The organism is Klenkia sp. AC732, assembly GCF_979256525.1.
Window position 1 is genome coordinate 1 of sequence record NZ_CEEDOS010000010.1, and the last position, 55,565, is coordinate 55,565.

The following is a 55,565-nucleotide window of genomic DNA, read 5'->3' on the forward strand; positions in this document are numbered from 1 at the left end:
GAACCCCAACACCAAACCCCACCCCAACCCGCCGGTCGTCCCGCCGGGGGTGCCGGGACAGCCGACGGCTTAGGCACACTGACCCGGTGACCACGGACGACACGGGCCCGTCCCCGGCCGACCAGCCGGACGACGGGCCCGCGCCGTCCCCGGGGGACCCCGGGCGGCCGGTCGCGGCCGCGGTCAGCGAGCCGCCTCGGATCGCCGCCCCGCCCTGGCCGGACCGGGTGGTGCCCAGCTGGACCGACCGCGTCGTCGCCCAGGCCAGCGAGGCGTTCGGCGGGCCGTGGGGACGGCACGCGGTCACCGGGCGGGCGCTGTTCTGGACCCCGCTGCGGGTGTCGCTGTTGTTCACCGTGATCGGCCTGGCCTTCGCCTGGGCGAAGCAGAGCCCCTGCTCGGACGGGGACTGGACGGGCTCCAAGCAGTACACGCACTTCTGCTACTCCGACACGATCCCGCTGTTCGGCCTGCACGGGCTGGACCGAGCGCAGGTGCCCTACCTGGACTCCCCGGTGGAGTACCCCGTGCTGACCGGGGGCTTCGAGTGGGTGGCCTCGGTGCTCGCCCGCGGCTACGACTCCCTGGCCCGCACGGTCGGGCTGCTGCCCGCGGTCGTGCCGGTGCAGAGCTACTACGTCGTCACCTGCCTCCTGCTGTCGGTGTGCGCGTTGCTGGTGACCCGCTCGGTCGTCGGCCTGGCCGGTCGCCGGCCGTGGGACGCCGCGATGGTCGGGCTCTCCCCGCTGCTGCTCGTGCACGCCTTCACCAACTGGGACCTGTTCGCCGTGGCGTTGGCGATGCTGGGCCTGTGGGCGTGGGCCAGGGAGCACCCGGCGCTGGCCGGGGTGCTGATCGGGCTGGGCGTGGCGGCCAAGCTGTACCCGGTCCTGCTGCTGGGTGCGCTGCTGGTGCTGTGCCTGCGGACCGGCACGCTGCGGCCCTGGCTGACCACCACGGTGGCCGCCGCCGGGGCGTGGCTGGCCACGAACCTGCCCGTGGCGCTGCTGGCGCCGGAGAACTGGCAGCGCTTCTTCGCCCTCAACGACAGCCGGCCCGCCGACCCGGACACGCTGTGGAACCTCGCGATCACCGCCTCCGGTGGCCGGTTCCTGGACGGCCCGCTGGCCGCCGGGCAGAGCCCCGAGGTGCTCAACGCCGTCGTGGCCGTCGGGCTGGTGCTGATGGCGGCGGCGGTGGGCTGGCTCGCGCTGGCAGCACCGGTGCGCCCCCGGGTCGCCCAACTCGCGTTCCTGCTGGTCGCGGGCTTCTTGCTGGTGAACAAGGTGTGGAGCCCGCAGTACTCCCTGTGGCTGCTCCCCCTGGCAGTGCTGGCCCGGCCCGGCTGGCGGTCGCTGCTGGCCTGGCAGGCCACCGAGGCGCTGCTGTGGGTGCCCCGGCTGCTCTGGTACCTCGGCACTGACAACCGGGGCATCGACGTCGAGTGGTTCTTCCTGGCGGTGGGGGTGCGCGACGTCGCCGTCCTGGTGCTGGTCGGGCTGGTCGTCCGGGATGTGTGGCACCCCGCACGGGACCGGGTCCGGCGCAGCTGGCCGGGCACCGACGACCCCGGCGGTGGCGTGCTGGACGGCGCCCCGGACCGGTTCCGGCTGCGCGGGTGGCGGCTGGAGAGGGTCGGTCGACCGGTGGCCGAGCGGGCTCCTGCGCCTCAGCCCAGCGTCTGACGCAGCAGGGCGATCTCCTCGGCGTGCGAGGCCGGGTCGCCCGGCGTCTCCAGCACCACCGGGCAGCCGGCGGTGCGGGCCACCTCCAGCAGCAGCTCGGTGGGGATCTCCCCGGCCGACAGCGGCGCGTGCCGGTCCCGGGCCGAGCCGGCGGCGTCCCGGCTGTTGTTCAGGTGCACCAGGTCGATCCGGCCGGTGACCGCCCGGACGTCCTCGACCACGGTCGCCAGGTCCCAGCCGGCCGCCCAGGCGTGGCAGGTGTCCAGCACGAACCCGGCCCCGAACTCGCCGACGGCCTCCCACAGCCGGGCCAGCGCGTCCAGCTCGCGGGCCATCGCCTTGTCCCCGCCGGCGGTGTTCTCGATCAGCACCGGGAGCGGGAAGCCGCCGTCGTCGGCCTGTCGGGCGAAGGTCTTGCGCCAGTTGTCGAACCCGGCGGCGGGGTCGTCCCGGCCGGTGACGTGCCCGCCGTGCACCACCATCCCGGCGGCGCCGATGGCCGCCGAGGCCGCGGCGTGCTGGCCGAGCAGCTTGCGGCTGGGGATCCGGATCCGGTTGTTCGTCGAGGCCGGGTTGAGCACGTAGGGGGCGTGCACGAAGACGACGACGTCGCTGGCGCGCAGCTCCTCGACGTCGGGCCGCGGCTGCGGGGCCTTCCAGTCCTGCGGGTCGGCCAGGAACACCTGCACCGCGGCGGCGTCGACCTCGGCGGCCCTGGCCAGCACCCCGCCGTCGGCGACCTCGTTGGCCTCGGTCAGACCGGATCCGACGTGCACCCCGACGGGCTGGTTCGACATGCCCCGACCCTGCCACGCACCACCGACGGTCCCGGCCGGCACCGGACGGGTGGGTCTCTCGAGTGGCGCCCGTATCGCCTGGGTCACATCATCGTTCTCCACCGTGGTACCCGTCACTCGTGGGTACACGTGAGCGTGGACACCTCGACGTGGAGGCACAGATGGACAGCGCGGTGGACAGCGGGCGACTCCGCCGGACGGCACGACGCGGCATCGCCGTGGCCACCCTGGGCTGGCTGCTGGCCGTGGCCGGGTCGGTGCTCGCCGCCCCGACCGCGAGCGCGGCGCCGACCGCCACGGTCGCCATCCGGGACCTGACGCCGCCGATCGTGTCCGTGGACGCCGGCGGCACGGTCACCTTCAGCAACCAGATCGCCGACAAGCCGCTGCGGGTGGGCGGCGGGCTGCTCCCCTCCCTGGTGGACGTCACCGTCTCGACCGACGTGACCCTCCGGCTGCCGTCAGGGACCAAGCCCCTGCCCGCCGGGGCGAGCGTCTCGGAGTCCTTCGGCCAGAGCTGCGCCGTCTGCACGATCACCTACGCCTACCGCGTGGTGAGCAGCGGGCCGGCGCTCACCCAGGGTCTGATCGACGCCACGCTGGGGCAGCTGCCGGCGCTGCCGGTGCCCACCCCGTTCGTGGTGAACACGCTGGTGCCGCTGCCGAACCTGCCCTCGGCGAACCTGCCGACCCTGCCGCCGGTGACCGTCCCCCCGGCCGTCGTCCCCTCCCTGCCGGTGCCCCAGGCGCCGGTCCCGGTCACCCCGACCGCCCCGGTCGCCGAGACCCCGACCGCCTCGGCGCCCGCCGAGACGGGCACCCCGCTGGAGGGCACGGCCTACTCCTACGGCACCACCACGTCCGCCGGTCAGATGGCCCCGGTGGACACCTCGGCGGCCGCCGCGTTCGACCCGACCCGTTTCAGCCCGCGGACCCAGCCCTCCGCGGCCAGCGGCGGCGGCGGCAACGCGGGCAGCTACGACGGCGCCTCGGTCCCGGTCTTCGGCGAGCTCGCCGGCCTGGGCGGGTCCGGTCTGGGCGAGGGCGCCGGGGACGACGTCGCCACCGCCTCGGACACCGCGGCCGCCGGTCCCGACCCGGCGCTGTCGGTGCCGGCCCTGGCCGCCGTCGTCGCCCTGGCCGGGGTCAGCGCCGCCCTGGTGCGGACCCACCTGTCCCAGCGCACCGCGGACCGCGCCGCCGCTGCCTAGTCCCACCGCCGCGACCGGCCCTCGTCCCCTGTGGACGGGGGCCGGTCGTGCGTCTGACCGGCTGGTACTGTGGAACGAGCGCGTCCGGTCGACCGTCAGGTGCGGTCCTCAGGGCGCGCGACGCGTGTACAGCCCTCCTGCTGCAGATCCTCTGCAGCCGCTGAGACCAGAGGAGGTGGGGTTCTCCGTGCGTCACTACGAACTGATGATCATCCTCGACCCCGAGCTCGAGGAGCGCACCATCGCTCCCAGCCTGGACCGGTTCCTGTCGGTCGTCACCAACTCCGGTGGCACCGTCAAGACCGACATCTGGGGTCGTCGACGTCTCGCCTACGAGATCAAGAAGAACGTCGAGGGCATCTACGCCATCGTCGACATCCAGGCCGAGCCCGCTGCGGTGGCCGAGCTGGACCGTCAGCTGAACCTCAACGAGTCCATCCTGCGCACCAAGCTGATGCGGCCCGAGGCTCACTGACCATGGCCGGCGAGACCGTCATCACCGTCATCGGCAACCTGACCGCCGACCCGGAGTTGCGTTTCACGCCGTCCGGCGCAGCCGTCGCGAACTTCACCGTGGCCTCCACGCCGCGGACCTTCGACCGTCAGACGTCGGAGTGGAAGGACGGCGAGGCGCTCTTCCTGCGGTGCAACGTGTGGCGCCAAGCGGCGGAGAACGTCGCCGAGTCGCTCACCCGTGGCTCCCGGGTCATCGTCAGCGGTCGCCTCAAGCAGCGCTCCTTCGACACGAAGGAGGGCGAGAAGCGCACCGTCATCGAGCTCGAGGTCGACGAGATCGGCCCCTCGCTCCGTTACGCCACCGCGAAGGTCACCAAGGCCAACCGCGGCAGTGACGGCGGCGGGTTCGGTGGCGGCTCCGGCGGCGGCGGCGGTGGGGGCTTCGGCTCCTCCGGCGGCGGCGGTGGCGGCAGCGCTTCCAGCGACCCCTGGTCGACCCCGGCGTCGTCCTCGGACGAACCGCCCTTCTGATCTCGTACTCCACAAGCAATCCAGGAGAACCCTGTGCCCAAGCCACCCATCCGCAAGCCCAAGAAGAAGGTCTGCCAGTTCTGCAAGGACAAGGCGACCGGTGTCGACTACAAGGACACCACCCTGCTCCGGAAGTTCATCTCCGACCGGGGCAAGATCCGCGCCCGCCGCGTCAGCGGCAACTGCAGCCAGCACCAGCGTGACGTCGCCGTGGCCGTGAAGAACAGCCGCGAGATGGCCCTGCTGCCCTACACCTCCACGGCGCGCTGACCATGAGCGCATCGAAGCTGATCCTGACCCAGGAGGTCACCGGCCTCGGCTCTGCCGGGGACACCGTCGAGGTGAAGGGCGGGTACGCCCGCAACTACCTCCTGCCCCGCGGCCTGGCCATCATGGCCACCCGCGGTGCCCAGAAGCAGGTCGAGGGCCTGCGCCGTGCGCGGGCCGCCCGCGACGTCGCCACCCTCGAGGAGGCCAAGCAGATCGCCGGCCAGCTCTCCTCGCTGTCGGTCTCCGTCCCGGCCAAGGCCGGCAACGGCGGTCGTCTGTTCGGCTCGATCACCACGGCCGACGTCGTCGCCGCGGTGACCGCCGCCGGTGGTCCCTCGCTGGACCGCCGCCGGGTCGAGCTGCCCAGCTCGATCAAGAGCACCGGCTCGCACACCGTCACGGTGCGCGTCCACCCCGAGGTCAGCGCCGCGCTGGCCATCGAGGTCGTCGCAGCCTGACAGCAGCACCCAGCACTGCCCACGAGGGGCGTCGGACTCCGGTCCGGCGCCCCTCGTGGCGTTCCCGGGTCGGGGTCCCCGCCCGGCCGGTGACGGCGGACCCCGGCGGACAGCACGTCGACGGTGGACACCGGGACGACGGCGGGCGCCGCGACGCGCCCGGGCCCCGCGGCGGAGCAGAAGTTTCTCCCGTCCACAGGCCCCGCGCAGGAGACCGGCAGGTGGCCGGGGCCCGGACGGCCGATGACGGGCAGCCGTCCCCGTCCCCTCCACACGGAGGCACCGTCCGTCCACGGCTCTGTCCCCAGGTTGTGCAGAGGCCTGTGCACAGCGCTCGTGGACGGCGGCCCCCCGGCTGCCTAGCGTCACCGCTGGATCCACCGCGCGGGGTGGTCAGCACCGGTTCTGTCGGTGCCCCGCGATACGAAGGACGACGACGGACGGGGCACCCCGAGGTGTCCCGTCCCGGCAGTGGCGCGCAACAGATGGGGGCTCACGACAGTGGCAGTGGTCGACGACATCAGCAGGCCGGTGGCCGCGGCACCGCAGTACGACCGCCAGCCCCCTCAGGACGTCGCTGCCGAGCAGTCGGTGCTCGGCGGCATGCTGCTGAGCAAGGACGCCATCGCCGACGTCGTGGAGGTCCTGCACGGGGCGGACTTCTACCGCCCGGCCCACCAGATCGTCTTCGACTGCGTCCTGGACCTCTACGGCCGCGGTGAGCCCGCCGACGCGATCACCGTCTCCGCCGAGCTCAACCGCACCGACCAGCTGTCCAAGATGGGCGGGGCGGTCTACCTGCACACGCTCATCCAGTCCACGCCCACGGCGGCGAACGCCGGCTACTACGCCGCGATCGTGGCCGAGCAGGCCGTGCTGCGCCGCCTGGTCGAGGCCGGCACCCGGGTGGTCCAGCTGGGCTACGGCGCGGCCGGCGGCAAGGGCGACGTCGACGACATCGTCGACCGGGCGCAGCAGGAGATCTACGACGTCACCGAGAAGCGGATGAGCGAGGACTACTCGCGCCTCGAGGACGTCCTGCAGCCCACCATGGACGAGCTGGACGCCATCGCCAGCCGCGGTGGCACCGCCCGCGGTGTGCCCACCGGCATCCGCGACCTCGACGAGCTGACCAACGGCCTGCAGGCCGGCCAGATGATCGTCATCGCCGCCCGACCCGGCGTCGGCAAGTCCACCCTGGGGCTGGACATCGCCCGCAACGCCTCGGTCAAGCACCACCAGGCCGCCTGCATCTTCAGCCTGGAGATGAGCAAGCACGAGATCACCATGCGTCTGCTGTCGGCCGAGGCGAAGGTGCCGCTGCACCACATGCGCGCCGGCTCGCTCAGCGACGAGGACTGGTCGAAGCTGGCCCGCCGGATGGGCGAGGTCGCCGACGCGCCGCTCTACATCGACGACTCCCCCAACATGACGATGATGGAGATCCGGGCCAAGGCCCGGCGGCTCAAGCAGCGCAACGACCTCAAGCTCGTGGTGATCGACTACCTGCAGCTGATGACGTCGGGCAAGCGGGTGGAGTCCCGCCAGCAGGAGGTCTCGGAGTTCTCCCGTGCCCTCAAGCTGCTGGCCAAGGAGCTCGAGGTCCCGGTGATCGCGATGAGCCAGCTCAACCGTGGCTCCGAGCAGCGCCAGGACAAGAAGCCGATGCTGTCCGACCTCCGTGAGTCCGGCTCCATCGAGCAGGACGCCGACATGGTGATGATGATCCACCGCGAGGACATGTACGAGAAGGAGTCCCCGCGGGCCGGCGAGGCCGACATCATGCTGGTCAAGCACCGCAACGGCCCCACCGCGAACGTCACCGTCGCCTTCCAGGGTCACTACTCGCGCTTCGTGGACATGGCGAACTGACCGTGACCACCCCCGACGTGCCGCTCACCCGCACCGAGGCCTCCCGGGCCGTCGAGGCGATCGGCTGGCGGCTGCTGCTGGCCGAGCTGTGCACCTCGGTGCCCGTCGACTCCCTCGCCCAGGGGGCCCGTCTGGCGGCCGCCGTCACCGACGTGCTCGGTGCCGACGCCGACGGCCACCTGCGGGTGGACCTGCGCCCCGGCCGGGTCGAGCTGGGTCTGCAGACCCGTTCCGGGGGCGTCGTCACGGCGCGGGACGTCGAGCTGGCGCACCGGGTCACCGAGGTGCTGGACCGACCGGTGCGTCCCGGCGGCGCGCACCCGGTGCAGGCACTGGAGATCGCCGTCGACGCCCTGGACATCCCCGTGGTGCTGCCGTTCTGGGCCGCCGTCCTGGGCCTGGTGCCGCAGCCCGGGGACGACGAGGCGCTGGTGGACCCGGCGGGTGTCCTGCCGACGGTCTGGTTCCAGCAGATGGACGCCCCCCGCGACCAGCGCAACCGCATCCACCTGGACGTCACCGTGCCGCACGACGAGGCCGACGCCCGGGTGGCCGCAGCGCTGGCGGCCGGTGGCCGGCTGCTCTCCGACGCCGACGCGCGCTCGTTCTGGGTGCTGGCCGACGCCGAGGGCAACGAGATCTGCGTCTGCACCTGGGAGGACCGGGACGAGCAGGACCAGGGAGAGCAGGACCGGGACGACCTGCAGGTCAGTCCCGGAGGTTGAGCTGGTCGTACCGGGCGGCGAGCTCGTCGAGCTCCTCGGCGGTGGGCACGTGGCCGCCGGCGCGCAGCTCGACCATGCCGCGGAAGTAGTCCTCCCGCGGGGCGCCCGGGGTGAACAGCAGCAGGAACCGGCAGCCGGCGTCGGCGTCGGCGGCGTGGAAGCCGTGCACGCCGGAGCGGGGGACGTAGACCAGGTCGCCGGGGCCGGCGGTGGTCCAGGTGTCGCCGTCCAGGACGGCGAGCCGGCCCTCAAGCACGTGGAAGGACTCGCTGAACGTGCGGTGCACGTGCGGACCCGGGCCCCCGCCGCCCGGTGGCAGCGTGACCTCGAAGAGCCCGAAGTCGCCCCGGGTCTGCGCGCCGGTGGCGATGAAGCGGGTCCGCCCCGCGAGCTCCTGGTCGCGCTGCCGGGAGACGGTCGCCGGGTCGGGGACGTAGCTCATCCCCCGGTCCTACCCGCGGGACCAACCGACCGTCGACCGGTGACGAACACCGGGCATGCGGCTCACCGATCGGCTCCAGGCGATGACGATGCACGCCACCGCGCGGTGGACGGTCCGGTACGGCGAGGAGCTGCGGTTCGCCGGTTCCGAGCTGCCCGACCCCGAGGTGGTCCGGGTGGGCACCGCGTACGGCCGGGTGCCGGTGCACGTCTACCGGGGCACCGGGGACGGCGCCCACGTGCACGCCCACGGCGGTGCGTGGCTGATGCGGTACCCGCAGATGGACGACTGGTGGTGCCGTTACCTGACCGCCAGCACCGGGGCGACCGTCTACAACGTCGACTTCCGCACCGGCCCCCACGTCGCGTACCCGGTCGCCCAGGAGCAGTGCCACGACGTCGCCGCCTGGGTCGCGGGCCGGCACCGGCGGGTGTCGGTCGGCGGGTTCTCCTCCGGCGGCGGGATGGCGGCCGCGGTGGCGCTGATGGCCCGGGACCGCGGCTCGTCAGCCCCCGTGCTGCAGGTGCTGGGCATCCCCGCCCTGGACATGGCATCGGAGCTCCCCGCCGGGACCGGGATGATCTCCCCGGCGCTGCGCGGCCTGGTCCGCCGGGTCTACTTCCCCGACGTCGCCACCCGGTCGGAGCCCTACGCGTCCCCACTGCTGGCCCCGGACCTGGCTGGTCTGCCGCCGGCGCTGGTCCTCACCGCCGAGCGGGACACCCTCCGCCGGGACGGGGTGCGCTACGTGCAGCGGCTGCGGGAGGCCGGCGTCGACGTCTGGCACCACGAGACACCCGGGGTGGACCACTACTTCCTCACCGAGGACCCCGTCCGTGCGCGGGACACGATGGCCCAGGTGGCCGACCGGGTGCGGTCGGCCCTTGCCGGGGCCGGCTGACCGGGCCAGGGTGACCGGCATGGCCACCTGGGCAGACGTCGAACGCACCGCCTCCGCGCTGCCGGAGGTCACCGAGGGCACCAGCTACGGCAACCGCGCCTGGAAGGTCGCCGGCAAGACCTTCGTGTGGGCCCGGCCGCTGGGCGTGAAGGACCGCGCCGACCTGGGGGACGACGTCCCCGCGGGCGAGGTGCTCGCCGTCCGGGTCGCGGGTGAGGGCGAGAAGGCGGAGCTGCTGGCCGCCGAGCCCGACGTCTGCTTCACCGTCCCGCACTTCGACGGCCACCCCGCCGTGCTGGTCCGCCTCGACGACGTCGACCCCGCCCTGCTCACCGAGCTGGTCACCGACGCCTGGCACTGCCGAGCACCCGCGGGGCTCCGCCGCTGAACCCGCCCCGACGCAGGCCCGGGCTCGGCCGGGTCAGGCGTCGGTGCGGAGCAAGGGCGGGTGCAGGGTGTCGGCCGGGCCGCGGCGGAACAGCTGCGCGGGGCGGCCGCCGTCCCTCGTGGTGGTCTCGCCGGTGGGCTCCAGCAGGCCGGGGGTGCCGGTGACCTTGCGGTGGAAGTTCCGCGGGTCCAGGGCCCGGCCCCAGACGACCTCGTAGACCCGGCGCAGCTGGGCGACGGTGAACGCCGGCGGGCAGAACGCCGTCGCCAGGGCGGTGTACTCGAGCTTGGCCCGGGCCCGCTCGACGCCGTCGGCGAGCACCCGGTCGTGGTCGAAGGCGAGCCCGCAGGCGTCGGCGACGGGGACCCAGCGGGCGTCGGCGGCGTCGGTGCCGGCGGTGGGCAGCGGCTGGTCGGGCACCAGCGCCAGGTGCGCCACGGTGACCACGCGCTGGCGGGGGTCCCGGTCGGGGGCGCCGTAGGAGGCCAGCTGCTCCAGGTGCCCGACGGTCAGGCCGGTCTCCTCGGCGAGCTCGCGGGCGGCCGCGGCGGCCAGGTCCTCATCCGGGCGCAGGAAGCCGCCGGGGAGGGCCTCCCGGCCCAGGTGCGGTTCGACGCCGCGGCGGACCAGCAGCACGCAGAGCGCGTCCTCCCGCACCGTGAGGACGACGAGGTCGACGGTGACCGCGACTGCCGGGTGGCCCATGACCCCACCCTAGCGTCACCTTGACGACAAGTCCTGCACCTGCTTATCGTCTGGCTGACGACAACAACAGGAGGCAGAGATGGCCGACATCGCCCGGTACCCCCTCGTGCGGCACCTGCGGGGCTCCGCGACCGCCCACGTCCAGCACGTCACCGCCGGCCGGCTGCGGCACGCCGGCACCGGCGCCAGCTTCTGGTTCCGGCCGCTGTCGGCCGTGCTCAGCGAGATCCCCGTCGACGACCGGGAGCTCCCGCTGCTCTTCCACGCCCGGACCGCGGACTTCCAGGACACCACCGTCCAGATGACCCTGACCTTCCGGTTCGCCGACCCGGTGCTGGCCGCCGGACGGGTGGACTTCTCCATCGACCCGGACACCGGCCGCTGGCGGGGCACCCCGCTGGAGCAGGTGGCCGGCCTGCTCACCGAGTCGGCCCAGCAGCACGCGATCGACCTGCTCGCGGCCACCCCGATGACCGTGGCGCTGACCGGCGGCGTCCGCACCGTGCGGGACACCGTGGCGGCCGGGCTGGCCGCTGACGGTCGGCTGGTGGAGACCGGCATCGCCGTCATCGACGTCCGGGTGGTCGCCATCCGGCCCGAACCCGACGTCGAGCGGGCCCTGCGGACGCCCACCCGGGAGCAGGTGCAGGCCGACGCCGACGCCGCCACCTACTCACGGCGGGCCGTGGCGGTGGAGCGGGAGCGGGCGATCGCGGAGAACGAGCTGGCGAACCAGGTCGAGCTGGCCCGCCGCGAGGAGGAACTGGTCGCCCAGCGCGGGGTCAACGCCCGGCGGGAGGCGGAGAACGCCGCGGCCGCGGCCGAGGTGGCCGCGGAGTCGAAGGCCCGCCGGGACCGGGCCGCCGCCGACGTGGACGCCGAGCGCAAGCGGGTGCTGGGCGAGGCGCAGGGCGCGGCCAACACCGCCGAGCTGGCCGCCTGGGTCGACATGCCCGTGGAGACGGTCTACGCCCTGGCCCTGCGCCAGATGGCCGCGAACCTGCCGCAGGTGCAGAACCTGACCGTCACCCCGGAGCTGCTCACCGGCCTGCTGGCCAAGCTGGGGGCCGGCGGCTCGGGGGACGGCGGCCGGCCGTGAGCCTGGCGCCCCGGGTGGTGCTCGTGCACCGGGCCACCGAGCTCAGCGAGCTGGTGGCCCGGCACGGCACCCGCGGGCAGGCTGCGTTCTTCCTGCGCAGCCGCGGGCGGGACGTCGAGGAGGTCGCCGCGCACGACACCGCCCAGCAGGCCGCCGTCGCCACCGCGCTGGCCCAGGTGCCGCTGGACTGGCGGCGGGGCAGCGTCGAGCGGGCCGACCTGCCGCGCTTCCTCTTCGCCCCGGACGACGTCGTCCTGGTGGTCGGGCAGGACGGCCTGGTCGCCAACGTGGCCAAGTACCTCGACGGGCAGCCCGTCGTCGGGGTGGACCCCGAACCCGGCCGCAACGCCGGCGTGCTGGTCCGGCACCGGGCCGCCGACGTCGGCCGGCTGCTCGCCACCCGGGACCGGGTCCGGGAGCTCACCATGGTCCAGGCCACCGCGGACGACGGGCAGACCCTGCTCGCGCTCAACGAGGTCTACCTGGGCCAGCCCACCCACCAGACCGCCCGCTACCGGCTGCACGCCCCCGGTGCCGACGCCGAGCGCCAGGCGTCGTCCGGGGTGCTGGTGGCCACCGGCACCGGGGCGACCGGGTGGTGCCGGTCGGCGGCGCAGGAGCGGCGCAGCCCGCTGGCCCTGCCCGGCCCCACCGACGCGGCGCTGGCCTGGTTCGTCCGGGAGGCCTGGCCCTCTCCGGTCACCGGCACCACCTGCACCGAGGGCCTGCTCACCGGCGACGACGTGCTGCGCATGACGGTGGAGTCCGACGGGCTGGTCGCGTTCGGCGACGGCCTGGAGGACGACCACCTGACGCTGTCCTGGGGGCAGCAGGTGGCCGTCGGCCGCTCCCCCCGCACCCTGCGCCTCGTCTGACTGGGCCTCGTCTGACTGGGCATGGGATCCCTCGCATACGGCAGAGGGCGCACGCTGTATGCGGGGGATCCCATGCCGGGGCGTCAGCTGAGGACGGCGACCAGGAAGTCGGCGTCGTCGGTGAAGGGCTGCAGGTCCCAGGTGGACAGCAGGAGGTCCACCGACCAGCCGACGGCGCGGGCGTCGTCGAGGAACTCGGGGAAGGGGTAGCCGCGTTCGGCGCCGAAACCGGTGACGGCGCGCCCGCCGGGCACCACGTGCGCGCGGAACCCGGCCAGCACGCGCCGCCGGGTGGAGGGCGCCAGGAACGCCATCACGTTGCCCGCGCAGACGACGACGTCGAACCGGCCGGGCACCGACAGCTCGGCCAGGTCGCCGACCTGCCAGGTGGGGCCGGGGTGGTCGGCCTGCGCTGCGGCGACCAGCACCGGGTCGGCGTCGACACCGACGACCTCGTGGCCGGCGGCGTGCAGCGCGGCACCCACCCGGCCGGGGCCGCAGCCGGCGTCGAGCACCCGGGAGCCGCGGGCCAGCATCGCGTCGACGAGTCGGGCCTCGCCGTCCAGGTCGACGCCGTCGGCGGCCAGCCCGCGGAAGCGCTCGACGTAGCGGGAGGAGTGCTCGGGGTCCGCAGCCGACATGCGGGCCCACTCGTTCGTCTCGGTCACCGGTCGATCATCCCCGGCACAGGAGGATCATCGACCGGGTGCGGCGTGAGGCGAGTGTCCTGCACCTGGACCTGGACGCGTTCTTCGCCGCCGTCGAGCAGCGCGACAAGCCCAGCCTGCGCGGGCGGCCGGTGATCGTGGGCGGCACCGGTGGGCGGGGCGTGGTGTCCACGGCGTCCTACGAGGCCCGGGTGTTCGGTGCCCGCAGTGCGATGCCGACGGCCGAGGCGCGCCGCCGCTGCCCGCCCGGGACGGCGTTCCTGGGCCCGCGGTTCCCGGCGTACGCGAAGACGTCGGCGCTGGTGATGGACCTGCTGCGGGAGCTGTCGCCGCTGGTGGAGCCGGTGAGCATCGACGAGGCCTACGTCGACCTGGCCGCGGGTGACCACGACACCTCGGTCGCGGGCATCACCGCGCTGGCCGAGGACCTCAAGGCCCGGATCGCCGAGGCCACCGGCGGGGTGACCGGGTCGGTGGGGGTCGCCAGCTCCAAGTCGCTGGCCAAGATCGGCTCCGAGCTGCGCAAGCCCGACGGGTTGACGGTCGTCGCCCCGGGCGAGGAGCTGGCCGTGCTGCACCCGCTGTCGGTGCGCGCGCTGGGCGGTGTCGGCCCGGCGACGGCGGAGCGCCTGGCCCAGATCAAGGTGTCCACCGTCGCCGACCTGCACCGGCTGACCCTGGTCGACCTCACCACCCTCGTGGGGCAGGCCCACGGCGCCGGGCTCTACCGGCTGGCCCGCGCCGACGACGACCGGCCCGTCGTCGCCGACCGGGAGGCCAAGAGCGTCAGCGCCGAGCAGACCTACGCCCAGGACCTCACCGACCCGGTCCGGCTGGCCGCCGAGGTCGAGCACCTGGCCGGCCGGGTCGGCACCCGGCTGGCCCGCAACGGGACGGCGGGCCGCACCGTCACCCTCAAGGTCCGCCGTTACGACTTCTCCACGCTGACCCGCTCGCAGACCCTGGCCCAGCCCGTCGACGACCCGCGCTCCATCGCCGAGGTCGCCCAGCGGCTGCTGGCCGGGGTGGACCGCACCGGCGGCCTGCGGCTGCTCGGCGTCGGCGTCAGCGGGCTGGCCACCTACGTGCAGGGCGACCTGTTCGCCCCGGCGCAGGAACCGGTCGCCGTCACCGACGAGCCGCAGGACGACGAGACGGTGCCGGCCGACCCCACCCCCGGCCCGGCGCTGCGGGTCTGGCACCCCGGCCAGGACGTCGCGCACACCGAGCACGGCACCGGCTGGGTGTGGGGTGCAGGGCTGAACCGGGTGACCGTCCGCTTCGAGGGCCCGAACACGGGGCCGGGCCGGGTGCGCACCTTCGCGGGGGACGACCCGGACCTGACCCCCGCGGACCCGCCCGACTGGCGGTGACTCAGCCCCAGCCCTCCCGCTGGTGCGCCGACCGCCAGAACCCCAGCTCGTACCGGGTGGCGACGGCGAAGGCCCGGTGCATGGCCTCGACCTGCGCGGGCGTGGCGTCCCGGGCGGCGGTGTCGGTGAGGGTGCGGGCCTGCCGGGTCGACTCCTGGAACGCCGGGTCGTCGTAGGCGGCGACCCACCGGGCGTAGGGGTGGTCGGGCGTGGCCCGGGCGGTGGCGGCCAGCCGGACGCCGGTGTCGGCGTAGACCCAGAAGCAGGGCAGCACCGCCGCGCAGCCCACCGCGTAGGGCTCCGTCGCGCAGGTGGCGACCAGGTAGGACACGTAGGCCAGGCACGACGGGCTGGGCTCGGTGGTGCGCTCGGCACCGCCGAGGACCTCCAGCAGGTCGGTGTGCAGCGCGCCCTCCACCACCCCGGCGCCGTGCGCGGACCGGGCCCAGAACGAGGTGGCCGCAGCGTCCGGTGCCCGGGCGGCCAGCAGGGCCAGCGCCCGGGCGTAGCCGGCCAGGTAGAGCGCGTCCTGCTCCAGGTACTGCCGGAACGCACCGGCGTCCAGCGTGCCGTCGGCGAGCTCGGCGAGGAACTCCAGTGCCTCGATCTCCGCCCGGACGACGGCGGTGCGGGTCCAGGCGTCGTCGGAGAAGCTCACAGCTCCCCCTGGGAGTACGCGCCGTGCGACACCGGGCCGTTGCCCGAGCCGACGCCCAGCCGGTCGGCGTGCAGCAGGGCGGCCTGCAGCACGTCCCGGGCTGCCTCGACCGCGGACGGCCAGTCCGGGCTGGTGCCGGCGGACCCGGCCGTCGTGGCCTCGGCCGCCAGGGCCGCGGACAGCGTGCAGCCGGTGCCGTGGGTGTTCGCGGTGTCCACCAGGGGACGGCGGCTCAGGTGCACCGACGTCGACCCGTCCGGCTCCCGCACGGCGAGGACGTCGACGCTCTCCCCCAGCTCGTGGGCCAGGTGCCCGCCCTTGACCAACACCGCACCGGGGCCGAGCGCGAGCAGGGCGACGGCCTGCTCGCGGAGGTCGGCCACGGTGCGGGCCGGTTCCACGTGCAACAACCGGGCCGCCTCCGGCACGTTCGGCGTCACCAGGTCGGCGATGGGCAGCAGTGCCGTCCGGACGGCGTCCACGGCGTCGTCGTCGATCAGCTGGTCCCCGCTGGTCGCGACCATCACCGGGTCGACGACCAGCGGGCCGACCGACCGCCGGGTGAGCACGTCGACGACGGCGTGCACCACGGCCGCCGAGCCGAGCATCCCGGTCTTGGCGGCGTGCACGGTGACGTCGTCGAGCAGGGTCTCCAGCTGCTGGCTGACGAACGGCGCCGGTACCGGGTGCACGCCGGTGACGCCGTGGGTGTTCTGCGCGGTGAGCGCGGTCAGCACCGCGGTGCCGTAGGTGGTGCGCCCGGCGAAGGTGGCCAGGTCGGCCTGGATGCCGGCACCACCACTGGGGTCCGAGCCCGCGATGGTCAACGCCACCCGGGCGCTCACGCCGGCACCCCGGTCAGCGCCCGGCGCAGCTGCGCGGCGGCGGCCCGGGGGTCGGCCGCGGCGCAGACGTCGGACACCACGCACACCCCGTCGACCCCGGTCGCAGACACCTCGGCGACCCGGTCGGCGTGGATGCCGCCGATCGCCACCGCGGCGATCCCGGCGGTCCGTGCCCGGGCGGCCAGCTCCCGCACGCCGTCCAGGCCCAGCTCGGGACCGGCGTCGGGCTTGGTCGGGGTGGACCACAGCGGGGACAGCCCGACCAGGTCCACCGTGCCGGCGGGCAGCACGAGGGCGGCGTCGAGGTCCGCGGCCGAGCCGATCGACAGGCCCAGGTGCAGGTGCGGGGCCAGCGCCCGCACCTCGGTGACCGGCAGGTCGTCCTGGCCCAGGTGCACGCCGTCCGCGCCGGCCAGCAGGGCGACGTCGACCGCGTCGTCGACCACCACCGCGACGTCGGGCCGGTCGGTCAGCGCCGCCCGCACGGCCCGGGTCAGCTCCAGCAGCTCCCGGCGCGAGGCCGTCTTGTCCCGCACCTGGACGGCGGTCACCCCACCGGCGGCCGCGGCGGCGACCACCTCGGGCACCGACCGGGGGGCGCACAACGCGGTGTCCGTGACCAGGTAGAGGGTGGGGTCGAACCTCATCGGAGGTCGGCGGCGGCGAGGTCAGCGGCGGCGAGGTCGTCGGGGCCGACGGCGTCCAGGGCGTCCAGCCAGGCGATCGCGAAGCTGCCGGGCCCGGCGGCGGTGGCCGCGGCCCGCTCGGCGGCCACCGCGACGTGCGCGTGCGCGGCCACCGCGCCCAGCAGCGGGGAGCCGGTCGCCGCGACGTAGGCCGCGGTGAGCGCGCCGAGGGCGCAGCCGGCGCCGGTGGTGCGGGTCAGCAGCACGTGCCCGCCGCCGACCCGGACCGTCGTGGTGCCGTCGGTGACGACGTCGACCTCCCCGCTGACCGCGACCACGCCGCCGGTCCGCCGGGCCAGGTCGGCCGCGGCCTCCAGTGCGTCGTCGGTGCTGTGGGTGCTGTCCACGCCGCGCCCACCGGCGCCCGCACCGGCCAGGGCGAGCACCTCCGAGGCGTTGCCCCGGACCACGGCCGGGCGCAGCTGCACCAGCTCGGCGGCCAGTCCGGTGCGGAACGGCAGCCCGCCCACCGCCACCGGGTCCAGCACCCACGGGGTGCCGGCGTCCCCGGCGGACCGGGCGGCCAGCCGCATCGCCTCCGCCGTCCGGGCGTTGACGGTGCCCACGTTGACCAGCAACGCCGAGGCGACGGCGGCGAACCCGGCCGCCTCCTCGGGGGCGTCCACCATCGCCGGCGCGGCGCCCACCGCCAGCAGCGCGTTCGCGGTGATCATCTGGACGACGGTGTTGGTCAGGCAGTGCACGAGTGGTGCGGAGTCGGTCAGCGCGGTGCGGGCAGCCCGCAGGTCGGCAGCGTCCATCAGGGTCGACATCCCTTCGCCAGTGTCAGCTGGAGCAGGTTCGACGGGTGTGCTCTCAGTCCCGCGGTCGGGACACCCCGTGTCGACACCGATCCTGGCAGGGCGTGCCCGACGTCGTCCACAGGGGTGAGGTCCGTCCACCGAGACGGTCCCGTGCTTGATCGACCGGGACCGGGCTGTGAGGGTGGGGGGACCACACACGGGAAGGGGCACGGTTGGACCCGATCGCAGTGACGTTCCTGGCCGTGGGCGGGCTGGGGATCGTCGTCCTCGTGCTGTCCCTGGTGGTCGGGGAGATCGGTGAGTTCGGCGGCGACGTCGACGGCCCGTTCTCCGTCCCCGCGCTGGCCGCCGGCCTGGGCGGCGTCGGCTTCGGCGGCGCCGCGGCGTCCGCGCTGCTCCCCCGGCTGCCCGGCGTCGTCACCGTGCTGCTGTGCCTGGTGGCCGGTCTGGTCGTCGCGCTCCCCCTCGCCGCCGGCGCGGTCAAGCTGTCCGCGGGCCTGCGCGACATGCCCACCGAACCCACGCTCACCGCCGGCCACCTGCTGGGCAGCCAGGGCGTGGTGGTCTCCACCGTGCCCGCCGGTGGCTACGGCGAGGTCCGGCTGACCGTGGCCGGGCAGCACCTCAAGTACGCGGCGCGCAGCGACGTCACGCTGCCCGCCGGCACGCCCGTGTACGTCGTCGACACCCCGTCGCCGACCTCGGTGGAGGTCGTCTCGACCGCACCCGAGAACCCGCACCCCCCTGCTCCCGAGCTCCGTGGAGGACCTTCGTGACCCTGCTCTACGCCATCGGCGGCATCGCCGTGCTGGTGGTCCTGCTCGTCCTGCTGGTGCTGTCCCGGATCAAGGTGGCCGGTCCCAACCAGGCCTTCCTGGTCACCGGACGGCAGGGCCGCTCCGTCACCGCCGCCGACGGCGCCGTCAGCCGGGACATGTCGGGCCAGAAGGTCGTCATGGGCGCCAGCGTCTTCGTGCTGCCGGTGGTCCAGAAGCTGCACTCCATCGACCTGTCCAGCCGGCGCATCCCGGTCGGCATCCGCGGCGCGGTGAGCAAGCAGGGCGTCAAGTGCGACCTGGAGGGCGTGGCGATCGTCAAGGTCGGGGGCAACGAGTCCTCGATCCGGGCCGCCGCCCAGCGCTTCCTGAACCAGCAGGGCGGCATCGACACCTTCACCTCCGAGGTGCTCGCCGGTGCGCTGCGCTCGATCGTGGGCCGGCTGACCATCGAGGAGATCATCCGCGACCGCGCGGCCTTCGCCTCCGCCGTCGCCGAGGAGGCCGAGTCCTCCCTGACCGGCCAGGGCCTGGTGCTGGACACCTTCCAGCTGCAGGACATCCAGGCCGAAGGCACCTACCTGGCCGACCTGGGCCGCCCCGAGGCCGCCCGGGTGCTCAAGGAGGCCTCGATCGCCGAGGCCCGCGCCCGCCAGGCCGCGCAGCAGGAGCAGCTGCTCGCCGACGAGGCCATCGCGGTCTCCCAGCGCCAGTTGGCGCTCAAGCAGTCCGAGATCGCCGCGGAGACCGACGCCGCCAAGGCCCGCGCCGCCGCCGCCGGCCCGCTGGCCCAGGCCGCCCAGGACCAGCAGGTGCTCGCCGAGCAGGAGAAGGTCGCCGCGCGCACCGCGACGCTGACCCAGGCCCAGCTGGACACGCAGGTCCGCCGTCCCGCCGACGCCGAGCGGTACCGGGTCGAGCAGGAGGCCGAGGGCCGCAAGAACTCGCGCATCCTCACCGCCGAGGCCGACCGGCAGGCCACCATCGCCGCCGCCCAGGCCGCGGCCGAGCAGGCCAAGCTCTCCGGTGAGGGTGAGCGCGCCCGCCGTTCCGCCCTGGCCGAGGCCGAGGCCATCGAGGGCGCCAAGCGCGGTGAGGCCGAGAAGCTGCGCCGCCAGGCCATCGCCGAGGCCGTCGAGCGGGAGGGCTCCGCCGAGGCCGCCGCGATCCTGGCGAAGGGCAAGGCCGAGGCCGAGTCGATGGACGCCCGCTCGCAGGCGTTCAGCACCTACGGCGAGGCCGCGATCCTGGACCTGCTGGTCAAGGTGCTGCCCGAGGTCGTGGCCGCCGCCGCCGCGCCGCTGTCCAGCGTGGACAAGATGACCGTGATCAGCGCCGACGGTCCCGGCTCGCTGTCCCGCTCGGTGGCCTCCAACGTCGCCCAGGGCCTGCAGCTGTCCGGCGACCTGACCGGCATCGACGTCGCCTCGCTGCTCAAGCGGCTGTCCGGGGACGCTGCGGAGTCCTTCACCGGCAGGGGCACCGGCAACGGCACCCCGGTCCCGGTCGACGGCACCGTCGACGGCCACCCGAGTTGACCCGCGTCCGGCCGACCGGTGCACCCGGTCGGCCGGTTGCGTGAGGATGGTCCGGTGATCGTGGAGAAGCGCTTCGCCGACCTGACCCCGCTGGAGCTGTACGGCCTGCTCGAGCTGCGGGTCGACGTCTTCGTGGTGGAGCAGACCTGCCCCTACCCCGAGCTCGACGGCCGGGACACCGAGCCCGGCACCGTGCACGTGTGGGTCGCCGAGGACGGCGTGCCCGTCTCCTGCATCCGGGTGCTGGAGAACGGCGAGGACCGGGCCATCGGCCGGGTCGCGACGGCGCAGGGCGCCCGCGGCCGGGGCCTGTCCGCCCAGCTCATCGCGCGGGGTCTGGAGCTGTGCGCCGGGCGGACCGTCGACATCGGCGCCCAGGCGTACCTCGAGGCCTGGTACGGCCGCTTCGGCTTCGTGCGCTCCGGCGAGGACTACCTGGAGGACGGCATCCCGCACCTCCCGATGCGGGTCGTCGCCCCCGCCTGAGCCCCTGCCCGACTCCCGCCTGAGCCGCCGCCCGAGGGTCGCGCGGGGCCGAGACGTCAGAACGGCGACGCCGACGCGCCCACCACCGCCGGTGTCGGCGTCGCCGTTCTGCGATGTCGGCTGTGGCGGCGGCTGCGGGGTGAGGGCGGGTCAGTCGGCGCCGGTGAGGGAGGCGGCGGGGAGCCAGTCGGCGTCCAGCAGCTCGGCGATCTGCTGCAGGCCGGCGGTGTCGCCGCCGGCGGTCGAGCCGGTGACGGCGAGGCGCTCGACCATCACCCGGGCAACCTGCTCCTCGACGGTGTCGGCGGCGAAGGCGATCCGCCACGGGGAGACCTGGTGGTCCCGGTGGGTGCGGCCGGTGACCTGGCGGGCGGCGATGCCGGAGAACCGGGGCTGGTGGAACAGCCCGACCCGCGGGGTGGTCGAGGCGGTGCGCCGACCGGGCAGCTGCTCCCCGGCGTGCAGGCTGATCGAGGCGGTCACGGTGAACACGCACACCCGGGACTCCCCGGTCTGGAAGCGCAGCCGCTCGGCCTCGACGTCGAAGCGGTCCCGGCCGTAGATGCCCGAGACGCCGATGCCGGCGTCCAGCAGGGCCTGCCGGATCGGGTCGGCGGCGGTCTCCACGAACTCCACCGACACCGCGACCTGCCGGTCGGCCTCCACCTGCGCCTTGACCCAGTCGACGGTTGCCGGCACCCGGATCAGCCCGGCCTTCTGCCGGAACCGGAGCAGGGCCGCCCGGCCGCGGGCGGTCTGCTTCGACCGTCGGGCCAGCTGCATCTCGGCCCGGAACTCCTGCCAGCCGGCGTCGTACTGCGCCCGCTCGGCCGGGGTCAGCTCGACCGCCGTCCCGGTCACCTGCACGTCGCCCCAGGGGGCCGCGCGGTGCAGCGTGGAGGGCGGGTCGGTGTCGGTCAGCCAGGCGCGCAGCCGGGCCAGGTCGGCGCGGCGCTCGTCGGGGTCCTCGGTCCAGGTGGCGCCGTACCGGCCCCGTTCCACGTGGAACCCGTGCTCGGTGAGCCGGGTGGGCAGGTCCGACCAGGCGCGTAGCGGCTCGTCGTGCAGCGCGGCGAAGTGCGGGGCCAGGTAGGGCAGCTCCAGCGGGGAGTGCGCCGGGGTGGCGGTGGTGAGCAGCACGAAGGGCGCGTCCTTCACCCGACCCGACCCGGACACCGCCTTCCAGTGCTTCCACCGCTGGGTCGTGGTGTGCCGCACCATGTGCGCCTCGTCGGCGACGACGACGTCGAAGGACAGCGAGCGCACCTTGGCCAGCCGGTCCCAGGTGGTCACGCACCAGCGCAGGCCGCCGTCCCCGAAGGCGGCGATCGACCGGGTCCAGTGCGGCACGGTGATGGCTGCCGGCCGGTCGGCGACGACGAGCACCCGCCGGGAGCCGCGCTGGGCGGCGATCTGCTGCACGGCCAGCACCGCGGTGCCGGTCTTGCCGACGCCGGGGTCGTCGCCGAGCAGGAACATCCGGCCACCCGCCGCGGCGTGCGCAGCGATCGCGGCCGCCCCGCTGACCTGCTCGGCCCGGGGGGTCATCGGCTCACCGGCCGGCAGCGGGCGGGGCTCGGCGTTGAGCTCGTCCTCCAGGAAGCGCTCGAACGTGTACGGCCCGGGCACGTAGCCGGCGAGCTCGGGCGGGGGCTGCGCGCCGACCCAGACGTGGGCCTGCAGGTCGGCGTCCCAGACCGCGCCGGGCGCGGGTGCGCGGAAGGGCACCGCCAGCACCCACACCCGCTCCCCCGGGCCGGCGGCGGGCCTGGTGACGGGTGCGGCCGCCTTCCGGGGTGCCGCCTTCCGGGGTGCGGCCTTGCGGGGCGCGGCCGTGCGGGGTGCGGCGGCCCGCGGGGTCGCGGACGACGTCGACCGGCGGGTCGGGCTGGCACGACGACGGCGACCGGGCACGGGGCTCCTCGGCTGGGTGGGGCGGGACCCGAGCGACGCTGGGTCAGGGGTCCGACAACCGTGTCAGGCGGCCCGACCGGCGCCGGGCCGGGGGTCGGACGGCGTCAGGCGGCCAGCGTCCGGACCACCCGCTGCGCCCCGGCCAGGGCCAGCACCGATCCCAGCGAGCGGGCCGGGTCCAGTGGTCCGCGGGCGCCGACGGCGGCGGGCACGGTGAGCAGGTCGGTGAACGCGGCGCCGGCCCAGCCGGCCTCCACGACGCACAGCTCGGGGTGGAACTGGACGCCGGCCACCCGGGAGCCCAGCGTGAAGCCCTGCACGGTGCTGACCTCGTCGGTCCAGGTCAGCCGGACGCCGGGGGTGCGCAGGTAGGACGCGGGGACCTGCTGGACGTGCGCGGTGGCCACGTGGACGTCGGGCACGCCGCGCCCGCGCAGCGTCGTCGTCCCCACCTCGCCGCCGCCGGGGACGGCCTCGGGCAGCACGTCGCCGCTGACCGCGGCGATCATCTGGGCGCCCAGGCAGATGCCCACGACGGAGGCCCGGTCGGCGTCGGCGGCGGCCAGCCCGGCGCGGACGGCGTCGAGCCGGTCGGCCATCGCGGCGGTGCCGGAGGAAACGGGCTCCAGCCCGCCGGTGAACACGTGCAGCACCCCCGGCCGGCCCTGGTGCTCGGCGGCGGGGTCGCCCCACGGGACGACGGAGACGTGCCAGCCCAGGCTCGTCAGCACCTCGGCGACCGGCTCGCCCCACCCGACCGACGCCCAGGCGGTGCCGCTGCCCGCCCAGACCACCGCCTCTCCGCTCATCACCGGGACACCATGACCCTGGGTGACCACCCGTCCGGGTGCACGACACGGTCGGGGGACTACCGGGCACGTCACACTGGTCCCGTGCTGCTCCTCCTGCCCCGTGACCCGCTCGCGCCCCGTCGGGTGGACGAGCACTGGGCGCCCGAGGCGGCCGCCGCCGCGGAGCTGGGCCTGACCGTCGCGCTGGTCGACCACGACGAGCTGACCCGGTCCGAGCCCGACCTCGCGCGGGCCGTGCGCGGCGTCCCGGCCGACGAGGACGCCGTCTACCGGGGCTGGATGCTGCGCAGCGGGCAGTACGCCGGGCTGGCCGAGGCGCTGGCGGACCGCGGCACCCGGCTGCGCACGTCGCCGGAGCAGTACCGGACCGCCCACGAGCTGCCCGGCTGGTACCCGGCGCTGGCCGGGGTCACCCCGGAGTCGCGCTGGGACACCGGCGGGGACGCGGCCTGGCTCGGCAGCGGTGCCGCCGTGCTGCGCGACCACACCAAGTCCCTCAAGCACTCCTGGCACGAGGCCTGCCTGGTCCCCGACGTCACCGACGCGGTGGCCGCCCGCCGGGTCGCCGACCGGTTCGTGGAGCTGCGGGGTGAGGACCTGGTGGGGTCGGTCGTCGTCCGCCGGTTCGAGGAGTTCACCGGCCCCGAGGCCCGCACCTGGTGGGTGGGGGGCCGGTGCGCGCTGGTCACCGCGCACCCCGACACCCCGGGCGAGGTGCCGCAGGACCCCGACCCCGACCTCGCCGTCCCCGCCGCCGGCGTGACCGCGCTGGGCCTGCCGTTCGTCACCGTCGACCTGGTGCGGCGCGCCGACGGCGTCTGGCGGGTGGTGGAGCTGGGCGACGGGCAGGTCAGCGACCGGCCGACCAGCACCCCGGCCGCCGAGCTGCTGGCCGCTCTGGCCGGGGTCGCGGCGTGAGCGCCGACCTCGAGCTGGCCACCCGCACGCTGGGCGACGCCGGCCCCCGGGTCGCCTTCGTGCACGGGCTGTTCGGTCAGGGACGCAACTGGACGACGATCGCCCGGCGGCTGGCCGACGAGGGCCACCGGGTGACGCTGGTGGACCTGCCCGACCACGGCCACTCGCCGTGGACCGACCGGGTCGACTACGTGGACATGGCCGAGCAGCTGGCCCGGCTGCTGGCCTCCTGGGACGAGCCGGTCACCCTGGTCGGGCACTCGATGGGCGGCAAGGTGGCGATGCAGCTGGCGCTGCGGCACCCGGAGCTGCTGCGCGCGCTGGTCGTCGTCGACATCTCCCCCTCGGTCTACCCGGAGTCCGGCGGCCGCACCGGGGACCCGGACGAGGAGGCGTCGCCGTTCGCGGCCTTCATCGCCGCGATGCGGGCCATTGACCTGGACGCCCTCACCAGCCGGGAGGACGCCGACGCCGCCCTGCGCCCGGCGGTGCCCAGCGACATGGTGCGGGCGTTCCTGCTGCAGTCCCTGGTGCGCGAGGGCACGAAGGGGTGGCGCTGGCGGCTGAACCTGGAGCTGCTGGGCCGGGACCTGGGCGTGCTGCGACAGTTCCCCGAGCCGCCGCCCGGTGCGGTCTACGACGGCCCGGTGCTGTGGATCGCCGGCGCCTCCTCCACCTACGTGCTGGAGTCCGACCGGCCGCGGATGACCGAGCTGTTCCCCCGGGTGCGGCTGCTGCGGGTCAAGCACGCCGGGCACTGGGTGCACTCCGAGCAGCCCGAGGTGTTCACCGAGGCGGTGCGGCGGTTCCTGGTGCAGGTGGAGGGCTGAGCGAGGGGGTCAGGCGAAGAGCCCGCGCACGTCGTCGGCGGTGAGCGCCCCCGAGGACAGTGCGCCCTCCCCCACCACGTTGCTGAACAGCTCGGACTTGCGCGCCTTGAGCTCCATGACCTTCTCCTCGATGGTCCCGGCGGCGACGAGCCGGTAGACCATCACGGTCTTGTCCTGGCCGATCCGGTGCGTCCGGTCCACGGCCTGGGCCTCGGTCGCCGGGTTCCACCACGGGTCCAGCACGTAGACGTAGTCGGCCTCGGTGATGGTCAGGCCCGAGCCGCCGGCCTTCAGGCTGATCAGGAACACCGGCGCCGTCCCGGTGCGGAAGCCCTCCAGGACGGCGTCCCGGTCGCGGGTGGAGCCGTCCAGGTAGGCCCAGTCGATGCCCTCGGCGGTCAGCCGGTCCCGGATCCGCTTCAGGAAGCGGGTGAACTGGCTGAACACCAGCACCCGGTGGCCCTCCTCGACGACCTCGGTGAGGTGCTCGACGAAGGCGTCGGCCTTGCTGGAGGCGACGTCGGCGTACTCGGGGTCCACCAGCGCCGGGTCCAGGCTCAGCTGCCGCAGCAGGGTGAGGGACTGGAAGATGGTGAACCGGTTCTTGGCCATGTCCTCGACCAGGCCGAGCACCTTGGACCGCTCCCGCTGCAGGTGGGTCTGGTAGAGCTTCTCGTGCTCGGGATTGAGGGTCACCTCCAGCACCTGCTCCTGCTTGGGCGGCAGCTCCGGGGCCACCGCCTCCTTGGTGCGGCGCAGCACCAGCGGCCGGATCCGGCGGCGCAGCGTGGCCAGCCGCTCCCGGTCTCCGTCGCGCTCGATGGGCGTGCGGAAGTGGTGGGTGAAGGCGGAGGGGTCCGGGAAGAGGCCGGGCGCGGTGATCGACAGCAGCGACCACAGGTCCATCACGCTGTTCTCCAGCGGCGTGCCGGTCAGCGCCAGGGTGAACGGGGCGTCGAGCTTGCGGGCGCACTGGTAGGTGCGGCCCTGGTGGTTCTTCACCGTCTGCGCCTCGTCGAGCACCAGCCCGCGCCACGGCAGTGCCTGCAGCTGCTCGTCCTCCAGCCGGAACACCGCGTAGGAGGTGACGACGACGTGCGCACCGGCCACGTGCTGCGCCAGCGTCGTCCCGCGGCGGCGCTCGGTCTCCCGGACGACGGCCACCCGCAGGTCGGGGGTGAACCGGGCGGCCTCCCGGGCCCAGGTGGACAGCACGCTGGTCGGGGCGACGACGAGCACCGGCGTCTCGTCCAGCTCGCCGGCCTCGTGCGCGCGGGCCAGCAGCGCCAGGGTCTGCAGGGTCTTGCCCAGCCCCATGTCGTCGGCGAGCACCCCGCCCAGCCGCCGGTCCCACAGGAAGGACAGCCAGGCGTAGCCGTCGTACTGGTAGGGCCGCAGGTCCGCGGCCAGCCCGGCGGGGGCCTTGGGCGGGTCGGCGGTGCCGCCGTCGAGCAGGCCCTGCACGTCGCGGGTCCAGCGGGTGCTCTGCTCCTCCAGCACGCCCAGGGTGAGCAGCTCCTCCCACCAGCCGGCCTGGAACCGGTTGACCGCGACGACGCCGTCGGCGGGCACGTCCTCCAGGCCGCGGGCCTCCTCGATGAGCTCGCGGAGCCGGTCGAACTCCGGGCGCTCCAGGGAGAACCAGGTGCCGGTGACCAGCATCAGCCGGGTCCGGCCGCTGACCAGGGCCTGGAAGAGCTGCGCGAAGGGCACCACCTGGCCCTCGACCGTGACCGCGACGCCCAGGTCGAACCAGTCCGAGGAGGTGTTGTCCCGGGCGGTGAAGGCGATCTGCGGTGCCGAGGTGGACTGCCGGTAGTCCGGCGGCGCGCCCTGCAGGACGACGTCCAGCCCGGGGTCGGCCTCCAGCGCGGGCAGCACCTCGGTGCTGAACTCCATCGCCTCCATGCCGCGCAGCTCGGCGTGCACGGCCAGCCGGCGGTCCAGCGTCCACAGCTCCGGCAGGCCCCCGGCGACGCCGGGCAGCTGGCGCTCCAGCTCCCGCTCGGCGCCCAGGTCCCGGCCGGTGCCGGGCTCCTCGGTGTCGTCCAGGGCGGGCGGGAAGGACCGGTCCGGCCCGTACTGCACCTCCCAGGACAGGTCCACCGACAGGTCGCCGGGGTACCGGACGGTCAGGCACAGCCGGGGGGTGACGACCTCGGGCAGTGGCAGCGAGTCGTCGGCGGACACCACCGGCACCCGGGCCCGCAGGTCGGGGTACCAGTCCCGGAGGAAGCGGTCGACGTCGCCGGCGGGGATGGCGACGCTGCCGCCCCGGGCGGCCAGGCCGGCCAGCGCCGGGGCGGCCGGTCGGTCCAGGCGGGCGATGAGCAGCGCCGTCCCCGGGTCGGGCTCGTAGACGGTGACGCCGTGCGCCGGGTGCCCCAGGAAGGACAGCTGGGCCGCCTCCCGGACCCGGCCGCCGGCCCGCAGCACCGCGTGCAGCCGGGCGCCGTCGGGTCCGCGGCGGGCGTCGACGGCGATCTCGGCGGCGTCCTGGAGCAGGAGGACCGGCCGCGGCCGGCTGCCGGCACTGACCAGCGCGACGCCGTCGCCGACGGCCTGGTCGAGCATCCGCCACAGGCCCGGGCCGAACTCGTGCAGGTACACGTCGGTCGGGGCGTAGGAGTAGTACTGGTTGCGCGAGGCCTGGTGGGTGGCGAACAGCGCGCGCAGCGCGGCCACGTGGGTGGGGTCCCAGCCGGCCTGCGCGTTGTCGTACTGCAGCTGCTTCCAGGTGATGCCGGTGCGCACCCACCGCCCGTTCCGCCCGGGGACGACGGGGCGCAGCTTCACCAGTCGCGGCCGCGCACCCGGTGCGCCCACCGAGGCCCGGCCGGCGAGCTCGGCGGCGACGTCGAACTGCAGGCCGACCGGCACCGGGGCCGACCCGCGGCCGGCGGGGGCGCCGACCAGCTCGGCGAGGGCGCGCTCCCACTCGGGGACGACGGGGCCCGGGTCGGTCGCTGTGCGCGAGCGCAGCACCAGCAGGGCGGCGACCGCGTGCTTGCACTCCACCGCGACCGGGCAGGTGCAGACGCTGGTCCAGCCCTCGCGGTCGCGGCCGGCCAGCAGCATCGTCGTCCGGTAGGGCTGGGGGGCCGAGCCGCGCACGGTGGCGCTGATCCGCCGGCCGTCCGGGGAGGGCTCGACGGACTGCACGCCGCCGGAGTCGGCGACCGCGAGCGCCCGGCGGAAGACCTCGGGGCCGACGTGCGCGGTGAGGGCGGCGTCGGTCGCCTCCACCCCCCACGCCTCGAGCACCCCGCCAGGCTACGGCGGGGGTACGACACGGCGGCGCCGCACGAGCCGGTGGCGCCCGACGCGGGGTTGCGGCCCCGTCCGGGCTCGGCCGGCCCGTAAGCTCCCCGGACGCCAGCCCCCGCGACCGAGGAGACCTGACGTGGCCGACCACGACCGTGACGGGACCGGCCCGCAGCCGACCCCCGGGCCGCACGACCAGCCGCAGCACGGGCAGCCGCAGTACGACCAGACCCAGTACGGGCAGCCGCAGTACGGCCAGGCCCAGTACGGGCAGCAGCAGTACGGCCAGTACCCGCAGGGGCAGTACGCGCAGGGCCAGTACCCCACCGCGCAGTACCCGCAGGGCGCCTACGGGCAGCCGCCGTACGCGCAGGTGCCCTACGGCTACCAGATCGCCCGCCCCACCAACGGCATGGCGATCGCCTCGCTGGTGCTGGGCATCCTCTGGCTGTACTGGATCGGCAGCGTGCTGGCGCTGGTGTTCGGCTACGTGGCCCGCAACCAGATCCGCCAGCGCGGCGACGCCGGCGGCGGACTGGCGGTGGCCGGCATCGTGCTGGGCTGGATCGGCGTGGGCTTCCTGGTGCTCGGCGCCCTGGTGGGGGTGTCCACCGGGTTCTGACCCCGGACGGGGGACGCCGGGTCGCCGCTGCGGCCCGGGGCAGGCCAGGATCGACCCATGAGCTCCGACCGCGCCGGCACGCCGGCCCAGCCGTCCGACCTGGTCGACGTCGCCCACCTGGTCACCGCGTACTACTCGACGCAGCCCGACCCCGAGGACCCTGCCCAGCAGGTCGCCTTCGGCACCAGCGGGCACCGCGGGTCCAGCCTGGACGGTGCCTTCAACGAGGCGCACATCCTGGCCACCACCCAGGCGATCGTCGAGTACCGCCGCGGCCAGGGCTTCGACGGGCCGCTGTTCCTGGGCCGGGACACCCACGGGTTGAGCGAGCCGGCGTGGGTGAGCGCCCTGGAGGTGCTGGCCGCCAACGACGTCACGGTGCTGGTCGACAGCGCCGACGGGTACACCCCCACCCCCGGGGTCAGCCACGCCATCCTGCGGGCCAACCGGGGGAAGACCAGCGGCCTGGCCGACGGCATCGTCGTCACGCCCTCGCACAACCCGCCCCGCGACGGCGGCTTCAAGTACAACCCGCCGCACGGCGGCCCGGCCGACTCCGACGCCACCGGCTGGATCGCCGACCGGGCCAACGAGCTGCTGCGTGCCGGCCTCGAGGGCGTGCAGCGGGTGCCGTTCGCGGCGGCCCGCGCCGGTGCCGGCTCCTACGACTTCCTGGGCACCTACGTCGACGACCTGCCCGAGGTGCTGGACCTGGAGGCCGTCCGCGCGGCCGGTGTCCGGATCGGCGCCGACCCGCTCGGTGGCGCCAGCGTCGCCTACTGGGGCGAGATCGCCGAACGGCACGGCCTGGACCTCACCGTGGTCAACCCGCTGGTGGACCCGACCTGGCGGTTCATGACGCTGGACTGGGACGCCAAGATCCGGATGGACTGCTCCTCGCCCTCGGCGATGGCCTCGCTGATCTCCCGCAAGGACGAGTTCCAGATCGCCACCGGCAACGACGCCGACGCCGACCGGCACGGCATCGTCACCCCCGACGGCGGCCTGATGAACCCCAACCACTTCCTGGCCGTGGCGATCCAGTACCTCTTCAGCCACCGGCCCGGCTGGGCCGCGGACACCGCGGTGGGCAAGACGCTGGTGTCGTCGTCCCTCATCGACCGGGTGGTCGCCGACCTCGGCCGGGAGCTGCGCGAGGTGCCGGTCGGCTTCAAGTGGTTCGTGCCCGGCCTGCTCGACGGGTCGGTCGGCTTCGGCGGCGAGGAGTCCGCCGGTGCCTCGTTCCTGCGCCGGGACGGCGGGGTCTGGACGACGGACAAGGACGGCATCCTGCTGGCCCTGCTGGCCAGCGAGATCCAGGCGGTGACCGGGAAGTCGCCCTCCGAGCACCACCGGGAGCTGACCGCCCGGTTCGGCGAGTCCGCCTACGCCCGGGTCGACGCCGCCGCGTCCCGCGAGGAGAAGGCGAAGCTGGGGAAGCTGTCGCCGGCCGACGTCACCGCGACAGAGCTCGCCGGGGAGCCGATCACCGCCAAGCTCACCGAGGCCCCGGGCAACGGGGCGAAGGTCGGCGGGCTGAAGGTGACCACGGAGAACGCCTGGTTCGCCGCCCGCCCGTCGGGCACCGAGGACGTCTACAAGATCTACGCGGAGTCCTTCCGGGGCGCCGACCACCTGGCCCAGGTGCAGGAGGAGGCCCGCGCCGTCGTCAGCGCCGCGCTGGGCAGCTGACGCCGGGAGCGTGGATCAGGGTCCTACGACAGAGTCCGTCCTCCCCCACGACATGTGGTGAGGGAGGACGGACTCTGATCAGGGCCCCTGATCCACGCTCAGGGGGGCGGCGTCAGGAGACGTCGTCGTCGACCCAGTCCAGGGTCTTGGTGACCGCCTTCTGCCAGTTGCGGTAGGTGCGCTCGCGCTCCTCGGAGGCCATCTGCGGCTCCCAGCGCTTGTCCTCGGCCCACTTGGCGGTGAGCTCGTCCAGGGAGGACCAGAACCCGACGGCGAGGCCCGCGGCGTAGGCGGCGCCCAGGGCCGTGGTCTCCACGATCTCCGGGCGGATCACGGGCACGTCGAGGACGTCGGCCTGGAACTGCATGAGCAGCTCGTTGCCGACCATGCCGCCGTCCACGCGCAGCTCGGTGAGGTCGACCCCGGAGTCGGCGTTCATCGCGTCCAGCACCTCGCGGGTCTGGAAGGCGGTGGCCTCCAGGACGGCGCGGGCGATGTGGCCCTTGTTGACGAACCGGGTGAGGCCGACCAGGGCGCCGCGGGCGTCGGAGCGCCAGTGCGGGGCGAAGAGCCCGGAGAACGCCGGGACGATGTAGGCCCCGCCGTTGTCCTCGACGCCGGCGGCCAGCGTCTCGACCTCGGGGGCGTCCTTGATCATGCCCAGGTTGTCCCGCAGCCACTGCACCAGCGAGCCGGTGACGGCGATCGAGCCCTCCAGGGCGTACACCGGCTTGGCGTCGCCGAGCTTGTAGCACAGCGTCGTGAGCAGGCCGTTCTCCGAGGGGACGGCCTCCTCGCCGGTGTTGAGCAGCATGAAGTTGCCCGTGCCGTAGGTGTTCTTGGCCATGCCCTTCTCGAAGCAGACCTGGCCGAACGTGGCGGCCTGCTGGTCGCCGAGCGACCCGGAGATGGGCACCCCGGCGAGGAAGCCGGCGGCGCGGCCCTTGCCGTAGACCTCGGAGTTGGACCGGATCTCGGGGAGCATGGACATCGGGATGCCCATCTCCTCGGCGATGTCCGGGAGCCACTCCAGGGTGCGGTAGTCCATCAGCATCGTGCGGGAGGCGTTGGAGACGTCGGTGAGGTGCAGGCCGCCGTCGGTGCCGCCGGTCATGTTCCAGATCAGCCAGGAGTCGATGGTGCCCATGACCAGGTCACCGGACTCGGCCTTCGCGCGGGCGCCGTCGACGTTGTCCAGGATCCAGCGGACCTTGGGGCCGGCGAAGTAGGTCGCCAGCGGCAGGCCGACCCGGTCCTTGTAGCGCTCGTCGCCACCGCCCAGTGCGGCCAGCTCGTCGCAGATCTTCCCGGTGCGGGTGTCCTGCCAGACGATCGCGTTGTAGACCGGCTGGCCGGTGGTCCTGTCCCAGACGACAGTGGTCTCGCGCTGGTTGGTGATGCCGACGGCGACGATGTCGGAGGTGGAGGCGTTGCCGCGGGCGAGGGCCTGGCCCACGACCTCGCGGGTGTTCGCCCAGATCTCCAGCGGGTCGTGCTCGACCCAACCGGCCCGGGGGAAGATCTGCTGGTGCTCCTTCTGCCCGACGGCGACGACCTTGCCGTCGTGGTCGAAGAGCATGCAGCGCGTGCTGGTGGTGCCCTGGTCGATCGCGGCCACGTACTGGGCCATGGGGTGTCTCCTCTGCTCTGAGGTGCGGCTCGGGGGTGCGGGTGCTGGCTAGATGGAGATGTGCGCGGCGAACAGGCCGGCGAGGACGGCGCCGATGACCGGGCCGACGATCGGCACCCAGGCGTAACCCCAGTTGCTGGTGCCCTTGTGCTTGATGGGCAGCAGGAAGTGCGCGATGCGGGGGCCCAGGTCGCGGGCCGGGTTGATGGCGTAGCCGGTGGGACCGCCGAGCGAGGCGCCGATGCCGACGACGATGAGCGCGACGGCCAGCGGGCCGATCTCGGTCGGGGTGTCGCCGAAGCGCAGCACGATGTAGACGAGGACGAAGGTGCCCAGCGCCTCGGTGACGATGTTGTCGATCGGGCTCTTGATCGCCGGCCCGGTGGAGAAGGTGCCCAGGATGGTGCCGGCCTCGGTCTCGGCCTCGTAGTGCTTGCGGAAGGCCAGCCAGGCCAGCACGGCGCCGATGAACGCACCGAGGAACTCGGCGGCGAAGTAGACCAGCGTCGAGGTCAGGGTGACCGCGACGCCCGGTGCGTACTCGTCGGCGCCGCTGACCAGCAGCCCGATCGTGACGGCGGGGTTCAGGTGGGCCCCGGAGGAGGCCGCGGCGAAGACGCCCGCGAAGACCGCGAGCCCCCAGCCGAAGATGATCACGATGTACCCGCCGCCGAGTGCGCCGGACTTGGCCAGCAGCACGTTGGCGACGACGCCGACGCCGAGCAGGATGAGGATCGCCGTGCCGGTGACCTCGCTGCCGAAGACGGTCCACAGACTGGTGGTCAAAGGGGGAACTCCTGTCTACGGGCCCGCGGCGGTGCGGGCCGGTTGTGAACGCCAGAGGCTGTCCGCCTGTGTCCCCGATCACCCTCCAGCGCTGTCCGGGCGACGCTAGGTGCGCCCGATCACTCTCCGGAAGACGCCTGGTGCGACATCGTCGGACGGAACCGGACGGGGTCGTGTCCCGGTCGGCTGGTGACCCGATGCCCTACCGTCCGCGGTGTGCCGGGCACCGTGCAGTCGATCGAGCGGGCCGCCGCGATCCTGCAGGTCGTGGCGGGGAGCGCCGGCACCCTCGGCGTCACCGACATCGCCGCGGCCGTCGGGCTGCCCAAGACGACGGCGCACAGCCTGCTGCGCACCCTGCTGGGCGTGGGCTTCGTGGAGCAGGACCGGGTCGGCCGCTACGCGCTGGGCCCGGGGCTGCTGCGGTTGGGCACCAGCCACCTCGATGTCAACGAGCTGCGCTCCCGGGCGTCGAACTGGGCCGACGCGCTGGCCTCCCGCAGCGGCCAGTCGGTCCGGCTGGCCACGCTGGAGGGCGGGGACGTCGTCGTCGTCCACCACGTGTTCCGGCCCGACGACTCCGCCCAGACCCTCGACGTCGGCACCGCGCTGCCCGCCGACCGGACGGCGCTGGGCCGGGTGCTGAGCGCGTTCGCCCCGCACCGCTCCACCCGCGGCCCCCAGGACGCCGGCCGCGCCGAGCTGTCCACCGTGCGCACCCGCGGGTGGGCCACCGAGCACGGCGAGCACACCAGCGGCACCGGCGGGGTCGCCGCCCCGGTCCGCGGGTCCACGGGTCTGGTCGTCGCGGCGATGGGCGTCACCGGGCCGCTGGACGTCGTGCTGGACCGGAACGGCCAGCCGCGCGCCCGGCTGGTGTCGATGGTGCTCGAGGCCGCGCAGGCCGTCTCCCGCGAGCTGGGCTGGCGGGGGCAGCGGGTGTCCGGTGGCTGAGCGGTACGTGCTGGCCGTCGACCAGGGCACGACGTCGACCCGGGCCATCGTCTTCGACCGGGCCGGTCGGATGGTCGCGGTCCGCCAGCGCGAGCACCGGCAGTGGTTCCCGCGCCCGGGCTGGGTCGAGCACGACCCGATGGAGGTCTGGGCCAACACCCAGCGCACCGCGGCCCAGGTGCTGCACGACGTCGGCGCCGCGCAGGGCGAGGTCGTCGCGCTGGGCATCGCCAACCAGCGGGAGACCACCGTCGTCTGGGACCGGGTCACCGGGCGGCCGGTCACCCGGGCGATCGTCTGGCAGGACACCCGCACCGCCGACCTGGTCCGCGAGCTCTGCGCCCGCCCGGACGCCGGGATCGTCGCCGAGCGCAGCGGCATGGACATCGCCGGGTACTTCGCCGGACCCCGGCTGCGCTGGGTGCTCGACCACGTCCCGCGCGCCCGGGAGCGCGCCGGACGCGGCGAGCTGCTGTTCGGCACGATGGAGAGCTGGCTGGTCTGGAACCTGACCGGCGGCCCGGACGGCGGTGTGCACGTCACCGACGTCACCAACGCCAGCCGGACGTCGCTGATGGACGTGCGCACCTGCGAGTGGGACCCCGCGCTGCTGGACTTCTTCGGCGTCCCGGCGGCCCTGCTGCCCGAGATCCGGCCCTCGGTCGGCCAGCTCGGGGTGGCCACCGCGCTGTCCCCCGCCATCCCCATCACCGGGGCGCTGGGCGACCAGCAGGCCGCGCTGTTCGGGCAGGCCTGCTTCGCCCCGGGCGAGGCCAAGTGCACCTACGGCACCGGCAGCTTCCTGCTGCAGAACACCGGCACCGAGCTGGTCCGCACCCGCTCCGGGTCGATCTCCACGGTGGCCTACCAGCTGGCCGGGGAGCCGGTGCACTACGCGCTGGAGGGGTCGGTCGCCGTCGCCGGGGCGCTGGTGCAGTGGCTGCGCGACGGCCTGGGGCTGATCGCCACCGCGCCCGAGGTCGAGACCCTGGCGCGCACCGTGCAGGACAACGGCGGCTGCTACGTCGTGCCGGCGTTCTCCGGGCTGCTGGCCCCGCACTGGCGCGGGGAGGCCCGCGGCATGGTCGCCGGGCTCACCTCCTACGTCACCAAGGGCCACCTGGCCCGCGCGGTGCTGGAGGCGACCGGCTGGCAGACCCGCGACGTCGTCCAGGCGATGGCCGCGGACTCCGGCCTCGCGCTGCCGGCACTGCGGGTCGACGGCGGGATGACGACGAACAACCTGCTCATGCAGTTCGTCGCCGACGTGCTGGACACCCCCGTCGTCCGGCCGATGGTCGGGGAGACGGTGTCCCTCGGCGCCGCCTACGCCGCCGGCCTGGCCGTCGGGCTGTGGGCCGACGTCGAGGCGCTGCGCCGCAACTGGCACCGGTCGGCGCAGTGGTCGCCGGTGCCCGCGCGCGCCGCCCAGCTGACCGCGGAGTACCCGACCTGGGAGCGCGCCGTGGCGCTGTCGATCGCCTGGGGCGCGCCCTACCCCTGACCTGCGGTGTCCGAGATTGTCGGACGCCGGGGTTCGCGGGGCTCCCGGCGCCGACCTACCGTGGACGTCAAGAGCCCGGGATCACACCCGCGGCCCGCACACCGAGGTGCACCGGTCCCGGGGCACCCGCCAGGACGACGCCGTCCACGTGGCGGCGAGACCAGGAGTCCCCCATGTCCGCACCCACCACGCTGAGCCCCGAGCAGCGCGCTGCCGCCTGGGCCGCGCTGGCCGCCGAGGAGTTCGAGGTCCTCGTCGTCGGAGGCGGCGTCACCGGCGCGGGTGTCGCGCTGGACGCGGCCACCCGTGGCCTGAAGACCGCCCTCGTCGAGGCCCGCGACTACGCCTCCGGGACGTCGTCCCGGTCCTCCAAGCTCTTCCACGGTGGCCTGCGCTACCTGGAGCAGTTCGACTTCGGCCTGGTCCGTGAGGCGCTGCACGAGCGCGACCTCGCGGTGAACCGGATCAGCCCGCACCTGGTGAAGCCGCTGGCCTTCCTGTACCCGCTGACCCACCGCGTGTGGGAGCGGCCCTACGTGACCGCCGGCCTGGCGCTCTACGACGGCCTGGCCCGCTTCGGCGCGCTGTCCGAGCCGATGCCCGGGCAGAAGCACCTGACCCGCACCGGTGCCCGCCAGCTCTTCCCGGCGCTCAAGCCCGACGCCCTCGTCGGCGCCGTCCGCTACTACGACGCGCAGGCCGACGACGCCCGGCACACCCTCACCGTCGCGATGACCGCCGCCAAGTACGGCGCCACCGTGCTGAACTCCGCCGAGGTCGTCTCCTTCATCCACGCCGGGGGCCGCGTCGTCGGCGCCCGGGTGCGTGACGTGGAGACCGGCCAGGAAGTCGACGTCAAGAGCGAGGTCGTCGTCAACGCCACCGGCGTGTGGACCGACGACCTGCAGACCCTGGTCGGCGGCCGCGGCCGCTTCCACGTGCGGGCCTCCAAGGGCGTGCACATCGTCGTCCCGCGCGACCGGATCAACGGCGAGACCGGGCTGATCCTCAAGACCGAGAAGTCGGTCCTGTTCGTCATCCCGTGGGGCTCGCACTGGATCGTGGGCACCACCGACACCGACTGGGACCTGGACAAGGCGCACCCCGCGGCGTCCAAGGCCGACATCGACTACATCCTCGAGCACGTCAACAAGGTGCTGACCACCCCGCTGGTGCACGAGGACATCTCCGGTGTCTACGCCGGCCTGCGCCCGCTGCTGTCCGGTGAGTCCGAGGACACCAGCCAGCTCTCCCGCGAGCACGCCGTCGCCCGGCCCACGCCCGGCGTCATCTCCGTCGCCGGCGGCAAGTACACGACCTACCGGCCGATGGCCGCCGACGCCGTGGACGCCGTCGCCGAGGACGTCACCCGCACCATCCCGAAGTCGGTCACCGAGGACGTCCCGCTGGTGGGTGCCGAGGGCTACTTCGCGATGGTCAACTCCCTGGACCGGCTCGCCGACCAGTGGGGCGTGCCGCGCTTCCGCGCCGAGCACCTGCTCAACCGCTACGGCTCGCTGACCCCCGACGTGCTGGCCCTGGCCGACGAGGACAGCTCGCTGCTGCAGCCGGTCCCCGGGGCCGAGGAGTACCTGATGGTCGAGATGGTCTGGGGTGCCGCCCGCGAGGGCGCCCTGCACCTGGACGACCTGCTCGCCCGCCGCACCCGGATCTCCATCGAGACCCCGCACCGCGGCACCGAGTCCGCCGAGCCCGTCGCCCGCGCCGTCGCCGGCGTCCTGGGTTGGGACGACGAGCGGATCGCCAACGAGGTGGCCTCCTACGCCGCCCGCGTGGAGGCCGAGCGCCGCTCGCAGACCGAGTCCGACGACCAGGCCGCCGACGCCGTCCGGGTCGCCGCCCCGGACACCCGCGCCGTCGCCGTGGGCCGCGCGCTGGTCTGACCCGCCACACCGACGCGCCCTCTCCCCGCCGGGGAGGGGGCGCGTCGCGTTGTGCGGGTGTCGGCCTGGTCGGGGCGGGGCAGGTGGAGGGCAGTCCGCCCCACCGATCCCCCAGACCGATCCCCCAGACCGAGGAGATCCCCCGTGCCGAGCGTCGAGCGCACCTTCACCGTCCAGCGACCCCTCGAGGAGGTCGTGGAGTACCTGGCCGACTTCTCGCACGCCGAGGAGTGGGACCCCGGGACGAAGACCTGCACCCGGACCGACGGCCTGCCGCTGGCGGTCGGCGCGCGGTGGCACAACGTCAGCGAGTTCCTGGGCCGGGAGACCGAGCTGGAGTACCGGCTGGAGCGCTGGGAGCCCGACCACCTGGTCTTCGTCGGGGAGAACACGACCGCGACGTCGACCGACGACCTGACGTTCACCGCGCCCACGCCGCAGACCACCGAGATCCGCTACCACGCCGACTTCGACTTCCACGGGCTCGCCGCCCTGGCCGGGCCGCTGCTCAAGCCGGCGCTGGCCACGCTGGCCGACGAGACCGAGGAGCAGATGACCCGGACGCTCGAGCGCCGCTGAGGGGGCTGCCCCCTGCGGGTGGCCCGCCCGTGGCGGTGGGCCCCGCACGCGCCGGGGACCGGCAGACTGGCGCCATGACCGGGCCACGCGACGACGGACAGAGCTGGGACGCCACCCCTCCGGGGCAGGGCTGGACGCCGGGCGGTGCGCCCGCGGGCCGGCCCGGGCCCCCCGCCGGGAACGCGGCGCCCGGCGGGTACGCCCCGCCGCCCTCCTACGGTGCCGCCCCGCCGCCGCCCGGCCCGTGGGGCGCGGCACCGCCGCCCGGCTACGGCGCCGGGTACTGGGCGCCGGTGCCCGTGGCGGCCCCCTGGCCCAAGGGCCCGGGCCGTCCCTCGCAGGCCTCCTCGGCCGCTGTGCTGGGCTTCGTCGCCGGCGGCGCCGCGATCCTCTGGGGCCTGGTCGGCATCGTCCTGCTGGCCGGCTCGGACGGCGGCAGCTCCACCTGGCTAGGCGTCGTCGTCGGCCTGCCCGCCGGCGCGGCGCTGATCTACGGCGCCATCCGGCTGCTGGCCCGCACCGACCGCTGGTTCCTCGTCGGGGGCGCCGCCGCCCTGGCGGTCACCGTGCTGCTGCAGGCCGTGGTCAGCGCCGCGTCCAGCTACGGGACGGCGTCGGGCCAGGCCACCCTCGTGGTCTTCCTGCTGCCCGTCCCGACGGTCGCCGCCGTGCTCGCCGCCCTGCCGCTGGTCGGCGGCTGGATCGCCGCCGGGCGCGGCACGGGGCAGCAGGCCCCGCCGCCGCAGGGCGTCCAGGGCTGGTGACACCGGCGGGCGTTCCACGTGGAACGCCCGCCACCCGTCGGGCAGGGTGGGCCCGGTGAGCACCGACGTCGTCGCCCTGGTCCGTGAGCTCGTCGCCCGTCCCACCGTGTCCGGGGACCCGCGCCCGCAGCGCGACCTCATCGGCCTGGTCACCGACGTGCTCGCCGAGCGGGCCCCGCACCTGCAGCGCACCGACGGCGGCGACGCCGACCAGCCGTGGACGCTGCTGACCACCCCCACGGACCCGCAGCGGCCCCGGCTGCTCTTCGCCTGCCACGTCGACACGGTGCCGGCCGCGGACGCGGCCCAGTGGCAGCGCGACCCGTTCGGCGCCGACCTCGAGGACGGCCGCGTCTGGGGCCGGGGCGGCTCGGACATGAAGGCCGGCTTGGTCGCCGCCGTCGCCGCGATCGCCGGCGCCGACCCGGAGACCCCGGTGGGCCTGCTGCTCACCAGTGACGAGGAGATCGGCTCGAAGGGCGCGGTGGCCGCCGCCCGGGCGCTGGCCGACGTGCCCACCGGGGCGGTCGTCGTCCCCGAGGCGACGGCGAACGAGCTGGTCCTGGGCCACCGCGGTGCGCTGTGGCTCGCCGTCCGGGCAGCCGGGCGGGCCGCGCACGGCAGCACGCCGCACCTGGGCCACAACGCCGTGCTGGACCTCGTCGCGGTGCTGGCCCGCGCCGGCGCCGAGCTGCCGCTGGCCACCCACGACTTCCTGGGCACCGAGACCTGGAACCCCGGCGTCATCGCCGGCGGCACGGTGCCCAACGTGGTGCCCGACGCCGCCGAGGTGGTCGTGGACATGCGCACCGTCGGGGACGGCGCCGCGCTGCAGGCCTGGTGGCGGGCCCAGCCCGAGGTGGCCGGCGTCGACGTCCGGGTGGACCTGCCGGCACTGCGCACCGACGCCGACGACCCGTGGGTGCGCGGGCTGCCCGCCGTCGTCCGGCCCGAGCCCGCCACCTACTTCACCGACGGCTCGGTGCTGCAGCAGGCCGTGGGCGGTGCGCCCGTCGTCGTCTGGGGGCCCGGGACGCCGGCGGTCATGCACGCCCGGGACGAGTACGTGGAGGTGGCCGAGGTGCAGGCGGCCGCGGTGGCCTTCGCCGACGTGGTGGCGCGCTGGCGGTGAGGCCCGGCAGGATGACGGCGCCACGGGGTCGTCGTCTCGAGAGGTCAGCACGTGCACAGTGAGCTGTTCGCACCCCAGTTCGCCGAGAGCCAGGCGCCCGGCATCCAGAAGCAGGGCGGCAAGATGTGCCGCGTCGGCCTGCAGGGCGAGGTCTACGCCCGGGTGGGCTCGATGGTCGCCTACCAGGGCCAGCTGCAGTTCGACGCGCTCGGCTCGGGCGGTCTGGCGCGCTTCGTCAAGCAGAAGCTGACCGGCGAGGGCGTCCCGCTGATGAAGGTCAGCGGCCAGGGCGACCTGTTCCTCGCCGACGCCGCCCAGGACGTGCACCTCATCGACCTGGACGGCTCCGACGGGCTGACCATCAACGGGGCCAACGTGCTGGCCTTCGACCCGACGCTGTCCTACGACGTCCGCCGGGTGTCGGGGGCCGGGATGTCCAGCAGCGCCGGGTTGTTCAACTGCGTGTTCACCGGGGTGGGCCGGATCGCGATCACCACCAAGGGCCAGCCCGTGGTGCTCAGCGTCGACCAGCCCACCTACGCCGACCCGCAGGCCGCCGTCGCCTGGTCCTCCAGCCTGCAGACCGGCGTGCAGGCCAACGACTCGTTCGGGCTGGGCACCCTGCTGGGGCGGACCACGGGGGAGCGCTTCACGCTCTCGTTCTCCGGGCGCGGCTTCGTCGTCGTGCAGGCCTCGGAGGAGCCCCCGGTGAGCGCGCTGGCCGGTCAGGGCTCCGGGCAGCAGGCCGGCGAGGGCGGTCTGGGCGGGGCGCTCGGCTCGTTGCTGGGCGGGCGCTGACCTCTCACCGGGGGCGGGTCGACCCGCCCCCGGTGCTGGCCCGCACGACGAGGGAGGGGGTCAGCGCGGTGTACGCCGGGGAGTCCCGGCTGGTGCCCAGGGCGGCCGACAGCAGCCGGACGGCCTCGACGGCGATCTCGTCCTGCGGCTGGCGCACGGTGGTCAGCGGGGGGTCCGACAGCGCCGAGTAGGGGATGTCGTCGAAGCCGGTGACCAGCACGTCGCGGGGCACCGAGACCCCGGCCTCGGCGCAGGCCTGCAGGACGCCCAGCGCGATCAGGTCGTCGGCGCAGACGACGGCGTCGGGCAGCGGGCCCGCGGCCAGCATCCGCCGGGTGGCCTCCCGGCCCCAGTCGATCGAGTAGTCGCCCAGCAGCACCTCGGCGACGTCGATGCCGAGCCGGCCGGTGTGCGCGGTGAACCCGGCGACGCGCAGCTCGGTGGAGGAGTTGGTGAGCGTGGAGCTGACGAAGGCCGCGGACCGCACGCCGCGGCCGGCGAGGTGGTCCAGGACCAGGCGCAGGGCCGCGTCGTCGTCGACCCCGACCCAGTCGCTGGTCACGCCGCTGACGTACCGGTCGACCTGGACCAGCGGCAGCTGGCCCGCCGCCCAGGCCACCGCCTCGGTGCTGAGCGTGCCGTGCACGGGGCTGATGACGATGCCGTCGACCTGGCGGGCGACCAGGCTGCGCAGCCGGAGGGCCTCCATCGCCGGGTCGGACCGGGAGGAGCAGAGGAAGAGCTGGCGGCCGGCCTGCTGCAGGGCGTGCTCGACGCTCTCCACCAGCGCGGTGAAGAACGGGTTGGCGATGCTGGGCACGACCATGCCCACGGTGTCGGTGCGGCTGCGGCGCAGCGCGCTGGCGATGCCGTTGCCGGAGTAGCCCAGGTCCGTGGCCGCCCGGGTGACCTGCTCGAGGACCGCGGGCGAGACCGGCTTGGCCCCCGACAGGGCCCGGGAGACCGTCGCGGTCGAGACGCCGGCCCGCTCGGCCACGTCCCGGATCGTCACCCGGCCCACCGTCACCCCCGTCCGGGCCCGTCGTGGGCCGCCGTCGGGCACATCATGTCCGATCGGTACGGGACCGTCTCGGCGTCACGTGACCGTCATGTCGCTGACCAGCCGCAACACGAATGTAAACGATTGCCTCTTGACGGCGACCGGGCAGTGCGCAGTAACGTCGGTCACGTCAAGGCAATCGATTACACGGATGGTGACGACGGTGTCTGCTCCGCTCGGGGTCTTCCCCCGCAAGCCCTCGGCGATGGCCGAGCTCTTCGGTGGCGGCACCACGCTGATCGGCGCCGTGCACCTGCCGGCGCTCCCCGGCAGCCCCGCCTACCGGGGCCAGCCGGTCGCCGAGATCGCCCGCTTCGCCGTCGAGGAGGCCCGGGCCTACACCGCCAACGGCTTCGACTCGGTGATCGTGGAGAACCACTGGGACCTGCCCTTCCTCAAGCCCGGCGAGCACGGCTACGAGGTGGCCGCCTCGATGGGCGTCGTCACCGCCGCCGTCGTCGCCGAGCTGGGCCCGCGGGTCGGGGTGAGCGTGCTGTCCAACGCCGGCGAGTGCTCGGTCGCCAGCGCCTGGGCCGCCGGGGCCGGCTGGGTGCGGGTCAACCAGTGGGTCAACGCCTACGTGGCCAACGAGGGCCTCATCGAGGGCCAGGCCGCCCGCACCACCCGCTACCGGCACGGCATCGGCGCCGACCCGGTCAAGGTCTTCGCCGACGTGCACGTCAAGCACGGTGCGCACGCCATCGTCGCCGACCGCACGCTGGCCGAGCAGACCGAGGACGCCGAGTTCTTCGACGCCGACGTGCTCATCGCCACCGGCTCCCGCACCGGCCACGCGACCTCCGTCGAGGAGGTCGTGGGCATCCGGGACCACACCCAGCTGCCCGTCGTGATCGGCAGCGGTGTCGACCCGACCAACGCCGCCGCCCTGCTGGCCGAGTGCGACGGGGCCATCGTGGCCTCGGCGGCCAAGGAGAACGGCCGCTGGTGGGGCCGGGTCGCCCCGGAGAAGGTGCGGGCCGTGGCCCGCGCCGCCGGCAAGTGAGCACCGCCGGGACGGCGCGGCCGATCGTCTTCTGCGGCTACGCCAACCTCGACGTCGTCGGCCGGGTCCCGCGCTTCCCGGCCCCCGACGAGCGGGTGCACGCCACCGCGATCGACCAGCTGCCCGGCGGCATGGGCGCCAACGCCGCCGTCGCGGCGGCCCGGGCCGGGGCCGACGCCGCCTTCGCCGGCGTCGTGGGCGCCGACCTGCCCAGCGACCTGTTCCTGGCCCAGCTGGACGCCGAGGGCGTCGACACCTCCTGGACCGACCGGGCCGGCTGGCTGTCCACGGCGATCGTGCTGGTCGACGGCGAGGGCCGCCGCTCGGTGGTCAGCCAGGACGACGCCCTGGACGGCGCCCACGTCGGCCGGGTCGCCGACCGGCTGGCTGCCGCCGGTGGCGGGCTGCTCTACCTCGACGGCTACCGGGCGGCCGAGCTGCCGCACGCCGTCCGGCCCGGCGTGCAGCTGGCCGTGGACCTGGACGGCTGCGAGGACCCGGCGCTGGCCCGGACGGCGCTGGCCACCGCCGACCACGTCGTCGTCGGCCGTCAGCGGCTGACCGGCCTGCTGGGCCTGGACCCCTCCGTCGCCGGCCCGCGGACCACCCTCGTGGTCACCGACGGGCCGCGGGGCTGGACGCTGACCGGCCCCGACGGGGCCGCCGACGGCCCGGCCCTCGCCGTCGACGTGGTCGACGACACCGGTGCCGGGGACTGCTTCGTCGGCACCCACCTGGCCGGTCTCGCGGCCGGGCTGGACCCGGTCCGGGCCGCCACCCGGGCCGCCGTCGCCGCCAGCCTGTCCTGCACCCGCGAGGGCGCCCGCGCCGCACCCGGCCCCGCCGAGGTCACCGCGGCCCTGGAGCGCGCGACCACCCGCACCGCCTGACCCTCCCGGCAGCACCCGCACCCGCACCCAGCACCGCCCAGCACGGCACCGCCACCCCGCACCGCCCCCACCCCGAGGAGACCCCGTGAAGCGCTCTCTCGCCCTCACTGCAGGCGCCTGCCTGCTCGCTCTCGCCGCGTGCGACAGCGCCGCCCCCAGCTCGGACGCCGCCCCCGGCAGCCAGGCACCCAGTGAGCTGCCGGCCCCCAGCGCACAGCCCGTCGGCTGCGCGGAGCCCGCCGACGGCCCGCTGCAGATCGGCCTGGTGACCATCAACCTGCAGGCGCTGTTCTTCAACCAGATCAACGCCGCCGCGCAGGCGATGGCCGAGGAGCAGGGCGTCGACCTGCAGATCATCAGCGGCAACGACGACTCGGTGACCCAGGCCAACGCGATCGACACCCTGGTCGCCGACGGGGTGGACGCGATCATCGTCGCCGCCATCGACACCGAGGGCATCAAGCCCTCCGTGCAGGCCGCCGACGCCGCCGGCATCCCGGTGGTCGCCGTCGACGCGATCATCGACGACCCCTCCATCGACGCCCAGGTGGGCACCGCCAACTCCGAGGGCGGTGCGCTGATGGCCGAGGCGCTGCTGGAGCAGTCCGGCGGGGAGGGCGAGGTCGGCATCGTCAGTGCGCTGAACTCGACGATCCAGCTGGAGCGCCAGCAGGGCTTCGAGGACGTCGTCACCGCCGGCGGGATGACCGTGGGCACCGTCGTCGACGGCAAGAACGTGCAGGAGACCGCCCAGACCGCCGCGGAGAACCTGCTCACCGGCAACCCGGACCTGGCCTACGTCTACGCCACCGGCGAGCCCGCCCTGATCGGGCTGGCCGCGGCCGTCCGCGGCCAGGGCGCCCAGGACCGGGTCGACGTCGTCGGCTGGGACCTGTCCGACCCGGCCGTGCAGGGCCTGCGCGACGGCTGGATCACCGGCGTCGTGCAGCAGCAGACCTTCGAGTTCGGCTACCGCGCCGCGGCCGCCGCGATCGACCTGGCCTGCGGCAACCCGGTCGAGGCCGACCAGCCGGTGCCCACGGAGATCGTGACCCCGGACAACGTGGACGACTACACCTTCTACCTGGAGGACTGACCGACATGAGCCCAGACCTCCCCGCCGACCTGCTCGTCGAGCTGGCCGGGATCACCAAGTCCTACGGGCCGGTGAAGTCCCTGCGCGGCGTCGACCTGACCCTGCGACGCGGGGAGGTCCTCGGCCTCGTGGGCGACAACGGCGCCGGCAAGTCCACGCTGATGAAGGTGCTGGCCGGCGCGGTCCAGCACGACGAGGGCGAGATCCGGGTGCACGGGAAGCCGGTGCGCTTCAGCACCCCCGCCGACGCCCAGGCCGAGAAGATCGGCATCGTCTACCAGGACCTGGCGCTGTGCGACACCCTCGACGTCGCCAGCAACCTCTTCCTGGGCCGGGAGCCGCGCCGCGGCCCGTTCATCGACCGGAAGACCATGCACGAGAAGGCGGCCCGGATCCTGGCCGACCTGCACGTGAAGGTGACGAGCACCCACCAGGAGATCGGCACGCTGTCGGGCGGTCAGCGGCAGACCGTCGCCATCGCCCGGGCGGTGTCCTTCGCCCCCGACGTGCTGATCCTCGACGAGCCGACCGCGGCGCTGGCCGTCGCCGAGGTGGAGTCGGTCCTCAAGCTCATCGGGGACGTCGCCGCCCAGGGCGTCGGCGTCATCCTCATCACCCACCGGCTGCAGGACCTGTTCCGGGTCTGCGACCGGATCACCGTGATGTACGAGGGCCAGAGCGTCGACGACGCGGCCATCGCCGACCTGGACATCGAGAAGCTGGTCGGCCTCATCACCCGCACACCGCAGCAGACCCGCATCGAGGGGAGCCGGGCATGACCACCACCGAGACCCCCGCCACGGGGGCCGGCCCTGCACCCACGGTGCAGCGGCTGGCCGCCCAGCGCTCCTTCTGGGAGCGCACCAACAAGGCCACCCTGGTCATGGCCGCGGTGACCCTGGCGGTCGTCGTCTTCTTCGCCGTCGCCGACGAGAACTTCCTGACCTTCGCCAACATCTCCAACCTGGCCACCCAGGTGGGCCCGGTGCTGATCGTCGGCGTCGCGATGACGTTCGTGATCACCGCCGGGCAGATCGACCTGTCCGTCGGGTCGATCGTCGCCTTCGTCGCCGCGATCTCCGCACAGCTGCTGCTCAGCGGCTGGGACTCCTCGCTGGTCGTCGTCGCCGCGTTGCTGATGGGGCTGGGCTGGGGGCTGGTGAACGGCTGGTTCACCGCCTACCAGGGCATCCCGGCCTTCATCGTCACCCTCGCCACGCTGTCGGTGGTCCGGGGGCTCGCGCTGTTCCAGACCGAGGGCTTCTCCGTCCCGATCGCCTCCACCACCTTCGTGGCGCGGCTGGGCACCGCCCGCTGGCTGGGCTTCTCGGCGACCGCCTGGATCGCGCTGGTCGTCGTCGTGCTGGGCATCGTGCTGCTGCACCACACCCGCTTCGGCCAGTACGTGATCGGGATCGGCGCCGCCCAGGAGTCGGTGCGCCGGGCCGGGGTGAACGTGAAGCTGGTGACGATGGCCGCCCTCGGCTTCTCCGGGCTGGCCGCGGGACTGGCCGGGCTGCTCATCGCGGCCCGCCTGGGCTCCGGCTCGGCCAACAGCGCCCAGGGATTCGAGCTCACCGTCATCGCCGCCGTCGTGCTGGGCGGCACCAGCCTGCTGGGCGGCCGCGGCACCATCGTCGGCACGATGATCGGCGCCCTGCTGACCGGGGTGATCGCCAACGGGCTGACGCTGCTGTCGGTCAGCCCCTACCTGACCCCGATCATCACCGGCGCCGTGCTGGTCCTGGTCGTGTGGATCAACCTGCGCGGCAAGGACCTGGGGTACCTGGTCCAGCGGCTCACCCGGCGGACATGACCACCCCCACCACCGTCCGGACCGTCACCGGCGACGTCGACGCAGCCGACCTGGGGCTGGTGCTGCCGCACGAGCACCTGGTCAACGACAACGCGGTGGCCTACCGGCCCTCGCCGGACCCCCGGCTGCGCGAGCTGCTGGACGCCCCGGTGTCGGCCGACCTGGCCTGGCTGCTGGCCGACCACCCCTACGAGAACGCCGACAACTGCCGGCTGGACGACGCCGCCGCGATGGCCGCGGACCTGACCACGTTCGCCGCGGTCGGCGGCCGCACCGTCGTGGACCTGACCCCGCCGGGGATCGGGCGGCACCCGGGGCGGCTGCTGGAGCTGGCCCGGCAGACCGGCGTGCAGGTGGTGATGGGCTCGGGCTGGTACCTGCAGGCCACCCACCCGCCGCACGTGGCCACCTCCACCCCCGACGAGCTGGCTGCCGAGCTGGTGGCCGAGTTCCGCTCCGACCACGCCGTCCGCCCCGGCGTCATCGGCGAGATCGGGGTCTCCCCCGCCTTCACCGACGACGAGCGGACGGCGCTGCGGGCCGCCTGCCGGGCCCAGCGCGAGGTCGGCGTGCCGCTCTTCGTGCACCTGCCCGGCTGGCAGCGGCGGGCGCACGAGGTGCTCGACGTCGTCCTGGACTCCGAGGGCGTCGACCCCGGCGCCGTCGTGCTGTGCCACATGGACCCCTCGGGGGCCGACCGGGACTACCAGCGGGCGGTCGCCGACCGCGGCCCGGTGCTGGAGTTCGACATGGTCGGCATGCCCTTCGACTACCCCGGTGAGGGCCAGTCGCCCTCCCCCACCGAGACCGCCGCCGCCGTCGTCGCCCTGGTGCACGCCGGGCACGGCGACCGGCTGCTGCTGTCCCACGACCTGTTCCTCAAGGCCATGCTCAGCCGCTTCGGCGGCAACGGGCTGGCCTACGTCCCCGTCGTCTTCGCCGACCGGCTGCGCCGCAGCGGGCTGGCCGAGGCCACGGTGACCGACCTGATGACCGCCAACCCCCGCGCGCTCTTCGAGCGCGCATCGAGAGGACGCTGACGTGGCCCGGATCCTGATCGCCGGTGAGAGCTGGATGACGACCTCGACGCACGTGAAGGGCGTCGACGAGTTCTCCGTGCACTCCTACGTGGAGGGTGTCGGCCCGCTGCGCGACGCCCTCACCTCCCGCGGGCACGAGGTGGTGCACCTGCCCGCGCACCTGGTGCCCACCGACTTCCCCGACGACGCCGCGGCGCTGGACGCCTACGACCTCGTCGTGCTCTCCGACATCGGCGCCAACTCCATCCAGCTGGCCCCCCAGGTCTTCGAGCGGTTCACCCCGGGCGCCGACCGGCTCGCCGCGCTGCGCGACTGGGTCGGGGCCGGCGGGGCGCTGCTGATGATCGGCGGCTACCTGTCCTTCTCCGGGTTCCAGGCCCGCGCTGCCTTCCGGCAGACCGCCATCGCCGAGGTGCTGCCGGTGGAGATGCTGCCCGAGGACGACCGGGTGGAGGCCCCGGCCGGGGTCACCCCGACCGTCGTCGACGCCGACCACCCGGCCCTGGGCGGGGCCGGCGCGGACTGGCCCCTGCTGCTGGGCTACAACCGGGTGGTGGCCCGTCCCGGCGCCGTCGTCCCCGCGCTCGTGGGGGACGACCCGCTGGTCGCGGTGGACGCCTACGGCTCGGGCCGGGCCGGCGTCTTCACCTCCGACTGCTCCCCGCACTGGGCGCCGCCGGCGTTCTGCGAGCAGTGGCCGGGCTACACGGACCTGTTCGACGGGCTGGTGCGCTGGCTGGTCCGGGCGTGACCGGCCGGGCGGCGGCGCTGCTGGAGCGGCAGGCCGCCGCCCTGGACGCGGCCTGCGGCATCCCCTTCGTGCGGCAGGTGACCGACGGGACGCTGGCCGAGGCAGACCTGGGCCGGTACCTGCTCGTCGAGGAGGCCTTCGTGCTCACCGCCTCCCGGGTGCTGGGCCGGGTGGTCTGGGAGTCCCCGACCTGGGAGGAGCTGCTGCCGCACGCCCGGTCGCTGACCAACCTGGTCACCGACCAGCGGGAGTACTTCGCCGGGCTGCGCGGCCGGTTCCCGGTCGACGCCGGTGAGGCCCCGGCGGTGCTGGCCCGGGCCGCGGTGCTGGCCGACGTCGTGCTGGCCCAGGTCGCCGAGGGCGGCCGGGCCGCCGCCGTGGTCGGCATGTACGCCGCGGAGACGATGTACGCCCGCTGGTGCACCGCGGCCGCCGGCGTCGACGTCCCCCGGCAGCCGGACCTGCAGGCCTGGGTCGACCTGCACGCGCAGCCGCCGTTCCTGGCCCAGGTGGACGCGCTGGCCGCCGACGTCGACGCGCTGGGCCCGGAGGTCACCGACGGGCAGCTGGACCGCTGGTACACCTCGGTGCTGGCCGCGGAGGTCGAGTTCCACGCGGCCGCGCTGGTCCCCGGTGGCCCGGTGCGATGAGTTCCCGCGGTCCGCGGCGTCCTCACTGCACACCCGACCCGAGGAGAGCCCGATGACCGCCGACCTGTGCCCCTACCTGTCCTTCGACGGCACCGCCCGCGAGGCGATGGAGACCTACCAGCGCGTGCTGGGCGGCGAGCTGGTGCTCAACACCTTCGCCGAGTTCGGCATGGAGGGCCCCGACGCCCAGCGGGTCATGCACGGCCAGCTGGAGACCCCCGACGGCATCCGGCTGATGGGTGCCGACACCGGCCCCGGCATGGGCTTCGAGGCGGCCGCCGGCATGACGGTGTGCATCAGCGGCACGGACACCGAGAAGCTGCGCGGCTGGTGGGCGCAGCTGTCGGAGGGCGGCACGGTCCAGACGCCGCTGGAGAAGCAGATGTGGGGCGACGAGTACGGCGCCTGCACCGACCGCTTCGGCACCCCCTGGATGTTCAACGTGGGCGGTGCATGATCGGGGGGTGAACGACTTCGAGCTGGTGCTGCCCACGGCCGTCGACGTCCGGGAGGTCGGCATGCGCGACGGCCTCCAGCTGGAGGCGCCGGTCCCGCTGGCCGCCAAGCTCGCGATGCTGGAGGCGCTGGTCGCGACCGGGGTCCGCCGCATCGAGGTGACGTCGTTCGTCTCCCCGAAGGCGGTCCCGGCGCTGGCCGACGCCGACCAGGTGGCCGCCGAGCTGCACCGCTTCGAGGGCGTCCACTTCTCCGCGCTGGTGGCCAACACGCGCGGCGCCCAGCGCGCGGTGGACGCCGGCATCGCCGACCTGGAGTACGTGGTCAGCGCCGCGGACAGCCACAGCCGGGCCAACGCCGGCCGGTCCACCTCCGAGGCCGTCGGCGCCGTCTCCGACATCGCGGCCCTGGCGCACGGCGCCGGCGGCAGCCTGGAGGTCATCGTCGCCACGGCCTGGGACTGCCCCTTCGACGGGCGCACCCCGCTGGACCGCACCGTCGACGTCACCCGGGCCGCGGTGACCGCCGGCGCCGACGCCCTGTGCCTGGGCGACACCATCGGGACGACGACGCCGCTGCGGGTGGTCCGGTTGCTCGACGAGGTCCGCCGGGCCACCCCCGGCGTCCCGTTGGGCGTGCACTTCCACGACACCCGCGGCACCGGGCAGGCCAACGCGCTGGCCGCCGTGCAGGCCGGGGTCACCCAGCTGGACTCCTCGGTGGGCGGGCTGGGCGGCTGCCCGTTCGCCCCCGGCGCCAGCGGCAACATCGCCACCGAGGAGCTCGTCTACTGGCTCGAGGACGCCGGCGTGGCCACCGGGATCGACCTGGACGCGGTGCTCGCGGCCGGCCGGGTCACCGCCGAGGCGGTCGGCCGGGAGCTGCCCAGCTCGCTGCTGCGTGCCGGAGGTCGCAACGCCCCACGCGGTGTGTTCCCGCCCGAGGTGGTGGGATCGAGGGCATGAGCGAGCAGACGCCGGCCGAGATCGTCGACCCCCGGGTGATGCGGGACGTGCTGGGCCACTTCGCCTCGGGCATCACCGTGGTCACCGCCATCGCCGCGGACGGCCCCATCGGCTTCACCTGCCAGTCGTTCTCCTCGCTGAGCCTGGACCCGCCGCTGGTCGCCTTCGCCCCCGCCCGGACGTCGACCACCTGGCCCCGGCTGCGCGACATCGGCCGGTTCTGCGTCAACGTGCTCGCCGACGACCAGACCGCGCTGTCCTCCGCGTTCGCCCGCTCCGGCACGGACAAGTACGCCGGGGTCACCTGGTCGCCCAGCGCGCACGGCTCCCCGGTGCTCGACGGCGTGGTGGCCTGGATCGACTGCGAGCTGTGGTCGGAGTACGACGGCGGGGACCACACCATCGTCGTGGGCCGGGTGCTGGACCTGGGCGCCACCGCCGAGCGCACCCCGCTGGTCTTCCACCGCGGCGCCTACGGCCTGCAGGCCGCCGTCGTCCCGCCGCCCGGGGTCTGACCCCGCCCTCCCGCCGTGGCCGTAGGGCGGCCGGTCAGTCGAAGCGGACGGCGATGACCGCGACGTCGTCGCGGCGGTCCAGCTCGGCGGCGACGGCGTGGTCGCAGAGGTCGGCCGGCGAGGCGCCCACCGGAGCGGCGCGCAGCCGCTCCACCAGGGTGGCGATGCCCTCGTCCAGGTCGGCGCCGGGGTGCTCGATGAGCCCGTCGGTGTAGCCCAGCAGGGTCGACCCGACCGGCACCTCCAGGTGCAGGGACTCCCGGCTGGACCCGGTGTCCACCCCGACCAGCAGCCCGCTGACGCCGTCGAGCACGTCGACACCGCCGTCGGGACGGCGCAGCAGCAGCGGCGGGTGTCCGGCGTTCGCCACGCTCAGCGTCCACGGCCGGCCCTCGCCCTCGGGCGGGGTGGCCCGCACGTAGGCCATCGTGGCCATCGAGGCCACGTGCAGGCCCTGCACCAGCCGGTCGACCCGGCCCAGCACGGCACCCGGGTCGGGGTCGGTGGGCTCCCAGACGCAGGCGCGCAGCAGCCCGCGGAGGTGGCCCATCGCGGCCGCCGCGGCCACGTCGTGCCCGACGACGTCGCCGATGGCGATGCCGATGGTGCCGTCGGGCAGCTGCAGCAGGTCGTAGAAGTCCCCGCCCACGTCGGCGGCGGTGGAGGCGCTGACGTAGTGCGCGGCCGAGGCGATCCGCGGGATCGTCGGCAGCTGCGGCAGCAGGGAGCGCTGCAGGGTCTCGGCGACCTCGTGCTCCTGCTGGTAGAGCCGCACGTTGTCCATGGCCAGCGCGGCGCGGCGGGACAGGTCATCGGCCAACTCGACGTCCTCGCGGGCGAAGGCCCGGTCCGTGCTGGTCATCACCAGCGCCATCGCGCCCAGCGTGCGGCGGCGGGCGACCATCGGCACGGTCAGCACCGAGGTGCCGCCCAGCTTGCGGAACAGCGCCTCGGTCGAGGGGTGGGTGAAGATCGCGCCCATCCGCTCGGCGGTCATCTCGGGCACGTGCACCGGCTTGGAGCCCTCCAGTGCCTGCCGGCTCGGGGAGCCCTCGGGCAGGTGCATGGCGTGCAGGTTGCTGAACTGGCGCAGCTCCTCGGCCATCCCGTCCCGGTGCCGCGCGGCGGTCTCCCGGACGTCGCCGTAGGGGTCGACGAGGGTGATGAAGACCCAGTCGGCCAGCAGCGGCACGCACAGCCCGGCGAGGCGGTCCAACAGCTCGGTCATCTCCAGCGTCGCCGACAGCGTGCTGGTGGCCTCGGCCATCAGGGCCAGCCGGCTCTGCGCGATCTCGGCCTCGGCCTGCGCCCGCTCGGCGTCGGCGCGGGCCTGCTCGGCGATGGCCTGCGCGGTCTCGGCCTCCCGGCGGGCGGCCTGCTCGGCGGCGAAGGCGGCCTCCCGCTCGCCCTCGACCCGGACCCGCTCGGTGACGTCGGTCTGCACGCCGACGAAGCTGACCAGCTCGCCCTGGCCGTCGAAGACCGGGCTGATGGACAGCTGGTTCCAGAAGGCCGTGCCGTCCTTGCGGTAGTTCAGCAGCGTCTCGGTGATCGGCCGCTGCTCGCGCAGGGCCGCCCGGATCGCCGCCACCGAGGCCTCGGAGGTCGCCGGCCCCTGCAGGAAGCGGCAGTTGCGGCCCACCGAGTCCTCGTAGGAGTAGCCGGTGACCCGGCCGAAGGAGGGGTTCACCCAGACCAGCGGGTCGTCGGGCTGCCGCGGGTCGGTGATGGTGAAGCAGATGTCGGTGGCGACCACGGCACGGTCCCGGAGGGCCTGCAGCTGGGCCTCCGGGTCGTCGCCGGAGGCGCCGGCGTCGACCTGCAGGAAGACCACGAGGGCCAGCCGGTCGCCGTCGCCGTCCTGGGAGAGCGGGAAGCCGGTGACCCAGAGGGTCTGGCCGTCGACCTCGTCCGCGGCGTCGGCCCGGTCGGCGTCGGAGCTGCGGTGCGGGAGCAGCCGGACGGCCTCGCCGACGACCGGGCGGCCGCCGGCGACCTCGGACAGCGGGCTGCTGGTGCTGGCCAGCGGGGCGCCGGTGAGGTCGGTCAGGCCGGCCGAGGCGCCCCACTCGTCGATCGGCAGCGGCAGGCCCACGCTGCCGGCCAGCTCGACGGCGGCGGTGTTGGCGTAGACGACCGTGCCCTCGTTCTGGTCGATGACCAGCACGGCGACCGGGACGTCGGACAGCACCCCGGGCAGGGCCGAGGTGGCGCTGCGGCCGGTGTGCTCGGTGGAGTGGACGGCGGCGTTGGCCGCACCGACGATGTCGGCCTGCCGGCCGCGCTCACCACCGGCTTCGTCAGCGGACGCCGAGGCACCGGAGACCACTGCTGCGGCTTCCGGGGGGATCGTCGCGGCGTCGTCCCGCGTGTCGTCGCGCTCAGGCGGCACCGACACAGCCTATCCGGGGTGTCTGTTGCGCACCACGGGACGGCGTCAGCTGGGACGCTCCCGTTCCGCTGCTCCGTCCGGGCCCGGCTCGGCGTCCCGGTCGGACTCGGCGTCCCGGTCCAGCTCGCGCAGGTGGCGCAGCCACAGCAGACCCAGCAGCGGGAGCACGAGGGGGATGAAGCCGTAGCCCTGCCCGAAGCCCGACCACACGGTGGCGTCGGGGAAGGCCTGCCGGTCGGCCAGCGACAGGGTGCCGACGACGAGGACGCCGACCAGCTCCACCAGGCACGCGACGACGGCGGTGCGGCGTCCCGACCGGCCGCCGCGGGCCAGCCCGACGGTGGCCACCAGGTAGACCACGGCGGAGAACGCGGACAGCAGGTAGGCCAGCGGGGCCTCGTCGAACTGGGTGGCCAGCTGGACGGCGGCACGGGCACCCGCGGCCAGGGCGAAGGTGCCGTAGAGGGCCACCAGGACCCGGCCGGGGCCGGTGGAGGTGGAGCCGTCGGCCGGGCCGGTGGCGGGTGCGCCCAGGCGGTCAGGCACCGGTGGCCTCCCACAGCTGCAGCAGCCGCCACACCATGACCGCGACCACGAGGCCGGCGACGGCCAGCACGGTGCCGGCCCAGCGGGTCGGCTCGGAGCGGGACCACAGCACGCCCGCGACCGGGACGAGGACGACGCTGAACAGGTAGGCGAGGAACGTCGCGGTCTCCGGCGGCCGCTCACCGAGGGCCAGGCCGACGAGGACGAACGCGAGCTGGACCAGGAGCACCAGCTGCAGGACCCCGGCGGCGACGAGGTGGGCCAGCCCGGTGCGCCGGCGCAGCACCGTCGACAGACCGCCCAGGGCGGCGACGACGAGGGCCGCCACGGTCGCGGCGACCACCAGAGCCGGGATCATCGGCGTCCTCGGGCGGTGGTCACCGGGTCATCATCCCAGCGTGCCCCGGACCACCGGCGGTCGCTCCGACTACGAAACGGTCTCGTACCGGCGCCGAGGGCTGACCGGGCGGGGGGTGGTGAGGGAGACTCACGACATGACCGTCAAGGACCTCGTGGGGGACCTCTTCGACTCCCACGTCGACCGGATCACCCGCGAGCCGGTCCGGCTGCAGGTCCTCGTCGGCCTGCTGGAGGACCTCGAGGTCGCGGAGCCCACCACCCGGGTCGCGATGGCCGGGCTGCGCCGCGAGGGCGTCTTCGCGGCCAGCCGCTGCGGGCGGGAGACGCTGTACACGCCCACCGACCAGCTCCGGGCCGTGCGGATGCGGGCGGCCGAGCGCCTCGAGCAGCGCCTGCAGCCCTGGGACGGGCTGTGGCGGATGGTCATCTACACGGTGCCCGAGACCGAGCGGGCCACGCGGGAGCGGGTCCGGCGCACGCTGGGCCGGCACGGCTTCGGGATGCTGGGCCCGGCGACGTGGATCTCCCCGCAGGAGGCCGCGCTGGACGAGGTCCGTGCGGAGCTGGCCACCGAGCCCTTCGCCCGCCTCGACGTGCTGCGGGCGCAGATGGCCGACGCCGACATGCCGGCCACCGACCTGGAGCTCGCCCACCGCTGCTGGGACCTCGACGGTCTGGCGGCGGGCTGGCGGGAGCTGACCGCCGGCTTCCGAGCCCAGCTGGAGGCCCCCCGCCCGACGGGTGCCGCCGCGCTGCGCGCCCACCTGCGCTCGCTGCACGCGTTCACGGTCGCGGTGGGCCGGGACCCCTTCCTTCCCGTGGAGCTCAAGCCCGCCGACTGGCCCGGCCAGGAGGCCTGCGACACCTGGACGGCGCTGTCGGCCCGGCTCGGTGAGGCCGCCCGGGAGCACGTGGCCGCGCGGCTCTGCGAGGAGCCCGGCAGCGTCGTCGGCCCCCGGACGCACCAGGAGCAGCGCTCGCTGCGCTGACCGTGCGCAGCAGTTCCACGTGGAACCTGAACCGATCTCGGCCCGGGCACGAACGCCGGACATGAAGCGCGGTGACGTGGCCCCTGATTTCGAGCTGCCCGACCAGGACGGCACGCCCCGGCGGTTGTCCACGATGCTGGCCGACGGCCCGGTGGTGCTCTTCTTCTACCCGCTGGCGTCCTCCTCGGGCTGCACCACCGAGATGTGCACCGTGCGCGACGAGGCCTCCCGCTTCGCTGCCGTCGGCGCCCAGCGCATCGGCGTCAGCCGGGACTCCGTGGAGAAGCAGAAGGCCTTCGCCGAGGGCAACGGCTTCGACTACCCGCTGCTGGCCGACGTCGACGGCGCGGTCTGCGAGGCCTACGGCACCAAGCGGAACATGACCGCGGCGCCGGTCAAGCGGCACACCTACGTGATCGGGACCGACGGACTGGTCCGCGACGTCTTCAAGAGCGAGTTCCGGTTCGGCAAGCACGCGGACAAGGCGCTGGCCGCCCTCTCCCCCGCCTGAGGCCGACGCGAGACCCCCTGCCGGGCGGTGGCCGATCCGCCGCCCGGCAGGTGTCCCCTCACAGGCCCAGCTCGGCCCGGACCTCGGCGTCGTGCTCGCCCACGGCCGGGATCGACCCCACCGACCCCGGGGTCGCCGAGAACCGCGGGGCGACGGCGGGCTGCACCCGGCCCTCCACCTCGACGAACACCCCGCGCTCCCGGTTGTGCTCGT

General features: G+C 74.6%; 58 protein-coding genes and 1 riboswitch (1 of these 59 running past the window's edge). Of the genes, 40 read left to right on the plus strand and 18 right to left on the minus strand.

Annotation, left to right across the window (positions count from 1 at the left end):
• The first annotated feature begins 86 nt into the window (after positions 1-86).
• A complete protein-coding gene (locus tag AC0IVP_RS06375; RefSeq protein WP_471755334.1) occupies positions 87-1,685 on the plus strand; it encodes a glycosyltransferase family 87 protein in 1,599 nt (532 codons plus the stop codon).
• Here AC0IVP_RS06375 and AC0IVP_RS06380 read toward each other — a convergent pair.
• On the minus strand, positions 1,670-2,482 hold the full coding sequence (locus AC0IVP_RS06380) for a deoxyribonuclease IV (protein WP_471755336.1): 813 nt from the start codon (positions 2,480-2,482) through the stop codon (positions 1,670-1,672). The genes AC0IVP_RS06375 and AC0IVP_RS06380 overlap by 16 nt on opposite strands.
• A gap of 161 nt (positions 2,483-2,643) precedes the next feature.
• Between AC0IVP_RS06380 and AC0IVP_RS06385 the strand changes: the two genes are divergently transcribed.
• The 7 genes from AC0IVP_RS06385 to AC0IVP_RS06415 all read left to right on the plus strand — a co-directional run bounded on the left by AC0IVP_RS06385 (position 2,644) and on the right by AC0IVP_RS06415 (position 8,005).
• Positions 2,644-3,693, plus strand: coding sequence for a hypothetical protein (locus tag AC0IVP_RS06385; protein ID WP_471755338.1), 1,050 nt, complete (start codon positions 2,644-2,646; stop codon positions 3,691-3,693).
• 187 nt (positions 3,694-3,880) lie between these two features.
• Entirely contained in the window at positions 3,881-4,168 is a 288-nt protein-coding gene (gene rpsF, locus AC0IVP_RS06390) for a 30S ribosomal protein S6 (RefSeq protein ID WP_056296699.1), read from the plus strand.
• A 2-nt stretch (positions 4,169-4,170) separates the two neighbouring features.
• Positions 4,171-4,680, plus strand: coding sequence for a single-stranded DNA-binding protein (locus AC0IVP_RS06395; protein WP_471755340.1), 510 nt, complete (start codon positions 4,171-4,173; stop codon positions 4,678-4,680).
• Between the two features lie 33 nt (positions 4,681-4,713).
• Positions 4,714-4,950 carry a 30S ribosomal protein S18 gene (rpsR, locus tag AC0IVP_RS06400; RefSeq protein WP_056296079.1) on the plus strand — a complete coding sequence of 79 codons (237 nt, stop codon included), beginning with the start codon at positions 4,714-4,716 and terminating at the stop codon, positions 4,948-4,950.
• A gap of 2 nt (positions 4,951-4,952) precedes the next feature.
• Positions 4,953-5,408 carry a 50S ribosomal protein L9 gene (rplI, locus tag AC0IVP_RS06405; protein ID WP_056296077.1) on the plus strand — a complete coding sequence of 152 codons (456 nt, stop codon included), beginning with the start codon at positions 4,953-4,955 and terminating at the stop codon, positions 5,406-5,408.
• Between the two features lie 507 nt (positions 5,409-5,915).
• Complete coding sequence (gene dnaB / locus AC0IVP_RS06410) at positions 5,916-7,280, plus strand: replicative DNA helicase (protein WP_235564807.1); 1,365 nt, start codon at positions 5,916-5,918, stop codon at positions 7,278-7,280.
• Positions 7,281-7,282: 2 nt separating this feature from the next.
• Positions 7,283-8,005 (plus strand): VOC family protein, encoded by a 723-nt coding sequence (locus tag AC0IVP_RS06415; RefSeq protein ID WP_471755342.1) that lies wholly within the window; start codon positions 7,283-7,285, stop codon positions 8,003-8,005.
• On the opposite strand, the gene AC0IVP_RS06420 is transcribed toward AC0IVP_RS06415, so the two are convergent.
• Positions 7,989-8,447, minus strand: coding sequence for a cupin domain-containing protein (locus AC0IVP_RS06420; RefSeq protein ID WP_056296072.1), 459 nt, complete (start codon positions 8,445-8,447; stop codon positions 7,989-7,991). The two genes, AC0IVP_RS06415 and AC0IVP_RS06420, sit on opposite strands and share 17 nt — an antisense overlap.
• Positions 8,448-8,502: 55 nt before the next feature.
• On the opposite strand from AC0IVP_RS06420, the gene AC0IVP_RS06425 reads away from it, so the two are divergent.
• Both AC0IVP_RS06425 and AC0IVP_RS06430 read left to right on the plus strand, forming a co-directional pair.
• Entirely contained in the window at positions 8,503-9,348 is an 846-nt protein-coding gene (locus AC0IVP_RS06425; protein ID WP_200938927.1) for an alpha/beta fold hydrolase, read from the plus strand.
• A 19-nt stretch (positions 9,349-9,367) separates the two neighbouring features.
• Positions 9,368-9,736 (plus strand): MmcQ/YjbR family DNA-binding protein, encoded by a 369-nt coding sequence (locus tag AC0IVP_RS06430; RefSeq protein ID WP_471755344.1) that lies wholly within the window; start codon positions 9,368-9,370, stop codon positions 9,734-9,736.
• 33 nt (positions 9,737-9,769) lie between these two features.
• Here the strand turns inward: AC0IVP_RS06430 and AC0IVP_RS06435 are convergent, their stop codons facing one another.
• Positions 9,770-10,441: an NUDIX hydrolase gene (locus AC0IVP_RS06435; RefSeq protein WP_471755346.1), complete on the minus strand. Its 672-nt coding sequence runs from the start codon at positions 10,439-10,441 to the stop codon at positions 9,770-9,772.
• A gap of 79 nt (positions 10,442-10,520) precedes the next feature.
• Here AC0IVP_RS06435 and AC0IVP_RS06440 point away from each other — a divergent pair, with 79 nt between their 5' ends.
• Both AC0IVP_RS06440 and AC0IVP_RS06445 read left to right on the plus strand, forming a co-directional pair.
• Positions 10,521-11,540 (plus strand): SPFH domain-containing protein, encoded by a 1,020-nt coding sequence (locus tag AC0IVP_RS06440; protein WP_056296065.1) that lies wholly within the window; start codon positions 10,521-10,523, stop codon positions 11,538-11,540.
• On the plus strand, positions 11,537-12,415 hold the full coding sequence (locus AC0IVP_RS06445; protein WP_056296061.1) for an NAD(+)/NADH kinase: 879 nt from the start codon (positions 11,537-11,539) through the stop codon (positions 12,413-12,415). Before AC0IVP_RS06440 ends, AC0IVP_RS06445 begins: the two co-directional genes overlap by 4 nt.
• Positions 12,416-12,498: 83 nt before the next feature.
• Here the strand turns inward: AC0IVP_RS06445 and AC0IVP_RS06450 are convergent, their stop codons facing one another.
• On the minus strand, positions 12,499-13,083 hold the full coding sequence (locus tag AC0IVP_RS06450; RefSeq protein WP_471755348.1) for a class I SAM-dependent methyltransferase: 585 nt from the start codon (positions 13,081-13,083) through the stop codon (positions 12,499-12,501).
• Between the two features lie 38 nt (positions 13,084-13,121).
• Between AC0IVP_RS06450 and AC0IVP_RS06455 the strand changes: the two genes are divergently transcribed.
• Positions 13,122-14,456 carry a DNA polymerase IV gene (locus AC0IVP_RS06455; protein ID WP_471755350.1) on the plus strand — a complete coding sequence of 445 codons (1,335 nt, stop codon included), beginning with the start codon at positions 13,122-13,124 and terminating at the stop codon, positions 14,454-14,456.
• 1 nt (position 14,457) lies between these two features.
• Here the strand turns inward: AC0IVP_RS06455 and AC0IVP_RS06460 are convergent, their stop codons facing one another.
• The 4 genes from AC0IVP_RS06460 to thiM all read right to left on the minus strand — a co-directional run bounded on the left by AC0IVP_RS06460 (position 14,458) and on the right by thiM (position 17,418).
• Positions 14,458-15,114: a TenA family protein gene (locus AC0IVP_RS06460; protein ID WP_056296055.1), complete on the minus strand. Its 657-nt coding sequence runs from the start codon at positions 15,112-15,114 to the stop codon at positions 14,458-14,460.
• The gene (gene thiD, locus AC0IVP_RS06465; protein WP_471755352.1) at positions 15,111-15,959 is read right to left on the minus strand and encodes a bifunctional hydroxymethylpyrimidine kinase/phosphomethylpyrimidine kinase; all 849 of its coding nucleotides are present in this window, start codon (positions 15,957-15,959) and stop codon (positions 15,111-15,113) included. Before thiD ends, AC0IVP_RS06460 begins: the two co-directional genes overlap by 4 nt.
• A complete protein-coding gene (gene thiE, locus AC0IVP_RS06470; protein ID WP_471755354.1) occupies positions 15,956-16,606 on the minus strand; it encodes a thiamine phosphate synthase in 651 nt (216 codons plus the stop codon). The genes thiD and thiE overlap by 4 nt, the downstream gene beginning before the upstream one ends.
• Complete coding sequence (thiM, locus tag AC0IVP_RS06475; protein WP_471755356.1) at positions 16,603-17,418, minus strand: hydroxyethylthiazole kinase; 816 nt, start codon at positions 17,416-17,418, stop codon at positions 16,603-16,605. Before thiM ends, thiE begins: the two co-directional genes overlap by 4 nt.
• A riboswitch (TPP riboswitch) is annotated at positions 17,401-17,496 on the minus strand. Its footprint overlaps the gene before it by 18 nt.
• Before the next feature lie 125 nt (positions 17,497-17,621).
• Between thiM and AC0IVP_RS06480 the strand changes: the two genes are divergently transcribed.
• From AC0IVP_RS06480 to AC0IVP_RS06490, 3 genes are read left to right on the plus strand one after another with little or no spacing between them, the layout of a single operon-like run.
• Complete coding sequence (locus AC0IVP_RS06480) at positions 17,622-18,185, plus strand: hypothetical protein (RefSeq protein ID WP_157519425.1); 564 nt, start codon at positions 17,622-17,624, stop codon at positions 18,183-18,185.
• On the plus strand, positions 18,182-19,723 hold the full coding sequence (locus tag AC0IVP_RS06485) for a flotillin family protein (RefSeq protein WP_056296040.1): 1,542 nt from the start codon (positions 18,182-18,184) through the stop codon (positions 19,721-19,723). The genes AC0IVP_RS06480 and AC0IVP_RS06485 overlap by 4 nt, the downstream gene beginning before the upstream one ends.
• Before the next feature lie 54 nt (positions 19,724-19,777).
• Positions 19,778-20,209, plus strand: coding sequence for a GNAT family N-acetyltransferase (locus AC0IVP_RS06490; RefSeq protein ID WP_471755358.1), 432 nt, complete (start codon positions 19,778-19,780; stop codon positions 20,207-20,209).
• 150 nt (positions 20,210-20,359) lie between these two features.
• Here the strand turns inward: AC0IVP_RS06490 and AC0IVP_RS06495 are convergent, their stop codons facing one another.
• Positions 20,360-22,123, minus strand: a complete 1,764-nt coding sequence (locus tag AC0IVP_RS06495; protein ID WP_471755360.1) for a DEAD/DEAH box helicase — start codon at positions 22,121-22,123, stop codon at positions 20,360-20,362.
• Between the two features lie 104 nt (positions 22,124-22,227).
• Positions 22,228-22,932 carry a glutamine amidotransferase-related protein gene (locus tag AC0IVP_RS06500; protein ID WP_471755362.1) on the minus strand — a complete coding sequence of 235 codons (705 nt, stop codon included), beginning with the start codon at positions 22,930-22,932 and terminating at the stop codon, positions 22,228-22,230.
• Between the two features lie 84 nt (positions 22,933-23,016).
• On the opposite strand from AC0IVP_RS06500, the gene AC0IVP_RS06505 reads away from it, so the two are divergent.
• Both AC0IVP_RS06505 and AC0IVP_RS06510 read left to right on the plus strand, forming a co-directional pair.
• A complete protein-coding gene (locus AC0IVP_RS06505; RefSeq protein ID WP_471755364.1) occupies positions 23,017-23,853 on the plus strand; it encodes an ATP-grasp domain-containing protein in 837 nt (278 codons plus the stop codon).
• Complete coding sequence (locus AC0IVP_RS06510; RefSeq protein WP_471755366.1) at positions 23,850-24,683, plus strand: alpha/beta fold hydrolase; 834 nt, start codon at positions 23,850-23,852, stop codon at positions 24,681-24,683. The genes AC0IVP_RS06505 and AC0IVP_RS06510 overlap by 4 nt, the downstream gene beginning before the upstream one ends.
• 9 nt (positions 24,684-24,692) lie before the next feature.
• Here AC0IVP_RS06510 and AC0IVP_RS06515 read toward each other — a convergent pair whose 3' ends face one another.
• A complete protein-coding gene (locus AC0IVP_RS06515) occupies positions 24,693-27,947 on the minus strand; it encodes a DEAD/DEAH box helicase (protein ID WP_471755368.1) in 3,255 nt (1,084 codons plus the stop codon).
• Between the two features lie 139 nt (positions 27,948-28,086).
• Here AC0IVP_RS06515 and AC0IVP_RS06520 point away from each other — a divergent pair, with 139 nt between their 5' ends.
• The gene (locus AC0IVP_RS06520; RefSeq protein ID WP_056296021.1) at positions 28,087-28,569 is read left to right on the plus strand and encodes a DUF4190 domain-containing protein; all 483 of its coding nucleotides are present in this window, start codon (positions 28,087-28,089) and stop codon (positions 28,567-28,569) included.
• Between the two features lie 57 nt (positions 28,570-28,626).
• On the plus strand, positions 28,627-30,261 hold the full coding sequence (pgm, locus tag AC0IVP_RS06525) for a phosphoglucomutase (alpha-D-glucose-1,6-bisphosphate-dependent) (protein ID WP_471755370.1): 1,635 nt from the start codon (positions 28,627-28,629) through the stop codon (positions 30,259-30,261).
• Positions 30,262-30,373: 112 nt separating this feature from the next.
• Here pgm and glpK (AC0IVP_RS06530) read toward each other — a convergent pair whose 3' ends face one another.
• Entirely contained in the window at positions 30,374-31,891 is a 1,518-nt protein-coding gene (gene glpK / locus AC0IVP_RS06530; protein WP_471755372.1) for a glycerol kinase GlpK, read from the minus strand.
• 48 nt (positions 31,892-31,939) lie between these two features.
• Positions 31,940-32,677 (minus strand): MIP/aquaporin family protein, encoded by a 738-nt coding sequence (locus AC0IVP_RS06535; RefSeq protein ID WP_235564805.1) that lies wholly within the window; start codon positions 32,675-32,677, stop codon positions 31,940-31,942.
• 216 nt (positions 32,678-32,893) lie between these two features.
• On the opposite strand from AC0IVP_RS06535, the gene AC0IVP_RS06540 reads away from it, so the two are divergent.
• The 7 genes from AC0IVP_RS06540 (at position 32,894) to AC0IVP_RS06570 (ending at position 40,312) form a co-directional block, all read left to right on the plus strand.
• Complete coding sequence (locus AC0IVP_RS06540; protein ID WP_471755374.1) at positions 32,894-33,631, plus strand: IclR family transcriptional regulator; 738 nt, start codon at positions 32,894-32,896, stop codon at positions 33,629-33,631.
• On the plus strand, positions 33,624-35,135 hold the full coding sequence (gene glpK / locus AC0IVP_RS06545; protein WP_056296008.1) for a glycerol kinase GlpK: 1,512 nt from the start codon (positions 33,624-33,626) through the stop codon (positions 35,133-35,135). Before AC0IVP_RS06540 ends, glpK (AC0IVP_RS06545) begins: the two co-directional genes overlap by 8 nt.
• Positions 35,136-35,308: 173 nt before the next feature.
• Positions 35,309-37,039, plus strand: a complete 1,731-nt coding sequence (locus AC0IVP_RS06550; RefSeq protein WP_056296006.1) for a glycerol-3-phosphate dehydrogenase/oxidase — start codon at positions 35,309-35,311, stop codon at positions 37,037-37,039.
• A gap of 144 nt (positions 37,040-37,183) precedes the next feature.
• Complete coding sequence (locus AC0IVP_RS06555) at positions 37,184-37,618, plus strand: SRPBCC family protein (RefSeq protein ID WP_056296002.1); 435 nt, start codon at positions 37,184-37,186, stop codon at positions 37,616-37,618.
• Between the two features lie 74 nt (positions 37,619-37,692).
• The gene (locus AC0IVP_RS06560; RefSeq protein WP_471755376.1) at positions 37,693-38,382 is read left to right on the plus strand and encodes a hypothetical protein; all 690 of its coding nucleotides are present in this window, start codon (positions 37,693-37,695) and stop codon (positions 38,380-38,382) included.
• A 55-nt stretch (positions 38,383-38,437) separates the two neighbouring features.
• Positions 38,438-39,514: a M20 family metallopeptidase gene (locus AC0IVP_RS06565; RefSeq protein WP_471755378.1), complete on the plus strand. Its 1,077-nt coding sequence runs from the start codon at positions 38,438-38,440 to the stop codon at positions 39,512-39,514.
• Between the two features lie 51 nt (positions 39,515-39,565).
• Complete coding sequence (locus tag AC0IVP_RS06570; RefSeq protein WP_471755380.1) at positions 39,566-40,312, plus strand: AIM24 family protein; 747 nt, start codon at positions 39,566-39,568, stop codon at positions 40,310-40,312.
• Between the two features lie 4 nt (positions 40,313-40,316).
• Here AC0IVP_RS06570 and AC0IVP_RS06575 read toward each other — a convergent pair whose 3' ends face one another.
• On the minus strand, positions 40,317-41,324 hold the full coding sequence (locus AC0IVP_RS06575; protein ID WP_235564804.1) for a LacI family DNA-binding transcriptional regulator: 1,008 nt from the start codon (positions 41,322-41,324) through the stop codon (positions 40,317-40,319).
• Between the two features lie 211 nt (positions 41,325-41,535).
• Here AC0IVP_RS06575 and AC0IVP_RS06580 point away from each other — a divergent pair, with 211 nt between their 5' ends.
• From AC0IVP_RS06580 to AC0IVP_RS06630, 11 genes are all read left to right on the plus strand, one after another.
• Positions 41,536-42,375, plus strand: coding sequence for a BtpA/SgcQ family protein (locus AC0IVP_RS06580; protein WP_471755382.1), 840 nt, complete (start codon positions 41,536-41,538; stop codon positions 42,373-42,375).
• Positions 42,372-43,265 (plus strand): carbohydrate kinase family protein, encoded by an 894-nt coding sequence (locus AC0IVP_RS06585; protein ID WP_471755384.1) that lies wholly within the window; start codon positions 42,372-42,374, stop codon positions 43,263-43,265. Before AC0IVP_RS06580 ends, AC0IVP_RS06585 begins: the two co-directional genes overlap by 4 nt.
• Positions 43,266-43,350: 85 nt before the next feature.
• Complete coding sequence (locus AC0IVP_RS06590; RefSeq protein ID WP_056295994.1) at positions 43,351-44,361, plus strand: substrate-binding domain-containing protein; 1,011 nt, start codon at positions 43,351-43,353, stop codon at positions 44,359-44,361.
• Positions 44,362-44,366: 5 nt separating this feature from the next.
• Complete coding sequence (locus AC0IVP_RS06595; protein ID WP_056295990.1) at positions 44,367-45,140, plus strand: ATP-binding cassette domain-containing protein; 774 nt, start codon at positions 44,367-44,369, stop codon at positions 45,138-45,140.
• Entirely contained in the window at positions 45,137-46,177 is a 1,041-nt protein-coding gene (locus tag AC0IVP_RS06600) for an ABC transporter permease (RefSeq protein WP_471755386.1), read from the plus strand. Before AC0IVP_RS06595 ends, AC0IVP_RS06600 begins: the two co-directional genes overlap by 4 nt.
• The gene (locus AC0IVP_RS06605; RefSeq protein ID WP_056295984.1) at positions 46,174-47,217 is read left to right on the plus strand and encodes a phosphotriesterase family protein; all 1,044 of its coding nucleotides are present in this window, start codon (positions 46,174-46,176) and stop codon (positions 47,215-47,217) included. The genes AC0IVP_RS06600 and AC0IVP_RS06605 overlap by 4 nt, the downstream gene beginning before the upstream one ends.
• Before the next feature lies 1 nt (position 47,218).
• A complete protein-coding gene (locus AC0IVP_RS06610; protein ID WP_082556937.1) occupies positions 47,219-47,968 on the plus strand; it encodes a glutamine amidotransferase in 750 nt (249 codons plus the stop codon).
• Positions 47,965-48,618 carry a TenA family protein gene (locus AC0IVP_RS06615; RefSeq protein WP_471755388.1) on the plus strand — a complete coding sequence of 218 codons (654 nt, stop codon included), beginning with the start codon at positions 47,965-47,967 and terminating at the stop codon, positions 48,616-48,618. Before AC0IVP_RS06610 ends, AC0IVP_RS06615 begins: the two co-directional genes overlap by 4 nt.
• 52 nt (positions 48,619-48,670) lie before the next feature.
• A complete protein-coding gene (locus AC0IVP_RS06620) occupies positions 48,671-49,075 on the plus strand; it encodes a VOC family protein (RefSeq protein ID WP_056296669.1) in 405 nt (134 codons plus the stop codon).
• 7 nt (positions 49,076-49,082) lie between these two features.
• Positions 49,083-50,039: a hydroxymethylglutaryl-CoA lyase gene (locus AC0IVP_RS06625; RefSeq protein ID WP_471755390.1), complete on the plus strand. Its 957-nt coding sequence runs from the start codon at positions 49,083-49,085 to the stop codon at positions 50,037-50,039.
• Positions 50,036-50,554 (plus strand): flavin reductase family protein, encoded by a 519-nt coding sequence (locus AC0IVP_RS06630; protein ID WP_056295977.1) that lies wholly within the window; start codon positions 50,036-50,038, stop codon positions 50,552-50,554. Before AC0IVP_RS06625 ends, AC0IVP_RS06630 begins: the two co-directional genes overlap by 4 nt.
• A 34-nt stretch (positions 50,555-50,588) precedes the next feature.
• Here the strand turns inward: AC0IVP_RS06630 and AC0IVP_RS06635 are convergent, their stop codons facing one another.
• Genes AC0IVP_RS06635 through AC0IVP_RS06645 form a run of 3 tightly spaced genes read right to left on the minus strand, consistent with a single transcriptional unit; the run spans position 50,589 to position 53,850 of the window.
• Positions 50,589-52,946, minus strand: a complete 2,358-nt coding sequence (locus AC0IVP_RS06635; protein WP_056296663.1) for a GAF domain-containing SpoIIE family protein phosphatase — start codon at positions 52,944-52,946, stop codon at positions 50,589-50,591.
• Positions 52,947-52,991: 45 nt separating this feature from the next.
• Complete coding sequence (locus AC0IVP_RS06640) at positions 52,992-53,492, minus strand: hypothetical protein (RefSeq protein WP_235564802.1); 501 nt, start codon at positions 53,490-53,492, stop codon at positions 52,992-52,994.
• On the minus strand, positions 53,485-53,850 hold the full coding sequence (locus tag AC0IVP_RS06645; RefSeq protein WP_056295974.1) for a hypothetical protein: 366 nt from the start codon (positions 53,848-53,850) through the stop codon (positions 53,485-53,487). The genes AC0IVP_RS06640 and AC0IVP_RS06645 overlap by 8 nt, the downstream gene beginning before the upstream one ends.
• Before the next feature lie 136 nt (positions 53,851-53,986).
• Between AC0IVP_RS06645 and AC0IVP_RS06650 the strand changes: the two genes are divergently transcribed.
• Both AC0IVP_RS06650 and AC0IVP_RS06655 read left to right on the plus strand, forming a co-directional pair.
• Positions 53,987-54,841: a PaaX family transcriptional regulator gene (locus AC0IVP_RS06650; RefSeq protein ID WP_471755392.1), complete on the plus strand. Its 855-nt coding sequence runs from the start codon at positions 53,987-53,989 to the stop codon at positions 54,839-54,841.
• Between the two features lie 19 nt (positions 54,842-54,860).
• The gene (locus AC0IVP_RS06655) at positions 54,861-55,352 is read left to right on the plus strand and encodes a peroxiredoxin (protein WP_304438030.1); all 492 of its coding nucleotides are present in this window, start codon (positions 54,861-54,863) and stop codon (positions 55,350-55,352) included.
• A gap of 58 nt (positions 55,353-55,410) precedes the next feature.
• Here AC0IVP_RS06655 and AC0IVP_RS06660 read toward each other — a convergent pair whose 3' ends face one another.
• Positions 55,411-55,565 carry the 3' portion of a CaiB/BaiF CoA transferase family protein gene (locus AC0IVP_RS06660; RefSeq protein WP_235564801.1) on the minus strand. Its footprint extends 946 nt past the window's final position, so only the last 155 of its 1,101 coding nucleotides appear in the window; its start codon lies off the right edge, out of view; it ends in the stop codon at positions 55,411-55,413.

What these genes read in the sequence shown, in the direction of transcription:
- pgm (WP_471755370.1), top strand. Translation starts at nt 28,627, where the DNA reads ATGAGCTCCGACCGCGCCGGCACGCCGGCCCAGCCGTCCGACCTGGTC.
- AC0IVP_RS06595 (WP_056295990.1), top strand. Translation starts at nt 44,367, where the DNA reads ATGAGCCCAGACCTCCCCGCCGACCTGCTCGTCGAGCTGGCCGGGATC.
- AC0IVP_RS06385 (WP_471755338.1), top strand. Translation starts at nt 2,644, where the DNA reads ATGGACAGCGCGGTGGACAGCGGGCGACTCCGCCGGACGGCACGACGC.
- thiM (WP_471755356.1), bottom strand. Translation starts at nt 17,418, where the DNA reads ATGTCGACCCTGATGGACGCTGCCGACCTGCGGGCTGCCCGCACCGCG.
- AC0IVP_RS06650 (WP_471755392.1), top strand. Translation starts at nt 53,987, where the DNA reads ATGACCGTCAAGGACCTCGTGGGGGACCTCTTCGACTCCCACGTCGAC.
- AC0IVP_RS06560 (WP_471755376.1), top strand. Translation starts at nt 37,693, where the DNA reads ATGACCGGGCCACGCGACGACGGACAGAGCTGGGACGCCACCCCTCCG.
- AC0IVP_RS06645 (WP_056295974.1), bottom strand. Translation starts at nt 53,850, where the DNA reads ATGATCCCGGCTCTGGTGGTCGCCGCGACCGTGGCGGCCCTCGTCGTC.
- rplI (WP_056296077.1), top strand. Translation starts at nt 4,953, where the DNA reads ATGAGCGCATCGAAGCTGATCCTGACCCAGGAGGTCACCGGCCTCGGC.
- AC0IVP_RS06600 (WP_471755386.1), top strand. Translation starts at nt 45,137, where the DNA reads ATGACCACCACCGAGACCCCCGCCACGGGGGCCGGCCCTGCACCCACG.
- AC0IVP_RS06630 (WP_056295977.1), top strand. Translation starts at nt 50,036, where the DNA reads ATGAGCGAGCAGACGCCGGCCGAGATCGTCGACCCCCGGGTGATGCGG.
- AC0IVP_RS06420 (WP_056296072.1), bottom strand. Translation starts at nt 8,447, where the DNA reads ATGAGCTACGTCCCCGACCCGGCGACCGTCTCCCGGCAGCGCGACCAG.
- AC0IVP_RS06425 (WP_200938927.1), top strand. Translation starts at nt 8,503, where the DNA reads ATGCGGCTCACCGATCGGCTCCAGGCGATGACGATGCACGCCACCGCG.
- AC0IVP_RS06550 (WP_056296006.1), top strand. Translation starts at nt 35,309, where the DNA reads ATGTCCGCACCCACCACGCTGAGCCCCGAGCAGCGCGCTGCCGCCTGG.
- AC0IVP_RS06435 (WP_471755346.1), bottom strand. Translation starts at nt 10,441, where the DNA reads ATGGGCCACCCGGCAGTCGCGGTCACCGTCGACCTCGTCGTCCTCACG.
- AC0IVP_RS06395 (WP_471755340.1), top strand. Translation starts at nt 4,171, where the DNA reads ATGGCCGGCGAGACCGTCATCACCGTCATCGGCAACCTGACCGCCGAC.
- AC0IVP_RS06605 (WP_056295984.1), top strand. Translation starts at nt 46,174, where the DNA reads ATGACCACCCCCACCACCGTCCGGACCGTCACCGGCGACGTCGACGCA.
- AC0IVP_RS06380 (WP_471755336.1), bottom strand. Translation starts at nt 2,482, where the DNA reads ATGTCGAACCAGCCCGTCGGGGTGCACGTCGGATCCGGTCTGACCGAG.
- AC0IVP_RS06500 (WP_471755362.1), bottom strand. Translation starts at nt 22,932, where the DNA reads ATGAGCGGAGAGGCGGTGGTCTGGGCGGGCAGCGGCACCGCCTGGGCG.
- AC0IVP_RS06440 (WP_056296065.1), top strand. Translation starts at nt 10,521, where the DNA reads ATGGCCGACATCGCCCGGTACCCCCTCGTGCGGCACCTGCGGGGCTCC.
- glpK (WP_471755372.1), bottom strand. Translation starts at nt 31,891, where the DNA reads ATGGCCCAGTACGTGGCCGCGATCGACCAGGGCACCACCAGCACGCGC.
- AC0IVP_RS06430 (WP_471755344.1), top strand. Translation starts at nt 9,368, where the DNA reads ATGGCCACCTGGGCAGACGTCGAACGCACCGCCTCCGCGCTGCCGGAG.
- AC0IVP_RS06620 (WP_056296669.1), top strand. Translation starts at nt 48,671, where the DNA reads ATGACCGCCGACCTGTGCCCCTACCTGTCCTTCGACGGCACCGCCCGC.
- thiE (WP_471755354.1), bottom strand. Translation starts at nt 16,606, where the DNA reads ATGAGGTTCGACCCCACCCTCTACCTGGTCACGGACACCGCGTTGTGC.